Below are 43,107 nucleotides of genomic sequence, written 5' to 3' on the forward strand. Positions count from 1 at the left end.
AGCCTCGATCCACCGACGTCCTGGGTGGGGTGAGCTGATTTCGCTCTGGGCCGCGGCTCCGGCTTGAGGGCGTGGCTGTTGTCCTGACCTGGCTGTCAGGGTGTTCCACGTCGGTTGTTCGGTCGGGCCGGGGCGGCTGGGTGGTCAGGGATTGACCGGTTCTGGTGGGCCGCAGTTCTGGGTGAACAGGCGGGTCCACGCTTCCTGCCAGGGCCAGGCGGTCGGTAGGTGCAGGGTGACCCGTCGGGCCGAGGACGCCACCCGGGCGGGGACGGTGATCAGCTTGCGGCGGATGGTGGCGGTGGTGGCTCTGGCGAGGTCGGCGCTGGCGATGGTGGCTGCGGTGCGGGTGAGGTTGAACGCGATGACGGCCAGCACGAGCCAGGCGGCGTTGGCGGTGAATTTGCCTGAGGGCAGGTGCGCCAGGGCGGAGTTCTTGAGGTCGGCGTGGACCTGCTCGATGATCGCGTGTCCGCGGTGGGTCTTATCCGCGGCGACGGTGTCCAGGTCGGTGGGGTCGGTGGTGGTGAAGAAGGCGTGGAAGCGCCAGGTGTCGAACAGGGTGCCCTGCCCGGTTGCGTTCTTCTTGTCAGCGTTGACGTCGGGGATGCGGCGCACCACCAGGCGCCCGGGAACCTGATCGGCCGCCTTCTTGGAGGAGAACGCGGTGAAGGGCACCTCGGCGACCTCAGCCCGCGACACCCAGGTGCCGCTGGCCTCGTCGTAGATGGCGTCGGTGTACTCGATCGGGGTCCACGCGTGTTCGCTGATGGTGGTGATCGCGGCCTTGACCTTGGGGTCCAGGCGTACGGTGACCGACACCTGCGCCCCGGCGCGGACCGCGGCACCGACGGTGGGCGCCCCGTAGAACGCCGAGTCCGCCCGCAGCAACGGCTTGCCCTGACCGGGGTGCAGCGTGCGCACGGTCTTGAGCGCGTCGGCGACCAACCGTTTGGCTCCGCGCGGGGACCCGCACGAGCCTTTCCGTAGCCGCTGCGCCACGACCACCGGTGCCGACCCAGTGGTGGTGACCGTGGCCAGCAACGCGTTCAGCCCGCGGACCCCGGAGTAGCCGAACCCGGCTCCCTGTTTGGCGTGGCCGTGCACCTGAATGATCGTGTCGTCGATATCGACCAACACCCGGCCACCGGTGCCGTCGCCGACGACCTGCGCGGCTCGCTCGCCTTGAGCTGCCAGGCGTGTGAGGAACCTCGAGGCGAGCGCGTCGAGCTGGCGGACGTGACCGAACGTGAACGAGCGCAGGAACGACCCCAACGTCGACGGCGCGTACGCCCGGGCGAAGACCCGGCCCATCCCACCGTGCCGCAGCAGCGCCATGTCGTCGATGCTGTCGGCGCCAGCGACCATCCCCGCGACCAGCGAGGCGACCTTCAACCCGGCGTTGGCGCCCTTGTCACCCGGCACGCTCAGATGCTCATCCGCAAGGCGTCGCAGCCCCGCCCGATCAGCCAGGGCCAAGACCGGAACCAACCCGGCGGCCGACACAAGATTCGGGTCGTCGAAGACCGCCGAGGTCGCTGGGAGGGTGTGAGAGAGTTTCACCTACGAGATGCCCCTTGCGTGTGTGACGAACTGAAGCGTGAAGAACTCCAATTCTGTTGCCACACAGGGGCATTCTCATGTCCCGACACGCCTCCTCAGCCCACTACCACCCTGCCCATCGGTGGATCGAGGCTAAGGCCCGGTCCGGCACCGAGAAGCAATGTCTCGCCGTGTCCATCCGCGTCAATCGATTCTGGAAGACTGGGTCGCGCGGCAGCGGGGGTCGGCCCGAGGAACGACCGCTCGCGGCATACGATGCCGCGGTGACGAACGAGGGCGGTATGCAGGGGCGCCAGCGCCCCCATTCCCCACCCTCCGAGGAGGCCGGGATCGACACGAGCGGGAGCGCCCTCGACAAGGCCGACCTCGAGACCACCTTGCGGGTCCTCGCCACCCTCCCCGACCTCGACCCCGACGACCCGGCCATCCAGGCGGTCAAGCGAGCCTCGAGCCGGATGTACAAGCACATCCGCAAGGCCCGTCGCCGCGACGCGCGCCGCCCCGACATCGAGCACGACGAGGCGATCATCGCCCTGACGGCGACCGGTTCGCCGCTGCGGATCGACGACGAGACCAAGGGCATCCTGCTCACGGTCCCGCCCGTCGGCACCACCGTCGGGGAGTTGGTCACGCCTCGCGGCTGCTACATCTGCAAGGCGGACTACCGGGTGGTCGATGCCTTCTACCACTGGCTCTGCCCGGACTGCGCCGCAACCAGTCACGCCAAGCGCAACCAGCGCACCGACCTGACCGGCAAACGTGCCCTGCTCACCGGCGGCCGCGCCAAGATCGGGATGTACATCGCGCTCATGCTCCTGCGCGACGGTGCCCACCTGACCATCACGACCCGCTTCCCGCGCGATGCCGTGCGCCGCTTCACCGCCCAGGAGGACAACGCGCAGTGGATCGACCGGCTGAAGATCGTCGGCATCGACCTGCGCGATCCCACCCAGGTCGTCGCGCTGGCCGACGAGGTCGCCGCCGCCGGCCCCCTCGACATCCTCATCAACAATGCCTGCCAGACGGTGCGGCGCAGCCCCGGCGCCTACACCCATCTCGTGGACGGCGAGAGCGCACCGCTGCCCCGCGGCATACCACTGCCTGAGCTGGTGACCTTCGACCACATCAGTGATGCCCACCCCGCCAATCTCGTGGGAACTCTTGCGGCACACCGGGTTGCCCACCACGAGGGGGAGAGCGAGGCTGTTGCGGCCCGCGCCCTGGCCGAGCGGTCCGCGCAGGCACTCACCGACCGCGCGCTCGTGGCCGGGCATGCGTCCGCCCTGGCCCACCGGGAGGGCACCGCCATCGATGCCGGCGGGCTCCTCCCCGACGTCGCAAGAACCAACTCGTGGACCAAGCAGGTCGACGAGGTCGATCCCCTCGAACTCCTCGAGGTCCAGCTCTGCAACTCGACGGCACCCTTCCTGCTCGTGTCACGCCTGCGCGCCTCGATGCGAGCGGCGGTCGCGGCCGGAGCCCGGCGCGCCTATGTCGTCAACGTCAGTGCGATGGAAGGGCAGTTCTCGCGGCGCTACAAGGGCTCCGGCCACCCCCACACGAACATGGCCAAGGCCGCCCTGAACATGCTCACGCGCACCAGCGCGGGGGAGATGTTCGAGACCGACCAGATCCTCATGACCGCCGTCGACACCGGCTGGATCACTGACGAGCGCCCTCACCACGAGAAACTGCGGATCGCCGACGAGGGCTGGCGAGCGCCCCTCGACCTCGTCGACGGCGCGGCGCGTGTCTACGACCCGATCGTCATGGGGGAAGCCGGCGTGGATCAGTTCGGGGTCTTCCTCAAGGACTATCGCCCGCACCCCTGGTGACCAGGAGCGCCTGACTCTGGCGCGACGGACCTCCCACCCGAACACGCCGCGACCGCGACGGTCAGGGCCGCGGCGATCACCAGCCACGGCCCCGCGGCCACCCAGGCGCACGCTCATCCACCCAGCGTCCTCCCGGCCGGAGGGATGGGCACGCCGATTCGGACCCCGCGCGCCGCTCTGGCAGAATGTCCCGACGTACACCTTTCGGCGCGACCCCGCGCCGGATGCCTACCCCGGGCATCGGTACCCCGCGCGTGAGTCTCCGCCGGTCTGGCCGTGCCCACAACACGAGATGGAGCGACCCCCAGTGGCCGTCAAGATTCGCCTCAAGCGGATGGGCAAGATCCGCGCCCCCTTCTACCGCGTCGTCGTCATGGACTCGCGCACCAAGCGCGATGGCCGGGCCATCGAGGAGATCGGGAAGTACCACCCCACCGAGGAGCCCTCGCTCATCGACATCGACCTGGACCGCGCCAACTACTGGCTGTCCAACGGTGCCCAGCCGACCGAGGCCGTCGCCGCCCTGCTGAAGAAGTACGAGGAGGGCACGGTCCGCGTCAAGGAGCCGAAGCCGTCCAAGAAGGACCTCTACGAGGCAGCCGTCGCCGCCGCGGGCAAGTCCGCTGACGACGCCTCCGGCGCGACCACCCCGCGCAAGAAGGCCGCCCCCAAGAAGGAGGAGGCCGTCGCCGAGGCTCCGGCCGAGGCCAGCGCTGAGGCTCCGGCCGACGCCGAGGTCGCCCCGGCCGCCGACACCGACAGCAGTGGCGCCGCGAGCGAGAGCGTGAGCTCCGACGCGGACGACGCCGCCAAGGACGAGGCCTGATCCATGCTCGAGGAGGCCTTGGAGCACCTCGTCACCGGCATCGTCGACCACAAGGACGACGTCGCCGTGCGACGCAAGGAGCTGCGCCGCGGTGAGGTCCTCGAGGTGCGTGTGCACCCCGACGACCTCGGGCGCGTCATCGGTCGCAGCGGGCGCACCGCAAGTGCGCTGCGCACGGTCATGACCGCACTGGCCGGCGGCACGCAGGTCCGGATCGACATCGTCGACACCGATCGGGTCCGCTGAGACCCGAGCACCACGTCAGGCGGGGTATGCCGCGGAGTCACTCCCGCGGCATACCCCGCCTCGTCGTTGAGGAAGGATTGACCCCATGACCCGCGAACCCAGCCTGTGGGACCTCCAGCGTGCCGAGAACCCAGGTCACAGCAAGTGGTACATCGAGCGCTTCCGTGCCCTCGAGGAGGCCGGTCAGGACCTGGTGGGGGAGGCGCGCCTCATCGACGCGATGGCGCCGCGCGAGGGGCGCATCCTGGACGCAGGGTGTGGCTTCGGGCGCCATGCGGCGTGGCTCCATGCCCAGGGGCACGCCGTCGTCGGGGTCGACGGTGACGACGAACTGATCGCCGACGCCCGAGCCCTCCGGCCGGGGGCGACCTGGCTGGTCCAGGACCTCAGTGAACTCGACCTCCCGTCGGTCGGAGTCACCGAGCCCTTCGACGTCATCCTCTGCGCCGGCAACGTCGTCACCTTCGTCGCGCCCAGCACTCGGATCGAGGTGCTGCGCCGGATGGGGCTCCATCTGGCCGCACGAGGGCGGCTGGTCGTCGGCTTCGGCCTGGACCGTGACTACCCGCTGGCCGACTTCCTCGCCGACGCCGCCGTCGCGGGCCTGGCCGTGCACAGCCTGCACTCCACCTGGGAACTCCACCCGTCCACCGACGACGACGACTTCGTCGTCGCGATCCTGGGGAGGGCCGCATGAGCGATCGAGTCCTGGCCCGCATCGGCAAGCCGCACGGCATCCGTGGCGAGGTCACCGTGCAGGCCCACACCGATGACCCGGCCGCCCGCTTCGTGCCGGGCGCGACCTTCGCGACCGAGGCTCCTCCCGGCAGCGGCGTTCCGCGGGTGCTCACGATCTCGGCCGCCCGTCTGCACCGGGACACCTGGTTGCTCGCCTTCGAGGAGGTGCCTGATCGGACCGGGGCCGAGGGGTTGCGCGGTACGCGCCTGGTGCTCGACGACGACGCCGCTGCGGACGAGTTGGACGACGAGGAGGGCTGGTACGAGGACGACCTCGTCGGCCTCGCGGCATACACCGTCGTCGGGGAACGGATCGGTGAGGTGAGCGGCCTGACCATCGGGACTGCCCAGGACCTGCTCCACATCCGACTCACCGACGGCCGCGAGGCGCTGATCCCCTTCGTCGAGGCTCTTGTGCCGACGGTGGATCTCGACGCCGGTCGCGTCGTCGTCGATCCTCCGCACGGCTTGCTCGACCTCGCGGAGTGAGGCCGTGAGCATCCGCCTCGACGTCGTCACGATCTTCCCCGACTACCTCGCGCCGCTCGACCTCTCTCTCATCGGCAAGGCCCGACGCGAGGGGCTGGTCGACCTGCACGTCCACGATCTGCGGGACTTCACCCACGACCGGCACCGCACCGTCGACGACACCCCCTTCGGCGGGGGTGCGGGGATGGTCATGAAACCCCAGCCGTGGGCCGAAGCGCTCGACCACGTCCTGGCCCAACCCCTTGTGTCCGGCAATGTGGTTGATATGGCGTCCACTCGCCGGACGCAAGAGGGTGTGGGGCACGCCGTGCCGCGCCTCATCGTGCCCGGTCCCGGTGGGGTGCCCTTCAGTCAGGCACTGGCCCACGAGTTGGCGGCGGAGGCGTGGTTGGCCTTCGCCTGCGGGCGCTACGAAGGGCTCGACGAGCGCGTCTACGAGCACGCGGCCGAGCGTATGCCGGTGACGGTGGTCTCGCTCGGCGACTACGTCCTCAACGGCGGTGAGGTCGCCGTCCTGGCGATGGTCGAGGCAATCGTCCGACTCGTCCCGGGTGTGGTCGGCAATGCCGAGTCGCTCGTCGAGGAGTCGCACGAGGACGGCCTGCTCGAGTATCCCGTCTACACCAAACCAGCCGTCTGGGACGACCGCGGCACCGAGCGTCCCGTGCCGCCGATCCTGTTGTCCGGCAACCATTGCGCGATCGCGCAGTGGCGACACCAACAGCGGCTGGAGCGCACCGCCGCCCGCCGACCCGACCTGCTCCACCCCTCGGCCACGGGCGGCGCCTTGGCCGCCCTGGACGGCCGCGTGGCCACCGCTGCCGATGCCCCCGAACTGCTCACCCTCCAACGCGCCTGTTGGGTCGACCAGGGTCGCGCCAACGACACCTGGGACATCCCGCCACTCGTCGAAACCCTCGATGACGTGCGCGCCGGGCTCACGGCATACACGACCTGGGTGTGGCACAGCGGCGGGCGATTGGTCGCCAGCGGTCGGGGTCGACGCGCTCCTGACGACCCGACGACCTGGGAGGTCGCGCGGCTCATGGTGGCTCCTGACCTGCAGGGCACAGGCCTGGGGCGAGCGATCATGGAGTTCGTCGAGACCCGGGCCCCTGCCGACGTGACGACCTTTTGGCTCAACACCGGACACCGCAGTGAGCGGCTGATCCGGATGTACAAGAAGGCCGGCTACCGGCTGTCTGCGGCACCCGCCCGACATCAGGGCACGGTGGAACTCACCAAGAAGCGGCGCCGGACGAGCTAGGGCCGCAGCGTTGCCTGCAGGTCCGCCGGCAGCAGCCGCGCCCGCATCACCAGGTGCTCGGCGACGACCGCCGTCACCGTCTGGGCGGCCATGATCCCGAGCAGCACGAGCACCTGGGCGGCCGCCGCCTGGGCCGGTGTCCCGCCCCCAAGGAGCACGCCGATGAAGGCACCGGGAAGGGTCACCACGCCCGCGGTGCGGACCTGGTCGAGCCCCGGGATCAGCGCCTCGGGCACCCGACGGTGGATGATCTCGGCGATTGCCTGCGCACGCGTCATGCCCAGAGACAGTGCTGCTTCGTACTGACCGTGCTCCTCCCGTAGAGCCGCGAAGGTCCGCCGACAGGTGAGGGTGTGTCCGTTCATCGTGTTCCCGGCGAGGATCCCCACGACCGGGATGAGGGCGATCCCCGTCGGTGGCACGGTGCGGGTGAGCAGGATGATCGCGACGACAGGCACGAGCCCCGCGAGCATCGCCAGCGTCGCCCAAGGCCACGCACTGCGGGCCTCGATCCGCCGGACGGTCGTCGCGACGGCGATCGTGAACATCAGGCACAACAACATGATCGACAACCACAGGGAGCGCACCACGCTGGTGATGACGAGGGCGGCCACGCCGAGTTGGAGGACCGCCCGACCGGCGGCCACCGCGGTGCCCGGCGCATTCGGGAGTCTCCCCACGGCATACGTGGTCAGGGTGAGGGCCAACAGCAGGAGGCAGGCGATCGCGACGGGCCAGCCAGGATTGATCGCCACCGGCCCACCGTATGCCGCGGGGTCGATTTCGTGGGGACGGCCCCCCTCTGGCACCATTGATCCTTGCGTCCATCGCCGTTCACACGGCCCCTGCCACAGGGGGAGCGCGGTCACCCGCACGCGGCCCGGCGACACGCACCATCAGACAAGAGCACCACCGATCCGTCGATGACCTGTGGCACCGGCGAAGAAAGCGAAGCACCATGCAGCGTTTCGACGAACTCGACAAGGCGTCGATGAAGGCCGACGTCCCCGCGTTCCGCGCCGGTGACACGGTCAAGGTCCACGTCAAGGTCGTGGAAGGCACGCGCTCCCGTATCCAGGTCTTCCAGGGTGTCGTCATCCGTCGCCACGGCGCCGGTGTGACCGAGACCTTCACGGTCCGCAAGGTCTCCTTCGGTGTCGGCGTCGAGCGGACCTTCCCGCTCCACACCCCGATCATCGACCAGATCGAGGTCGTCACCCGCGGTGACGTCCGTCGCGCCAAGCTCTACTACCTGCGCGACCTGCGCGGCAAGGCCGCCAAGATCAAGGAGAAGCGCGACACGCCGGCGGCCCGCTGAGCGCCCTCCAGCCCTCGAGCCGGTCACGACCTGAGCGCATGACCGAGCCTTCGACTCTCGACCCGGCCGACACGACTGTGTCGGCCGGGTCGCGTGCGTTACGCACCGTCGTCGCTGTCGCGATGGCACTCGCGCTCGGCGTGAGCGTCAAGGGTCTGGTCCTGGAGACCTGGTTCGTGCCCAATGACGCGATGGCGCCGACCCTTGACCCCGGACAGCGAGCCCTGGTGCTCAAGGTCGGCGAGATCGACCGCGGCGATGTCGTCGTCGCGGACGTCAGTGACGCCTTCGAGGGCCCGAGCCGGGCCACGCATCGAGATGACGGGCTCATCGGCCGGATCCTGCACGCGGCGGCCGACGCCCTCGGCGTGCGCAGCGGTGCACGGTCGGTGGCCGGGGTCGTCGTCGGTCTCGGCGGTGACCACGTCGAGTGTTGTTCCGACGGGTCGGTCACCGTCAACGGTGCTCCGGTCGCGCCCGCGCCTGCCGATGCCCCGACGGTCGCCCTGGTGGTGCCGAGCGGGCACGTCTGGGTGCTGTCGACCGGGCCGCTGCGGGGCTGGGACTCGCTGTCGCGGACGAACGAGTCGGGCCGTGGCCTCATCGGGGAGGATGACATCGTGGGGCGGGTCATCGCCACGGTGTGGCCACCCAGGATGATCAGGGCGAGCCATGGGACGGAGGAGGATCGGTGACCGAGGCACCCGCACGCCACGAATCCACCGGGTCGCTCCGGCGCACCTATCTCGCCGTCCGCGAGATCGCCATCGTTGCCGTCCTCGCGATTGCGCTGTCGCTGGTCGTCAAGACCTGGCTCGCCCAGGCGTTCTACATCCCCTCGGGGTCGATGGAGGACACCCTCTCGGTCGGTGACCGCGTCATCGTCAACAAACTCGTCCCCGGCGCCGTGCCCTTGCAACGCGGCGACATCGTCGTCTTCGAGGACCCGGGAAACTGGCTGCCACCCACCACTCCGGCCGATCACGGCCCGCTCCTCAACGCGCTCGAGCGTGGCCTCGAGTTCGTGGGGCTGATGCCGAGCTCGGCGGAGGACCACCTGATCAAGCGTGTCATCGGGCTTCCGGGCGATCACGTGAAGTGCTGCACCACCGACGGGAAACTGCAGGTCAACGGCGTGGCGATCGAGGAGCCCTACGTCAAGCCCGGTGACGTGCCGAGCTCGATGAGTTTCGACATCACGGTGCCGGCCGGCCGGATCTGGGTCATGGGCGATCACCGAAGCAACTCCGAGGACTCCCGCTTCCACGATCCCGACGGCAACGGCCGAGGTGGCTCGGTCCCGGTCGCGGATGTCACGGGGAGGGCCTTTGTCATCGTGTGGCCGTTCGGCCACGCCGAGTGGCTCGGCCGCGCCGTCGACACCTTCAGTGGCGTACCCCAGCCCACCACCGCGCCGTGATCGCCCGCGGATCCCGCCGGCCCAGCCTGCGGGTCGAGCGCGCCCTCCAACGCGATGGCTACCGACTGCTGGCCGGCATGGACGAGGTGGGGCGCGGGGCACTCGCCGGGCCCGTCACCGTCGGGGTCGTCCTGATCGACGAGTCGGTCCGCTCGGCACCCACCGGGGTGCGTGACTCGAAACTGCTGGCGCCCGCGGCACGGCGCGCTCTCGTCCCCCGGATCCAGCGCTGGTCCATCGGGTATGCCGTGGGGCACGCCAGTGCGGCCGAGATCGACCAGGTCGGCATCATGGCCGCGCTGCGTTCGGCCGGTCTGCGTGCTCTTGCCGCGCTGCCGCGGACTCCGGACCTGGTCATCCTCGACGGCAACCACGACTGGCTGACGGCCCCGGAGGAGGTCGGCCTGCTGTCCTTCGCGGCCGAGCACCCGACCACCCCGCCGGTCACGACGATGATCAAGGCCGACCTCAAGTGCTCCTCCGTGGCGTCCGCCAGCGTGCTCGCCAAGGTCGAGCGCGACGAGCTCATGATCACCCTCGCCGACGCCGAGGACACGTATGCGCGCTACGGCTGGGGGGACAACAAGGGATATTCCGCACCGGAGCACCTCGCGGCCCTGGCCGCGCACGGCCCGTGTGCGCTGCACCGGCGCTCGTGGCGCCTGCCGGGGGTCATGACGCAAGATGCTGGCATGAGCGCTGAGGAAGGACGTCGCGCATGAGTGCCGAGGACCTCGAGAAGTACGAGAGCGAGATGGAGCTGTCGCTCTATCGCGAGTATCGCGACGTCGTGGGCCTTTTCAGCCACGTCGTCGAGACCGAGCGACGCTTCTACCTGTGCAACAGCGTCGACGTGAAGGTCCGCAGCGACGGCGGTGAGGTCTATTTCGACGTCACCATGACCGACGCATGGGTTTGGGACATCTACCGCCCGGCGCGGTTCGCGAAGAAGGTCCGCGTGGTGACCTTCAAGGACGTCAACGTCGAGGAGTTGGCCAAGGCCGACCTCGAGTTGCCCAAGGACGCCTTCTGAGCTGAGCCTCGGCGCGCCTGGCCGCCCGGGTCATCCACAGGTGGCCGTGCCGAGGGTGTGTCGTCCACAGGCAGAGGGTGCGCGCCTCGCGGACCATCGTGCGGCCCGTCAGGGTCGGGGCATGACCACCCAACCTCACACCGATGTCCGCACCGATCTCGGGCGGCGCGGCGAGACCCTGGCGGCTCGCCACCTCACGTCCCTGGGCATGCAGGTGCTCGCCCGCAACTGGCGCTGCCCGGGCGGCGAACTCGATCTCGTCCTGCGCCAGGGCTCGACGCTCATCGCCTGCGAGGTCAAGACCCGCTCAGGCACCGGCTTCGGTGATCCCCTCGATGCCATCACCCCCGCCAAGCAGGCACGGCTTCGACGGCTGCTGGCCACCTGGGCCACCGAGCACGGTGGTGGGGCGGATGTCCTACGGGTCGATTCGGTGGGCATCGTGTGGCCGGAGCATGAGCGGCCCCTGCTGCGACACGTCGTCGGTGACCTCTCATGAGGTTCGGGCGCACGCTCGCGGTCGCCCTCAGCGGCGTCAGGGGAACTCTGGTCGATGTTGAGGCCCACATCGGGAACGGCCTGCCCACCTTGATGATCTCCGGCCTGCCGGACAAGGCCTGTGCCCAGGCACCTGATCGGCTGCGATCGGCGGTGGCCAGTGCCGGTCTGTCCATTCCTCCCAGCCGGATCGTCGTCAACCTCTCGCCCGCCTCCATCCCGAAGCACGGGTCGGGCTATGACCTGGCCATCGCGGTCGCCGTGCTCGCGGCCGCCGACGTGATCGAGGCGTCCGTGGCGGCGCGATCGGTGCATTTGGGGGAGCTGGGTCTGGACGGCTCGATCCGGCCGGTTCCTGGGGTCCTTCCCGTGGTGATGGCAGCCGCAGCCGCGGGTGTGCGCCATGTCGTCGTGCCGGCCGCGAGTGTCGCCGAGGCACGCCTTGTCGAAGGGGTGACCGTTCATGCCGCCGCCACCCTGGGCGCACTCGTCGAGGCGTATGCCGTGAGCGCACGGAGGGGAGGCACCCTGCCGGTCGCGTCGGCACTCCCCGGCATCTGCACACCCGATCGCCAGGTGGGGGACCTTGCCGACGTCGTCGGCCAGAAGGAGGCCCGTGAAGTTGTCGAGCTCGCGGCGATCGGCGGGCACCACCTGCTCCTCACGGGCCCGCCCGGCGTCGGCAAGACGATGCTCGCCGAGCGGCTCGTCGGCGTCCTGCCCGAGCTCACCCGAGCCGAAGCGTTGGAATCGCAGGCGATCCGCTCCTTGGCCGGTGTCGGCCAGGCGCGTGGCCTCGACCTGACGCCGCCCTTCGAGGCACCTCATCACACGGCGAGCACGGCGGCGATCGTCGGCGGCGGCAGCGCGGCGGTGATCCCCGGCGCGGTGTCGCGGGCTCATCGCGGTGTGCTGTTCCTGGACGAGGCCCCTGAGTTCAAGTCCTCGGTCCTGCAGTGCCTGCGGCAACCGTTGGAGTCCGGGGTGGTCACCATCGCACGCGCCCGCGAATCGGTCACCTATCCGGCGGGCTTCCTCCTCGTGATGGCGGCCAACCCGTGTCCGTGCGGGCACTCCTTTGCCCGCGGCCAGTCCTGCAGGTGCTCACCGATGGACCTGCGTCGGTATGCCTCCCGTCTCCAGGGGCCGCTGCTCGACCGGATCGACCTGCGCGTGAACGTGCCGCAAGTGGCCGCCGGTGCGGTCGCCGAGATAGGGGCCGAGAGCTCGCAGACCGTGGCGCAACGGGTCGCGCAGGCGCGCTGCGCACAGGCGCAGCGCTGGGCCGACGTCGGAGTCACCCTCAATGGTCACGTGCCCGGTCACCTGTTGCGTCGTCGGCCGTTTCGACTGGCGCGGGCAGCAACCGCCCGCCTCGATCGCGCCCTCGATCATGGGGAGCTGAGCCTGCGTGGGTATGACCGGGTGCTGCGCGTCGCCTGGTCGTTGGCGGACAGGGAGGGCCGATCGACACCCGGCCCGGCCGAGGTCACCCGGGCAATGGATCTGCGGTCCCCGGAGCTCGCAGCATGACCGGCACCTCCCTGGCCGTTGTCGGTGGGGATGAGCGCCGAGCCAGGGTCGTCTGGTCACATCTGGTCGAGCCGGTTGTCGACCCCTCCAGGTCAACACCGGGCCTTACGGTGACGGGCCTGATCGCCCGTGACGGAGCGCTGAGGCCACTGGAAGGGCTGGCATCTGGTTCGCTGACGCTGGCCGGTGCGCAGGCCCGGCTCGCCGGACTGGATCTTGCCGCGCACCTGCGTGCCCTCGACCGTCTCGGCATCCGCGTTCTGATCCCCGGCGACGAGGAGTGGCCCCTCGGGTTGGACGACCTGCCCACGCCACCGCACTGTCTCTATGTCAGGGGCCCATTCCACCAGTCGGCCCTGCACGAAGACGGCCTGGCGGTCGTGGGTGCCCGCGCGTGCACCCCGTATGGCAGTCAGGTCGCGCGCAACATGGCGGCGCACCTCACCGACCGTGGCCGGGTGGTCATTTCCGGCGGCGCCTTCGGGATCGATGCCGCCGCTCACGAGGGGGCGCTCTCGGCGGAGGGGCCCACGGTCGCGGTGCTGGCCTGCGGCCTCGACCGCTTCTACCCCCAGGCCAATGCCGGCCTCTTCCGACGCATTCTCGACGACGGTGCACTCGTCAGCGAACTGCCGCCCGGATGTGCTCCCTATCGCCAACGATTCCTGGCCCGCAATCGGCTCATTGCGGCCCTGGGCGTCGGGACCGTGGTGGTCGAGGCAAGCCTGCGATCGGGCTCGCTCAGCACCGCCGGGCGGGCCTTCGAGCTCGGCCGACATGTCGCAATGGTGCCCGGGCCCGTGACGTCAGCCGCGTCGGCCGGCTGCCATGAGTGGCTGCGGACCAAGCCGGTTTCGCTGGTCACCGACGGGCGCGACGTGCTCGACCTGATGGGCCAGCTGGGTGTGGACGCCATGGATCCTCGTCGGCTGCGCAGCACCGTGCTCGACCTCATCACCGACGACGATGAGGCCCTCTACTCGGCCGTCCCGGTCCGGGACGGAGCGGACGTGACCGCCCTGCAACGCGCCAGTGGGCTGAGCGCCCAAGACACGACCAAAGGTCTCGGGCGGCTGCAGGCCCTCGGTGTGGTGGAGCACTGTGCGGGCAGGTGGCGCAAAGCGGCCCTGACGTGAGGTCCGGTGAGACCGGCGCAGGACTGAGCGGTTTTCCCCGCGGACGGAGGGGGAGGTTGCTCACGGCCCGGGGGTTTGTCACGGTGTCCTCGTGGCCATCACGGAGGCGATGCTCGAAGACTTCACGGCTCACCTGCGGGCCGTGAAGGGTCGAAGCGACCACACTGTGCGGGCCTACCTGGGGGATCTTCGGGCCTTCGACGCGCACCTGGCCGATCATGGGGTGACGGCCCTGGAGGAGGTCACCTTGCGCGATCTGCGGGACTGGCTCGGCGTGCTCGCGGCCGGTGGCGCAGCACGCACCACGATCGCTCGGCGGTCGGCAACCCTTCGCACCTTCTTCCGTTGGGCACTGCGGACCGATCTGGTCCGCCACGATCCCTCCTTGCGGCTGGCCGCCCCGAAGAAACATCGCGTCCTGCCCGCTGTGCTGGCCCGCGGCGACGCCTCGGCCCTGCTCGACGTCGCGGCGGTGGCGTCCGACGACGACGAGCCGGTCGCCGTCCGCGACGCGGCCGTCCTCGAGTTGCTCTACGCCACGGGCATCCGGGTGGGGGAGTTGACCGGGCTCGACGTCGACGACGTGGACCTGGCGAGCAACGTCGTTCGGGTCATCGGCAAGGGTGACAAGGAGCGGACCGTGCCATTCGGTGCGCCCGCGGCCAAGGCCATCGAGCGCTGGCTCACCGGCGCGCGGCCTCGGCTCGTCGGTGCGCTGAGCGGCCCGGCGCTTTTCCTGGGCCGTCGGGGACGGCGACTGGATCCTCGTCAGGTACGCACGATCGTGCATGGCCTGCTCGGTGAGGTTGCCGGCGCTCCCGACATGGGGCCGCACGGACTGCGGCACAGCGCGGCGACCCATCTCGTCGAGGGGGGTGCCGACCTGCGCATGGTCCAAGAGCTCCTGGGCCACAGTTCGCTCGCCACGACCCAGCTCTACACCCACGTGTCGGTCGAGCGGCTCAAGTCCAGTTACGCGCAGGCACACCCGCGGGCGTGACCGACAGGCCCAACTCCGTGGCGCCTCAGTCGGGCACCGGGGTCATCAGCACGATTCGCGGAACCGTCAGCAACAACAGGGGATCGAGGTAGGTGTCGCCGCGCTTGGCGCCGAGATGGAGGCACCCGCTCGGACAGTGACTCCGGGCCGATGCCATCAGGCCGAGAGCCTGACCTCGCGTGACCGACTCTCCGACGCGCACCGTGGCGTCGATGGGCTCGTAGGTGCTGTGGATCCCGGACACATGCCGGATGCTCACGGTGCCACGCCCGGCGATGACCCCGACATGAGTGACCAGGCCGTCGTCGACCGCAAAGACCGTGGCACCTTGAGGAGCAGCCAGGTCGATGCCGCGATGGCCCGGGGCCCACGCTGTGTCCGGACGGTCAAACGGCCGCTCCACGCGCGGCCGCGGCGCCAGCGGCCAGTTCCAGCGCGGCTCACCGACACCCTGGGTCGTCATGCTTGCCCCGGCCGGTGGCAGCGGAACGCACCAGAGGACGGTGACACATGCGGAGGCGATCGCCAGTCGGCGCCCAAACCGCCCCGGAAGACCGGGTGCTCTCCTGGTGGACATGTCGTCAGCGTGGACGGCTCCGGCGTCCGCAGCCACCTCGAGGCCTGCGAATTGTGGACGACACACCCCCCGGGCGTCAGCCTGTGGACGGCGGCTCGTCGGCCGGCCCCTCGGGGATCAACCCCGCAGGGCCGCCAGTCGCTCGACCGCCTCGAGGAGGATGTCGTCCCGCTTGCAGAAGGCGAAACGGACCAGGCTCGCCGTCGCCTTCTTGTCGTCGCAGAAGACAGATACGGGCACGCCGACGACGCCTGCGCGGGCGGGGAGTTCGCGGCAGAAGGTGAGCGCGTCGGTCGCCCCGAGGGCGGCTGCGTCCGCAACGACGAAGTAGGTCCCCGCCGGCACCGACACCGGAAGGTCGGCGGTCCGCAACCCGGCAACGAGGAGGTCGCGCTTGCGCTCCAGCGACGTCGCGAGACCGGCATACACGTCGTCGCCGAGTCCGAGGCCAACGGCGACAGCAGGCTGGAAGGGTCCGGAACCGACGAAGGTGACGAACTGCTTGACCGCGCGCACGGCGGCCACCGCCTCCGCCGGGCCACTGACCCACCCGACCTTCCACCCGGTTGTCGAGAAGGTCTTGCCGGCCGACGAGATGGTCAGAGTGTGGTCCCACATTCCGGGCAGCGACGCGACGCAGATGTGGTCGGCGCCGTCGAAGGTCAGATGCTCGTAGACCTCATCGGTCACCACCCACGCGCCGCGCTCGCGGGCTGAGCGGCAGATGAGGTCAATCTCGCTGCGGGAGAACACCTTTCCCGTCGGGTTGTGGGGGGTGTTGAGCAACACCATGCGCGTGCGGTCACTGAAGGCCGTGCGCAGGGATCCTTCGTCGAAGGACCAGTCCGGGAAGCGCAGCGGCACCGTGCGCCGGACGCCTCCCGCGAGCGCGATCGACGCGGCATACGAGTCGTAGTAGGGCTCGAAGGTGACCACCTCGTCACCGGGCTGCACCAGCGCGAGGATCGTCGCGAGGATCGCCTCGGTCGCTCCCACGGTGACGAGGACCTCGGACCGAGCGTCCACGTCCAGCCCGTAGAAGCGTTTCTGGTGCAGCGCAATCGCGTCGAGCAGTTCGGGGACGCCAGGGCCGGGTGGGTACTGATTGCGGCCGGCGTCGATGGCCTCCTTGGCCGCGTCGAGAACAGCCTGCGGGCCGTCGGTGTCCGGGAAACCCTGGCCGAGGTTGATGGCGCCGTGCTCCACCGCGAGTGCCGACATCTCGGCGAAGATCGTGGTGCCGAAGGGAGCCAGCGCGGGATGCCCGGGAGGTCGCGTCATGCTCCGAGCGTAAGGGGGACAAGGCCGAGTCTCGCTGACACACTGTGCCGGTGACCTCGTACGCGTCCTTCCCGCCACTGGTGCCGGGTGACCGGGTGGCGGTCGTTGCACCGGCCAGCGCCCCCGAGGCGCAGCGGGTCAGTTGCGGTCTCGACATTCTGCGCCGATGGGACCTTGTGCCGGTCGTCCTGCCTAGCGTGACCGCCCGCCCCGCCCTGGGCCATCTGGCCGGGAGCGACACGGCCCGCGCCCGCGACCTCGTGACCGCCTGGCGGGACGACAGGGTGCGCGCGATCTGGTGTGCGCGCGGAGGGTATGGCGCCCAGCGGCTTCTCGACCTGCTGCCTGCGCGACTGTTCGCCCAAGGTGGACCGAAGCCGATCATCGGTTTCTCCGACGTGACGCCCCTGCTGCACCGGGCCCTGCAGGGGTCGGGCACGCAGATGGTGCACGGCCCCGCGATCGTGAACCTCGGCGAGGCCGGGGACGAGACGCTGGACCATCTGCACACCTTGCTCACCGAGCCCTTCCGACCCCGGACCCTCCTCTACGGCCTGCGACCTTGGCGCGAAGGCCGCCCTGAAGGCACCCTGCTCGGTGGCAACGTCGCGCTGCTGGCAGCGTCTATCGGGACCGGCGACCTTCCCAGCGCCGAGGGGGCCATCGTCCTGCTCGAGGACGTCGGTCAGTCGGCGTGGGTGCTCGATCGCGGCCTGACCCAGCTCGTCCGGGCAGGGTGGCTGCGTCGGGCCGCCGGGATCGTGCTCGGTGACTTCTCGATGGACGACGATCCGGCCGCCGTCGAGGCGGTGCTGCGCGATCGCTTGCTCCCGCTGGGTGTGCCCGTGTGGGCTGGAGCTCGGATCGGGCACGCGCGGGTCAATCTTGCCGTTCCCCTCGGCAGCCATGCCCGAATCATCGAGGGATATCTGCGCCTGGCCTGACCGATTCTCACCAATCGTGAGCCTTCGGTATGCCGGTGGGCTGGGACCGTCCCCGCCTCACGCCTCGGTGTGCGCGATGTGGTCGAGCTGGCGCCAGACCAGGGCCAACGTCACCCCGGCCCCGACGAAGGCGAACCAGAAGGGTGCCGCGACACCCCACTTCGTGGCGATGAGGCCGCCGAGGAACTGGCCGACCAGTAACCCGGTCGTCATGCCGAAGAAGTAGACCGACCCGACGCGTCCCTGGAAGGCGTCCGGGGTGGCGCGCATCCGCACGGCATTGGAGACCGAGCCCCACACGAAGGCGTAGCAGCCGAAGACGAACATGAGGCTGAGTGCGACCACCAGGTGCGTGGTGAAGGCGAGCGCCAGGTGGAGCAACACCTCGAGGGTGAGGCAGGCCTTCATCAGGGTCGCCAACGACACGCGCCGCTCGAGGCGGTCGTAGCCGAGGACGGCGAGGACCCCGCCGATGCCAACCGCGGTCGAGAGCAGTCCGAAGCCGACGGCATCGACGCCGAGGCGGTCCTGCGCCCAGAGGACGAGGATTCCCCAGGGTGCCCCCCACGTGAGGTTGAAGACGAAGATGACCAGGGAGAGCGTCCGGATGGCTCGGTTGTGCCGGATCCACCGCAACCCCTCGACGATGTCGTGTCCGATGTGCTGCTGAGTCGGCGCCTCAAGGCGCGCCGGCAACTCGATCCGGGTGAAGAGCCAGGCGCCCAGGAGCACTGCGGCCGCCTGAGCGCCGAAGGGGAGCACCATCCCCACCGCGAAGAGGAAAGCCCCGATCGGGGGGCCCAGGAGTTCGTTGGCGACGAGGTAGCCGGCCATCGACCGAGCACTCGCGATCCCGAGATCCGCCTTGGGCACGATCATCGGGATGACCGCCCGAGTGCCCGAGTCGGCGAACTGCTCAGCCACGCCGACGAGCAGGAGCGCCGTCAACACCGCCCAGATCGATACCCGACCAGTGACGATGGTGGCCGCGAGCCCGGCGATGACCAGCGCCCGCAGCACGTTCGCGATGACCACGAGGCGACGACGGTCGACCCGATCGGCCAGCGCGCCGGCATACAAGCCGATGACGAGGTTCGGGAGGCGTTGCACGATGGCCGCCGCCGCGATGAGGGTCGGGTTGCGGGTTTGCGAGGCGACCAGCAGTGGGCCGGCGGCCAGCGCGATCCCATCGCCGATGTTGCCGACCCAGGTCGATGCGAGGTTCCACCGGAAGGGCACCCCCATCCGCGGGGGAGCGATGAGATCGATGATCCGGCGAACAGGAGACACGCGCAGACACTAACTGCGCAGTGCGTCCCGTCACCCCGCACTCCTCAGGTGGTGCTGGGCTCCCGAACGAAGCCGCTCACATCCCACGTCCCGCCACGGAAGGTGTGGACGGTGGCATCGACGACGGCTCGGTCCCCGAACGTATCGAAGGAGACAGGACCGGTCAGGCCAGCAAAGGAAACCGCCTGCAGCGCGTCCCGCACCGCCGCCCTGGACGCATCAGGGCCCGCGGAACGTATCGCAAGAATCAGGGCAGCGGTGGCGTCGTAGGCCTGGACCGCAGTAGCGCCCTCCAAGCGGGGTGGCCTCCCGCCAGCCAGCAGGCGGCCGGACACGGCAGGCGTGATGGTGACGTCACCGTCCCGAGCGGCTTCGACAAAGGGTCCGGAGAAGATCTCATCCCCGCCGACCATGGGGCCGGTGAAACCGGCAGCGGTCAGCGCCGACCGCAGTTGCTTGCCCTGCGGTGACAGCCCCCCGAACACCACGGCTTGTGCCCGGCTGTCCTTGATCCTCGCGACGGCATCGGAGTAGTCGGTCGTGACCTTCGGGAGGGTCAACGTGGTGGTCACCTGCCCCCCCAGGGCCACGAAGCGCTCCGCAAACGTGCTCACGACGGTGGTGCCGTACCAATCGGTTTCGGACAGGGTCGCGACACGGGAAATGCCCAGCCCGGCGCAGACGAACTGGGCCAGGATCGAGCCTTGGACCTGGTCGGGGGTGGTGACCCGGAAGAAGCCCGGCCACGGACGCTTGGGTGCCGCTGCGTCGTTGCCATGTGTCATCCCCGGCGCGGTCGAGCCGGGGGAGATCACGGCCAGATCCCCGACGAGAGGCAACACCTGCTCCGCGACGTCGGAGTTCATGGGCCCGATGATTCCGACTGCCTTCGTGGCGGACACCTCGGACGCGGCCTGTCCGCCCATACTCGGGTTGCCCTGGTCATCGTGGGCATCGAGAGTGAACCTCACGCCTGGGACGATGTCGTTGGTGTTGGCATCAGCGATCGCTGCCTGAGCCCCCTGGATGACCTGTTGTCCCAGTCCTGAGCGATCGCCGGTGAGGGGTCCGATGAGCCCGACGGTCACTGTCCGTCCGGCTGCATCGCTCGAACCCGATGTGCCCGCGGGCGGTCCGAGGGGTTGGCCAGTCCCGGCGACCACCTGACTCGGCGGGTGGACCTGGCAGGGCGAAGCCGTCGCTGCCGGGGATGCCACGGGAGACGCAGGACGCGCCGCTGACGGGATGGCGTCCTTCGGACGCGGATCTGCGGGGCCGCGCCCGAGGACAAACCACGCGGCCAGGCCGATGACCGCGATGAGTGCCGTCGCCAGGGCCGACGCCAACCACACCTTGGACCTCGAAGGTGGTCCTTCAGTCGTCGTGGGTGCTGCGATCTGGGAGCCAACTCCCACCTCGAGGACCGATTCGGCGACGGGGAGGTCGGAGCGCTGCTGGGTTGGTGTCTGCGGCTCGCTCTCGGGGATGGGCTCGACGAAGACGGGCAGGTGGGTCCGAGGCAGGGTCGCTGCCGGTGGCTCGCTCTCGGGCATGGGGAGGATGCCACTGTGCAGCAAGAGACCGCACTGGACGCAGAGTTCGGCGTCGTCGTCGTTCGACTGGCCACACCAACCGCAGAACACGACCCGCGCCTCCCAAACCAGCGCCGGAGGCGCACACGAGTGCCAGCCAAGGGCGAATCCACGGGAGGATCAAGTCGCCAGAAACGGGGACACGCTCAGGATGGGCGCGCCCCGTGCCCGTGGCCGAGAACGTCGTCGGACCGCGGTCCGACCGTGCCATAGCCTCGCAGGGTGCACATGGCCGAGTCCGAGCAGTCCGCCGTCGACATCGCGACCGCCGTGCGTTCCGGCGCGACCACCGCCCGAACGCAGGTGGAGGCGGCGCTGGCTCGGCTCGAGGAGCGCAACCTCGAGGTCAACGCCTTCACGACGATCCGCCGCGACGAGGCGATGGCCGAGGCCGACGCCCTCGACGCCTGGGGAGTGGGGCATGACGGCCCCCTGGCCGGAGTGCCGGTCGCGGTCAAGGAGGAGTACGACGTCACCGGCACCGTCACCACCCTGGGTGGGTGTGGCAACTCGACACCCAAGATCCGGGACAGTGAGGCCATTCGCCGCCTGCGAGCGGCCGGCGCCATCATCATCGGCAAGACGACGATGCCCGAGTTCGGTCAGTTCCCGTTCACCGAGTCGATGGTCACGGGCATCACCCGCAACCCCTTCAACCCCGGTCGAACCGTCGGCGGCTCCAGTGGGGGCTCGGCCGCGGCCGTCGCGGCGGGGATCGTGCCGATCGCGCTGGGAGCCGACGGCGGAGGGTCGATCCGGATCCCGGCCGCCTGCACGGGACTGATCGGACTGAAACCCTCCCGCGGCCGGATCTCGTTGGCCCCCAACGCCATGCACTGGTACGCGCTCGTCGTCCTCGGCGGCCTGACCCGCACCGTCCACGACTCGGCAGTTCTCCTCGACGTCCTGGCCGGCGCCACCGAGGTCGACCGCTTCCGGCTCGACCCACCCACGATGTCGTATGCCGCGGGGCTCGGTGAGCCCCTCCCTCGCCTTCGCGTGGCGTGGACGACCAAGCCGGTGATGCCGGGGATCAGCACGCAGGCGCCGGTCGCTGCGGCGGTCGAGGACATGGCGCGACGGATCGGCGCGCTCGGACACCGGGTCGAGCACGTGTGGCCACGATGGCCGTCACCGACCGATGCCTTCGTGCCGCAGTTCTATGCGGGGATGCGGGAGGAAGCGGAGTCGGTGGAGCACCCGGACCGGCTCGAGCCACGCACCCGCCAGACGGTGGCCCTCTCACGGTGGGCGACGCCGCGCGTGGTGGACCGGGCGATGCGTCGCGGCGAGGCGATCGCTGATGCCCTCGACGCCCGAGTGCTCGGGGCCGCCGACGTGCTGGTCCTGCCGGTCATGCCCGGTATCGCCCCGCGCGTGGGCCTGCTCGACGACCTCGACACGATCCGCGCCCAACTCGCCACCGTCCCGCATGTCGCGAACCTGGCGATCTTCAACGTGAGCGGTCACCCGGCGATCTCGGTGCCCGCCGGGTTCGACGAGCACGGTGTGCCGATCGGCGCCCAGATCGTTGCGCGCCGCGGTCGTGAGGATCTCCTCTTGCGCCTGGCTGCCGAGCTCGAGGGCGCCGGAGCGCTCGCGCGGTCCTGAGCACCCGCCGGGCTCCCGTAGACTGGTCGGTGCACCCGGCTGTGTCGGGTGACTTCGCGTGTCCCTGACCGGTGACGAGGAACTCCTCCGAATCGGGACCAGAGCCGACAGTGCGTAGGCCGTGTGTCGGGCGCCCGCCTGGCCCCGCGGCATACGTCCGGACTCTCGTCGGGACACCAGGCAGGCGACCACAACCCCGTGGCTGCCGTCGCAACTGTGAGCAAGGAGAACACGGCATGGCCGTCGTCACCATGCGCCAGCTCCTCGAGAGCGGCGTCCACTTCGGGCACCAGACCCGTCGCTGGAACCCCAAGATGAAGCGCTTCATCATGACCGAGCGCAATGGCATCTACATCATCGACCTGCAGCAGTCGGTCAGCTACATCAACAGCGCCTACGAGTTCGTCAAGGAGACCGTCGCCCACGGCGGCACCATCCTGTTCGTCGGCACCAAGAAGCAGGCCCAGGAGCCGATCGCCGAGCAGGCGACCCGCGTGGGGATGCCCTATGTCAACCACCGTTGGCTCGGTGGCATGCTCACCAACTTCCAGACGATCTCCAAGCGCCTCACGCGCCTCAAGGAGCTCGAGGAGCTGAACTACGACGACGTGGCCGCCAGCGGCTACACCAAGAAGGAACTCCTCATCTTCAAGCGCGAGCGCGACAAGCTCGAGAAGACTCTGGGCGGCATCCGCACGATGGCCAAGGTCCCCTCGGCCGTCTGGATCGTCGACACCAAGAAGGAGCACCTGGCGGTCGACGAGGCCAAGAAGCTCGGCCTGCCGGTCATCGCGATCCTCGACACCAACTGCGACCCCGACGAGGTCGACTACAAGATCCCCGGCAACGACGACGCCATCCGCTCGGTCACCCTGCTGACCCGCGTGATCGCCGACGCCGTCGCCGACGGCCTGGTCTCGCGCAGCGGCGCCAAGACCGAGGGTGACGCGCAGACCGCCGAGGAGCCGCTGGCCGAGTGGGAGCGCGAGCTTCTCGGTGCCGACGACGCCGCGCCGGCCGTTGCCGCCCCGGCCGAGGCCGAGGCCGCTCCGCTCGAGGAGCCGGTCGCCGAGGTCGCCGAGGCCGAGGTCCCGGCCGAGAGCTGACCTTCGCAGAACACCCCTTCTCACGCACGAAAGAGCGAAACCACACTCATGGCGAACTACACCACCGCTGACATCAAGGCGCTCCGCGAGAAGACTGCGGCCGGCATGATGGACGTCAAGAAGGCCCTCGACGAGGCCGACGGCGACCTGGCCAAGGCCGAGGACATCCTGCGCGTCAAGGGCCTCAAGGGCGTCACCAAGCGCGAGGGCCGCACGGCCTCCAACGGCCTGGTCATCGCCGAGGCCGGTGACGGCGTCGGCACCCTCGTGGAGGTCCTCTGCGAGACCGACTTCGTCGCCAAGGGCGAGCGTTTCGGCGAGCTCGCACAGCAGGTCCTCGACCAGGCCGTGGCCACCAAGGCCGCGGACGCGCAGGACCTGCTGTCGAGCACGCTCCCGGACGGCCAGACCGTCCAGGAGCTCGTCGACGCAGCCAACGCGACGATCGGCGAGAAGATCGAGATCAAGCGCGTTGCGCGCATCGAGGCCCCGCACGTCGTGGCCTACCTGCACAAGACGAGCCCCGACCTGCCCGCGCAGATCGGTGTCCTCTTCGGTTCCGAGGGTGGCGACGACGCGATCGGTCGCGATGTCGCGATGCACATCGCGGCTTTCGCCCCGTCGGTGCTGACCCGCGACGAGATCGACCCCGCGACGGTCGAGCACGAGCGCAAGGTTGCCGAGGAGACCGCCAAGGAGGAGGGCAAGCCAGAGGCCGCCCTCCCCAAGATCATCGAGGGTCGCGTCAACGGCTTCTTCAAGGAGGCCGTGCTGCTCGAGCAGGCCTTCGCCAAGGACGCCAAGAAGTCCGTCCAGAAGGTCCTCGACGAGGCCGGGGCCACCGCGAGGGGCTTCGCCCGCTTCCGCGTCGGCGCCTGACGGCTCCCGCCCCACGGCACCTGGTATGCCGCCCGCTCACCTCGAGCGGGCGGCATACCCATGTGTCGTCAGAGGCGACCGAGGGCGAGGGCGGCGTACATCAGGGCGGCAACGGTCTCGCCATCGCAGATCTCACCGGTCCGGACCATCTCCATCACCCCGGGCCAGGGCACGGTGCGCACCGCGCTGATTCCTTCCTCCTGGGCGCCATGTGCCTCGGCCCTGCTCAGGCCGGTGGCGAGGAAGACCACTTCCGGCGCGCGACAGATGCCGTTGAGGGCGTTCATCCGCCCGATCTCGCGCCACTGCCGTGCCCGATACCCGCTCTCCTCCTCGAGTTCGCGCTGGGCCGCGACCAGAGGCTGTTCGCCATCGGTGCCACCAGCTGGCACCTCCAGCCCGGGGCCGGTCGTGTGTCGATCCAGCTGGACGAGCACCACCTCGTCGGCGTCGGTGATCGCCACGACGAAGACCGAGGCATGACGGACCGTGACGACTCCGTAGACCCCTTCCGATCCGTCGGGCATCTGGACCACATCCTCACTCACTTCGATCCATCGATTCGCATAAGCGGTGCGGGAGGCGGAGGTCGGCCACATGGCCGTGATGCTAGGCCCGGTGGCGTGTGGAAGGATCGCTGACGCCCCCGATCAAGGAGAACGTCCGTGACCACGGTTACCCCGGAGTCCACCGCCCTCGGCGCCAGTCGTCCCCGTCGGGTTCTGCTCAAACTGTCCGGTGAAGCGTTCGGAGGGGGAGCCGTCGGAGTCGACCCGGACGTGGTGCGGGGAATTGCCCGGCAGATCGCGGCCGGCGTCCGCGAGGGAGTTGAGGTCGCAGTCGTCGTCGGCGGCGGCAACTTCTTCCGCGGGGCCGAGTTGCAGCAGAAGGGGATGGAGCGCTCGCGCGCCGACTACATGGGCATGCTGGGCACCGTCATGAACTGCTTGGCCCTCCAGGACTTCCTCGAGAAGGAGGGCATCGACACCCGGGTCCAGACGGCCATCACGATGGGTCAGGTCGCCGAACCCTACATTCCGCGGCGCGCCATTCGCCACCTCGAGAAGGGCCGGGTCGTCATCTTCGGGGCCGGCGCCGGTATGCCGTACTTCTCGACCGACACGGTGAGTGCCCAGCGGGCCCTGGAGTGTCAGTGCGACGAGGTCCTCATGAGCAAGCACGGTGTCGATGGCGTCTACGACTCCGATCCTCGGACCAATCCCGACGCCAAGCGTTACGACCGGCTCAGTTTCACCGAGGCGCTCCGCTCCGGCCTCAAGGTCGTCGATGCTGCCGCCTTCAGCCTGTGCATGGAGAACAAGCTGCCGATGGTGGTCTTCGGCATGGATGGCGAGGGCGACATCACCCGCGCCCTGCGTGGGGACCGGATCGGCACGCTGGTCTCGCCGAGCTGACCCGCGAGCACCCGCCGGTTTGAGAGACTGGCACCTGACAAGAGACAAAGCAGAGGTGACCGGTGACCGCACCGGCGCGACGAAGGAGACCTGAGCGCGATGATCGACGAGAGCCTGTTCGAGGCCGAGGAGAAGATGGAGAAGGCCGTCGAGGTCGCCAAGGAGCGCTTTGCCGGCATCCGCACGGGTCGCGCTCATCCGGGAATGTTCCAGAAGCTCCTCGTCGATTACTACGGCGCGCCGACCCCGCTGCAGCAGCTCGCGTCCTTCCAGACGCCCGAGGCCCGCACCATCATCATCAGCCCCTTCGACAAGTCCTCGATGCACGCCATCGAGAAGGCGATCCAGCAGGCCGACCTCGGCGTGAACCCCTCCAATGACGGCAACATCATCCGGTGTGTCATGCCTGCGCTCACCGAGGAGCGGCGCAAGGAGTACATCAAGATGGCCAAGCACGAGGCCGAGGAGGCTCGTGTCTCGGTCCGCAACATCCGCCGCCACGCCAAGGAAGCGATCGAGAAGTTCGTCAAGGACGGCGAGGTCGGCGAGGACGATGGCACTCGGGGTGAGAAGGACCTCGAGCAGTTGACCAAGAAGTTCGTCGACCAGGTCGACGACCTGGTCAAGCACAAGGAAGCCGAGCTCCTCGAGGTCTGAGCGTTGAGCCAGGGCCCGGAGACGACGACGTCGGACCAGCCGTCCGACGTCGTCGTCGACCCCACGGGTCCGGCTGACGACGCCCCCTCGACTCCCGAGGTCGCCGCCCCCAGGAAGTCCCGGGCCGGACGGGACCTACCGGCGGCGATCGGGGTGGGCGTCGGCCTGGGCGCGCTCGTGCTCGCCTCACTGCTCATTCGCAAGGAGTTCTTCCTCCCGCTGCTCGTCGTGGCGATCTGCCTGGGTGCCTGGGAGATGCGTCGAGCGCTGCAGTCTGCCCGGATCAACGCACCGATCGTGCCGATCCTCCTCGGGGCGGTCAGCATGCTCATGGCTGCCTACGTGCGCGGGGCCGAGGCGTTGGCCATCACCTTCGGCCTGACCGCCACCGGCATCATCGTCTGGCGCGCGGCCGAGGGGGCTCGCGGCGCCTTGCGCGACATCGGCGGCGGACTCTTCGTCGCCTTCTACCCGTGCCTGATCGCGGGCTTCGCCTCGCTCCTGCTGGCCGAGCCCGACGGGCACCTGCGGATTGTCTTCTTCGTCCTCGTCACGGTCTTCTCCGACATCGGGGGGTATGCCGTGGGGGTGCTCTTCGGGAAACACCCCATGGCGCCCTCGGTGAGTCCGAAGAAGTCGTGGGAGGGCTTTGCCGGGGCGGTCGTCGTCTGCACGATCGTCGGGGCCACGTCGATGCATTACATGCTCGGGGGTCGGTGGTGGGTCGGGGCTGTGATCGGCGCCGTCGCGGCCGCCGTCGCAACGATCGGTGACCTCATCGAGTCGAGCCTGAAGCGCGATCTCGGGGTCAAGGACATGGGCAACCTGCTGCCCGGCCATGGCGGCATCATGGACCGCCTCGACTCCCTCGTCCTCACCCTGCCGGTCATCTGGGGCCTGCTCTGGTGGCTGGCCCCGGCGGCTGGATGAGCCCTGACATGGACATCCCAGCAGGCAACCGCCCCGTTCCCGGTCAGTTGACGATGGTCGCGCCGCGCCGCGGCAAGCCACCGCGTCATCTGGCCGACCTCACCGTGGCCGAGCGACGGGCTGCCGTCGAGGAGTTGGGCCACAAGGCCTTCCGTGCCAACCAACTGTCGACGCACTACTTCGAGCGGATGACCATCGACCCGGGCGACATGACCGACCTCCCGGCGGCCGTGCGCTCCGACCTTGTCGACGCACTCCTGCCGACCCTGCTCACCCCCGTTCGCACCCTCTCCGCGGACGACGGTGCCACCCTCAAATCCGTCTGGCGCCTCCACGACGGTGCCCTCGTCGAGTCGGTGCTCATGCGCTATCCGCGCCGAGTCACCCTCTGCATCTCCTCGCAGGCTGGTTGTGGCATGAACTGCCCGTTTTGTGCCACCGGCCAGGCCGGCCTGACCCGCAACATGTCCACCGCGGAGATCGTCGAGCAGGTCGTCGACGCCAACCGGCGCCTTCGGGAGGGCTTGATGGATCGGGCGACGGTCGCCGACGACGGCCACGCCGAACTCGGTGACGAGTCCGAGATCAAGGACGCCCCGCAGACCGGCCCGCTGCGGGTCTCCAATGTCGTCTTCATGGGGATGGGCGAGGCCCTGGCCAACTACAAGGCCGCCATCGGGGCGATCCGGCGCCTGGTCGACCCGTCGCCGGCCGGGTTGGGAATGAGCGCTCGGGGCCTGACGATGAGCACCGTGGGTCTCGTGCCCGGGATCGACCGACTGGCCACGGAGGGCATCCCGGTCACGCTCGCCCTGTCCCTCCACGCACCCGATGACGAACTGCGTGACACCCTCGTGCCGATCAACACCCGATTCAAGGTGGACCAAGCCCTCGATGCCGCCCGCCGCTATTTCGAGGTGACCAAGCGGCGGGTGAGCATCGAGTACGCCCTCATCCGGGACATCAACGACCAGGCCTGGCGGGCCGACCTCCTCGGGAAGAAGCTGGCCGCCCGGGGGCGTGGCTGGGTTCACGTCAACCCGATCCCGCTGAATCCGACACCTGGTTCGAAGTGGACTGCCAGTCGCCCCGGCGTCGAGCAGCAGTTCGTCGAGCGGCTGCGCGCCCACGGCATACCGACCACCGTGCGCGACACCAGAGGCTCCGACATCGACGGGGCCTGTGGTCAGCTGGCTGCCGCCTCCGGGTGAGGTGACCTACCCTTCCTCCATGCGCTCCGTGAGGCTGGGTCCGATGGTGGCGGCGGTCACTGTCGGCCTGCTGCTCACGGCCTGCGGTTCCGGGCCGCTGCCGAGCAACCTCGCGGCCAAGGAGGGGCACCAGGTCGAGCACGCGAGTTCCGCAAGTCCCTCGGCGTCGGAGAGCCTGCCCCAGACACCGCTGCGCGCCGGGGAGCACTTCGTGGAGTTGAAGACACCGGCGGACTACCGTCCCACCCCCAAGGCCGGGAGCACCGACGACTACCGATGCTTCCTACTCGACCCGGGACTCACCGAGCCAGAGCTGGTCAGCGGAGTCAACATCATCCCCGGCAACCCGAACATCGTGCATCACGTGATCGTCTCCCAGGTGCCGGCATCCCAGGTGGCCAGAGCCCAGGCACTCGATGCCGCGGATGCCGGCGACGGGTGGACCTGCTTTGGGGGCACCGGGATCGGAGGCGTCGGAGGTCGCAATCTCGACAAGTCGGATTGGGTCGGCGCCTGGGCCCCGGGCGGTGGCGAGCGCGTGATGTCCGAGGACGTCGGGATCCCGCTTGAGGCCGGCACCCAGGTCGTCGTCCAGATGCACTTCAACACCCTCACGGGTGGGGGCGCCGACACCTCACTGGTGCGGCTGCGACTGTCCCCGGCGGCCGGGTCGGCCAAGAAGGCCCTCAACACCATGCTGCTGCCCGCGCCGGTGGAGTTGCCCTGTCGGCTGGGGCACACCGAGAGCCCGCTGTGCGACCGAGCGGCGGCCATCGACGACGTCAAGACCAGATTCGGGGAGACGGTCGCGACGGCCGACCTCCTCCACGTCCTGTGCGGAGGCGACCCGATCGGCGACACCCAACAGTGCACCCGCTCCGTGCGTGAGCCGATGGTCATCCGTGCGGCCGCCGGCCACATGCACCTGCTCGGCCGGTCGATCACCATCGATGTCGACAAGGGCACCCCGCAGGCCAAGCGGATCCTCGACGTCCCGGTCTACGACTTCGACGACCAGGGCTCGCGCGCGTTGAGTGAGCCCGTGACCCTGCAGAAGGGGCAGACCCTGACGGTCACCTGCACCCACGACCAGTCGTTGCGGGACCAACTCCCCGCCTTTCAGGGAACTCCCGAACGTTATGTCGTCTGGGGTGAAGGAACCACCGACGAGATGTGCTTGGGCATCGTCCTCTGGCACGCCCCCTGATCTCCTTGTGCGCCCACCGTCAGGAGTCGAGCAGGCCCACAACCTCCTCGAGGTCATCGGTGAGGTGCAGCCGTGAGGAGAAGGCCCGGCCCTGCGCCAAGGTGGTGAGCAGCGGCCACACCGGCACCGTGCGGGTCCAGTGCTCGACGCCGACGAGCACCAGGGCGGCGACGGGCGACATGCCGGTGTCGTAGTAGCGCGGAGTCACCGCCTGAAAGACCTCCTGCACTGTCCCGGCGGCTCCCGGGAGGACGACCACACCACCGGTGGACAGCGCGAGCAGGCCGTCCTCTCGCAGGGCGTTGGAGAAGTACTTGGCGATGCCGTCACAGAAGACATTGGGCGGCTCATGGCCGTAGAACCACGTGGGGATGCCGATGCTGCGGGGGGCGGCCGGCGGTGTCGTGCCGGAGCCGAGGGCCGCGCGCACCTGGAAAGCCACGTCGGCCCACGCGGTGATGTCCGTGAAGGTCGGCACCGCGCCCAGCGCGTCGAGAGCCGCGGTGAGGTCTCGCCCCGTCCCGGCATACGCCCCGAGATTGGCCGCCTCCATGGCACCCGGGCCACCCCCGGTGAGGACGACACGCCCCGCCGCGGCGAGAGCCTGGCCCAGCCGCGCGGCCGTCGTGAAGTCCTTCGTGCCACGGCGGACCCCGTGCCCACCCATGACCCCGACTGCTGCGCGTCCGTCGAGGGCCTCCCCGAGCGCATCGCTCATCGCGTCGTCGTGCAGTGCCCGCACCGCGGTGACGAGGGCGTCGCTGGCCAGATCGGCGTTCTGGGCCCAGTCGTAGGCGCGGGCGTCGGGCGTCGTGGCATACCCCTCGTCGAGCCCCTTGTAGAGGTCGGCCGGTTGGTAGAGCTCCGCGCGATAGGGGTGGACCGGCGCGTCCGGGACGTCCGGGAAGACAATCGCCCCATGCGCGGTCAGGTGACGCGCGACCTTGGCCTGAAGTGCGCCCCCCAGCACGGCCAGGCCGCGCAGGTCCGTGCGGGCGAGAAACTCGTGCCGGAAGCCGCGCAGATCCATGCCCTGCAGGCGCACGCCGCGGAGCGAAAGCCCTGCGGTCAGGTGTGCCCGCAAGGTGGCCGCGTCGTGGATCTCCAGACTCCGATGGTGAGGCCGCCGCATGGTCCGCATCGTAGATCTCTCGGGCTGGATCATTTCGCGGACAACGGTGGGGCCTGCGTGATGGACTTCCAGCATGCCGGACAGTGGCTCTGGTGGCGCGCCGCGTCGGGAGGGGTCCGGCACACGGTGGCCACCCTGCTCACCCGCACCGACGCCATGTTGCGGGAGGGTCGGGCCCCGGGAGCAACGGTGTGGCCCACCAGTTTCGGCCGCCTCGACGGCGTTCTCGGGGGCGGCGTGCGCTCGGGGGAACTCGCGCTCATCGCCGGGTCACAGGGGCAGGGCAAGACGACGTTCGGGCTCCAGATGCTGCGCCAGGTCGCCACGATTGGTCGACCGGCCGGGCCGACATCGTGGCCCGAGAGCATCTGGTCTATGACCTGACCCGGATGGATCGCTATCGGGAGTGGGTCGTCGTGTCCGTGGAGTAGAACCGACACGGCAACGACAACGTGGTGCTGGAGTTCGGGAAGGACTTCGCCCATGGGCGATTCCACCCCGAAGGTCGCCCCGTCGAGGAACGCCTCATCGAGGAGCGCGTCTTCCGCGAGTAGGGGCTCGTGCGCGCCGATCGATGGCCCGGTCGCGCACAATGGCCTGCGTGAACGCCCGCACCGGTCAACGCTCGGCGTGGACCGTGTGGGTTCCGCTCCTCGTCGTGGCGGCACTGGTCGTCGGCCTGTGGTGGTGGACCGGTCATCGATCGACAGAATCCCTGCCCCGGCCGACGAGCATCGTGGCAACGCCCGACAGTGGGGCGGCAACGCCCGACAGTGGGCTGGCCACCATCGAGGAGTCCCGGTTGCCATCCCAGGCCAAGGACACCCTGGCCCTGATCCGCGCCGGCGGACCCTATCCCTATCGACAGGATGACGGCGTCTTCGGCAATCGCGAGGGTCTGCTCCCGCGGCAGCCGAGCGGCTACTACCGCGAATACACCGTCGTCACACCGGGTTCCGATGATCGAGGACCTCGCCGAATCATCTCCGGCGCCGACGGAGATCGCTACTGGACTGCCGATCACTACGCGTCGTTCCGACAGATCAAGGAGGGCCGATGATCCGCACGATCGGGCCGAAGGTCGACCTTGCCGGCCTCATCGCCGATGCGATCGAGGAGGGACGAGAAGTGCATGTCGTCGAGGCGACCGAGACCAAGCAGGGCACGCTCGAGGCTTTTGCCGAGGCACTCGACTTCCCCGGCTGGTTCGGGCACAACCTCGATGCCCTTGCCGACTGCCTCGACCATCTTGCCGAGCACGCGACCCAGCCCTGGGAACTCATCGTCGACCACGTGGCGGCACTTCGGGCAGCCGACGACCCGGCATACACGGGTTTGCACCTGGTGCTCGCCGACCTCACCCTCAGGCACCCCTCGATCCACGTGACCCTGCTCGCGCGGTGAGGTCGGTGGGGGAGAATGCCCCGGTGATCTCCCGCACCGTCAGCATCCTCGGCTCGACCGGGTCGATCGGCACCCAGGCCCTCGACGTCATCGGGCGCAACCGTGACCGCTTCACGGTTCGAGCACTCGCCGCCGGCGGCAATATCGACCTCTTGGCTCGCCAGGCCGTCGAGTTCGAGGTGCCCTTCGTCGCCGCGGCGGCCGGCAGCGTCCAGGACCTGCGCTCCGCGCTCGCCTGGTATGCCGCGGGCGCCGGCCGCGCGGCATACGCACCCGAGGTGGTGGTCGGGGCGGACGCCGCCACGACCGTGGCTGCCATCGGTGCCCACGTCGTCCTCAACGGGATCACCGGAGCGATCGGCCTGCGCCCGACCCTCGCCGCCCTGGCGTCCGGCGCGACCCTTGCCCTGGCGAACAAGGAGTCCCTCATCATCGGTGGCGACCTCGTGCGGGCCGCGGCGCGACCCGATCAGATCGTGCCCGTCGACTCGGAGCACTCGGCGATCGCGCAGTCGCTGCGCGGCGGCCGTCGCGAGGAAGTCCGGCGACTGGTCGTCACCGCCAGTGGGGGACCCTTCCGCGGCTGGTCTCGCGAGCAATTGCGCGAGGTGACGCCCGAGCAGGCGCTCGCGCACCCGAACTATGCGATGGGCAAGGTCATCACCACGAACTCGGCAACCCTGGTCAACAAGGGCCTGGAGGTCATCGAGGCGCACCTGCTCTTCGACGTGCCCTTCTCTGCCATCGACGTCGTCGTGCACCCGCAGCAGTGGATTCACTCGATGGTCGAGTTCCGCGACGGCTCGACCATCGCCCAGATGGGACCGCCACGGATGCTCGTGCCGATCGCGCTCGGCCTGTCCTGGCCGGATCGCCTCGACGACATCGACGAGCCGTGCGACTGGTCGCGCGCACAGGCCTGGGAGTTCCATCCGCTCGACGACGACGCCTTCCCCGCCGTCCGGCTGGCGCGGCAGGTGGGGGAGGCCGGCGGCACGGCCCCGGCGGTCTACAACGCCGCCAACGAGGTGTGTGTCGAGGCCTTCCATGGCGGCCGGATCAGCTTCCTCGACATCGTCGACACGGTGGCTCGCGTGGTCGAGGCGCATGATGGGAGTGATCACGACTCCTCGAGCGTTGAGGGGGTGCTGCGCGCTGACACCTGGGCGCGGGAGCGTGCCACGGCGATCGTGGAGAAGGGGAACCGATGAGCTGGTTGGCCTACGCGGCGGGGGTGCTCATCGCCGCGCTGGGTGTGGCGTTGTCGATCGCGCTGCATGAAGTGGGGCACCTGGTGCCGGCCAAGCGCTTCGGAGTGCGGGTGACTCAGTACATGGTCGGCTTCGGGCCGACGGTCTGGTCGCGACGGCGCGGGGAAACCGAGTACGGACTCAAGGCCATCCCGCTCGGTGGCTACATTCGGATGATCGGGATGTTCCCGCCCAAGCCCGGGGACGCTCCGGGAACCATCCGGGCGACGAGCACGGGTCGGTTCAGCCAGTTGGCCGACGAGGCCCGCGCCGCGGCCCACGAGGAACTGCTCCCCGGTGACGAGAACCGCGTCTTCTACCGGCTGAGCACGCCCAAGAAGGTCGCGGTCATGCTCGGCGGACCACTCATGAACTTGCTGATCGCGGTCATCCTGCTCACCGGCATGGTGACCATCCATGGCACCGCCGAGACCGGGCAGGGCTCCCTGGTGGCCTCCGTCGCCCAGTGCGTCGTCCCGGTGACCGAGGCCGCGACGGCGACGACCTGCGAAGGGCGTCCGGGCACGCCCGCTGCTGCGGCCGGGCTGAAGCCGATGGACAAGGTCATCTCCATCGACGGCAGCCCGGTGACCTCGAGCGCCGATGTCAGCAAGCTGATCCGTCCCCGTCTGGACCAGCCGACGGCCATCGTCGTCGAACGCCAGGGCGAGCAGGTGAGCCTCACGGTCACCCCGATCGCCAACCAGGTGGCGACGTATGACGCCCAGGGAAACCCGGTTCTGGACGGCAACGGGCAGCCGGTGACGCAGACCGCCGGCTTCATCGGCATCTCCTCGGCGACGCCGATCGTCTATGTCCCGCAGTCGATCACCACCGTCCCCGGAATCGTCGGGGAGGGCCTGTGGCAGACCGCAGGTGCCGTCATCCGGATCCCGCAGAAGATGGTCGGCGTCTGGCAAGCCGCCTTCAGCGGTGAGGAGCGGGCCATCGACTCACCGATGTCGGTGGTCGGCGTCGGCCGGGTCGCCGGCGAGGTGAGCGCGGGAAAGCTCGACGTGATGATCGGTGAGCACACGGCGGACAAGTTCTGGTTCCTCGTCGGGCTGCTGGCCTCGCTCAACCTCATGCTCTTCGTCTTCAACCTCATCCCGCTCCTGCCCTTCGACGGCGGCCACATCGCTGGCGCGCTGTGGGAGGGCCTGAAGCGCACCGTCGCGCGCGTGCGCGGCGCCGCCGAGCCCGCCCACGTCGATGTCGCCAAGGGACTCCCGATCGCCTACGCCGTCTCGCTCGTCCTGATCGCGATGTCAGTCCTGCTCATCTACGCCGACGTCGTCAACCCGATCAAGCTCGGCGGCTGACCTCCACGCCGACAGATGGGGGGCGCGACATGCGGGATACTGGGGACATGAGTGTTGGACTTGGTATGCCGTCCCTGCCGCCCCCCGTGTTGGCCCCCCGCCGCAAGACGCGCCAAATCCAGGTCGGCACCGTTGGGGTGGGCAGCGACAGCCCCGTCAGCGTCCAGTCGATGACCACGACGCTCACCAGCGATGTCAACTCCACGCTTCAGCAGATCGCCGAGCTCACCGCTGCCGGCTGCGACATCGTGCGCGTCGCCTGCCCGAGCCAGGACGACGCCGACGCCCTCGCCGAGATCGCCCAGCACTCCAACATCCCGGTCATCGCCGACATCCACTTCCAGCCCAAATATGTGTATGCCGCGATCGACGCCGGCTGCGCGGCCGTCCGGGTCAACCCGGGCAACATCCGCCAGTTCGACGATCAGGTCGCCGAGATCGCCAAGCGCGCCAAGGCCGCCGGGACGAGCATCCGGATCGGCGTCAACGCCGGCAGCCTCGACAAGCGGCTGCTCGAGAAGTACGGCAAGGCGACGCCCGAGGCGCTCGTCGAGTCGGCCGTCTGGGAGGCCAGCCTCTTCGAGGAGCACGACTTCCACGACTTCAAGATCTCGGTCAAGCACAATGACCCGGTCGTCATGGTCAAGGCCTACGAGTTGCTCGCCGAGCGCGGCGACTGGCCGCTGCACCTGGGCGTCACCGAGGCGGGCCCCGCCTTCCAGGGCACCATCAAGTCGGCCACCGCCTTCGGCGCCCTGCTCTCCCGGGGGATCGGCGACACCATCCGTGTTTCCCTCTCGGCACCTCCCGTCGAAGAGGTGAAGGTCGGCATCCAGATCCTGCAGAGCCTGAACCTGCGCCCGCGCAAGCTCGAGATCGTCTCCTGCCCGAGCTGCGGCCGTGCCCAGGTCGATGTCTACAAGCTCGCCAACGAGGTCACCGCCGGCCTCGAGGGCATGACCGTCCCGCTGCGGGTCGCCGTCATGGGATGCGTCGTCAACGGTCCCGGCGAAGCCCGCGAGGCCGACCTCGGCGTCGCCTCCGGCAACGGCAAGGGCCAGATCTTCGTCAAGGGTGAGGTCATCAAGACCGTCCCCGAATCACAGATCGTGGAGACGCTCATCGAGGAGGCCATGCGCATCGCCGAGGAGATGGGTGAGCCACTGGACGAGGAGTCCGCAGGCGCACCCACCGTCTCGGTCTCCTGAACCTTCCGGCGGTATGCCGCGGGGCCGGGCTCCGCTCAACGCTCGCGGACCGTGGGTGTCCAGCACGCGGCATACCGTGTGGAGAGGGGCAACCCAACTGCGCGATCAGCGCGTTCGCTGCGAATCGTCGCCCTAGAGTGGGGGCGTGCTCCGCACACGCCCCGCCGTCAGGCCTCTGACGCCCGCCGACCGCGATGCCGCGCTGGCCCTCTGCGGCCGTGATCCGGCACGTCACCTCTTCGTCGCCGCCCGGATCGAGGAGTCGGCGCGCACTGGCTCGCTCTCGTCCGTGCTGGGCCATCGGGTGGACGGTGAACTCGATGCGATCTGTTGGGCCAATGCCAACATCGTTCCGGTCGAGACCGATGACTCGGCGCGAGCGGCGCTCGCCGAGAGGATGCGGAGTTGGCGTCCGAGTACCGCGTCGGTGCTGGGCCCACGGGAGGAGGTGCTCGACCTCTGGGACCGACTGGCGCGGCACTGGGGGCCACCGCGCGCCATTCGGGCCGACCAACCGTTGATGACCACAAGGACCAGGCCCTCGGCACGGGGTCTGGAGATCGACCATCGGGTTCGGCCGGCCTGGGATTCCGAAGTCGATGCCGTGCTTCCGGCCGCGACGCACATGTTCACCCATGAGATCGGCTATCCGCCCTATGTCGGGTCGTCGCGGGCCTACCGTGCGGCCGTGGCTGGACTGATCGCCCGCCGGCACACCTTCGTGCTCGTCGAGCAGGGGGAGGTGGTGTTCAAGACCGACATCGGGTCGCTCGCCCTCGGGTGTGCCCAGTTGCAGGGGGTGTGGCTCACCCCGAGGTTGCGGGGCCTGGGGCTCTCCGGGCCGCTGCTCGCGGCGGTTGTCGACCAGGTGCTCGACGGGCGGGTGGGTCCGGTGACCGAAGTCAGCCTCTACGTCAACGATTTCAACGTGGCGGCACTCGCCCTCTACGAGCGGATCGGTTTCACCACGGTGGGGACTTTCGCCACAGTCCTCCTCTAGAAGTTACCGGCTGGTAATATCGGAGCATGGTCAACCTTGTGTGGAGTGAACTCTCGCCGGACGACCTTGACGGGATCCGGGAGTTGGCCCGCGTCTGCCTGGCCGCGGACGGCGGGCTTCCGACCATGGCCGCGGACCCGAGCGTCCGGCGGTTCTATGACCACACGAACGGACTGGTCGGTCGCGACGCGACCGGGGACATCGTGGCCGTCGGTGCACTGGTTCGCGATCACGGCACGCACCTGACGGTGACCGGATTGGTCGATCCGTCCATTCGCGGCGCCGGGGTGGGAGAAGAGTTGCTCGCCTGGGGGCGAGCCCGCAATCCGCTGGTGCCCTTGCATTTGACGGTCGAGAACGACAGCGAGGCCTCGCGCGAGTTCGCCCACCGGACCGGACTCGTGCGGGTGTTCGCGGAGGACATCATGCGCCATGACCTGGGCGACATCCCGGTCGTGCCGCGCGACCCGGCCCTGATCGCCGTCCCTTGGGGCACGGACACACGGGCGGCCTTCCATCATGTCTGGCGGCAGTCCTTCGGCGAGCGGCCTGGTTTCACGGACCGCGACCTGGATGCGTGGGTCGCTTTCGTCGAGTCCGACCCGGAGTTTCTCCCTGCTGACTCCCGCCTCCTGCTCGACGGGGGTGACGCCGTGGCTTTCGTGACGGTTTCCCGAGACTGGATCGAGCAGTTGGGTGTCGTGCCGAGTCGCCGGGGCCATGGCCTGGGCGGCCATCTGATGGCCCGGTCCTTGACGGCCCTGCGCAAACTGGGGCGGCAGGAGGTGTGGTTGGCCGTCGCCGAGGAGAATGCCGACGCTCACCGGCTCTACGGCTCGCTGGGATTCGTGGATGTCGGCGTCCGGGCGCGCTATGTCGACGCGACGGTGGCGGCCGACTGATCGAGCGGCCCGGGTGGGGACAACCGCGGCAACTGGAAACAACGCCGGCAAGGGAAAGCGATTGGCCCCGGAGCCGAAGACTCCGGGGCCAATCTGTCGTGCAGGTGACGTGTCAGCTCACTTGGTGAGCGGCGACAGCGTCGGGTCGTTGGCGTAGGCCTCGGCCGCGTTCGCCTTGGTCACGATGACCGGGGCGAGCAGGTTGGCCGGAACGACCTTGACACCGTTGTTGTACGACTTCTCGTCGTTGACGTTCGGCTTCTCGCCCTTCTGGAGCGCCTCGACCATCTTGATGGTGTCGGCAACCAGGGTGCGGGTGTCCTTGTTGATCGTGGAGTACTGTTCACCGGCCATGATCGACTTGACCGACTCGACCTCGGAGTCCTGACCGGTGACGACGGGGATCGGCTTGCCGGCGGCCTTCACCGAGGTGATGATCGCGCGGGCCAACGTGTCGTTGGGGGAGAGAACGCCGTCGAGGGCGGTGTCGCCGGGGTAGGACGCGGCGAGCAGGGTGTCCATGCGCTTCTGCGCGTTCTCGGCCTTCCAGCCCTGGGTGACCGCTTGGTTGAAGTCGGTCTGGCCGGAGACGACCTTGAGCGTGCCATCGGCGATCTTCGGCTTGAGGACGTCCATGGCGCCGTCGAAGAAGACCTTGGCGTTGTTGTCGTCCGGGGAACCGGCGAAGAGCTCGATGTTGTAGGGGCCGTTCGGCTTCTTGGCCATCATGCCGTCGAGGAGGGCCTGGCCCTGGAGCTGACCGACCTTGAAGTTGTCGTAGGCGATGTAGTAGTCGACGTCCGCCGTGTTGGTGAGGAGGCGGTCGTAGGCGATGATCGTCGCGCCGGACTCCTTGGCGGCCTTGAGCTGGGTGCCCAGCTGCGAGCCGTCGATGGCGCCGACAACGATGACCTTGGCGCCCTTGGTGACCATGGCCTGGATCTGGTTCTGCTGCTCCGAGACGCCGCCGTTGGCGAACTGCACGTCGCCCTTGAAGCCGGCCGAGGTCAGGCCGTCGTTGAAGAGTTTCTCCGCGAGGACCCAGTTCTCCGAGGTCTTCTGGGGGAGCGAGATACCGATGACGGCGTCCTTGGCGAAGCCGCTGGCGGCGGCCGAGCCCGAGCCAGAGCCCGAGGTGCTGTCCCCGGTTGAACCGCTGTCGCTACGACCGCAGCCCGTGAGCGCCAGACCCGCGACCGCCGTGACGGCGAGGACCTTGGTCAGTGCACGCATGCTTTCCTTCTCTCTTTCCTGTGCCGTGCCGGGGTCCCGGTACGGGCGTTGGTGGGGGAGGGACTCAGCCCTCGGTGCGGGTGGTCTCGGACAGCGACGACGTCGCATCCGCGGCCGGGTTGTTGGTGGCAGCCGGCGCGGCGGAGTCCGAGCCCTTGCGATTGCGCATCAGCAGGCCGGTGATCGACGGCTTGCCCTGGCTCTTGTTGTAGACGTCGAAGAGGACGGCGGCGAGCAGGACCAAGCCCTTGATGACCGACGTCGCGTCGGCGCCCACGCCGAGGATCTGCAGGCCGTTGTTGAGGACGGCCATGACCAGACCACCCACGATCGACCCGATGACCGTGCCCACGCCACCGGTGACGGCCGCGCCACCGATGAAGACGGCGGCGATCGCGTCGAGCTCCCAGCCGACACCGTCGAAGGGGCCGGAGGCGGTGGACCGCGCAACGAACATCATGCCGGCAAGGGCCGAGAGAACCGCCATGTTGCACATGACGAAGAAGTTGATCTTCTTGCTCTTCACACCCGAAAGCTCCGCGGCGTGGCGGTTGCCGCCGACGGCGTAGATGTGGCGGCCGAGGACGGTCTTGCTCGAGATGAAGCCGTAGATGAGGACGAGCGCGACGAGGATCAGGCCCGAGACGGGGAAGCCCTTTCGACCCGAGGCGATGAGCAGCATCGTGCCCATGATGACCAGGCAGATGAGGGCCAGCCGGGTCCACATGACCCAGGCCTCCTCGACCTCGGCGTTGATCTTGACCAGTCGCGCCCGGCTGCGGATCGCGCCGAACACGATGGCGGCACACCCCAGGATGCCGAGCAGGATGGTCAGGTTGTTGTAGCCGGTGTTGGGGCCGACCTCGGGGAGGGAGCCGGCGCCGATGACCTGGAAGGCCTCGGGCACGGGCACGGTGAGGGACTTGCCGACCCACTGGTTGGCTCCCCGGAAGATGAGCATTCCGGCGAGGGTGACGATGAAGGCCGGGATGCCGAGGTAGGAGACCCAGAAACCCTGCCAGGCGCCGACGAGGCCGCCGATGACCAGGCCGAGCAGGATGCCGAGCCACCAGGGGATGCCCCAGTCGCGGATCCCCATGGCGACGACGATGCCGACGAAGGCGGCGATCGACCCGACGGAGAGGTCGATGTGGCCGGCGATGATGACGAGCACCATGCCGATGGCCAGCACCAGGATGTAGGCGTTGCCCTGGATGATGTTGTTGACGTTGTTCGGGTCCAGGGTCAGACCGGTCTTGATCTGGAAGAACACGATGAGCGCGATGAGCGCGAAGATCATGCCGAGCTGGCGGGTGTCGCCGCCGAAGATCTTCTTGATGGCAGTCATGTCAGGTCCTTCGTCGTGGTCAGGCCGACAGGCCGGGGTCGTGGGCGGGTTCCTCGTCGAGGGCGACGCCCCCGGCTCCGGAGGTCTTGGTCATCAGCCGCATGAGCGACTCCTGGTCGGCTTCCTCCTTGGTCAGGCAGCCGGTGATGGCTCCCTCACAGATCGTGTAGATGCGGTCCGAGAGACCCAGCAGCTCCGGGAGCTCGGACGAGACGACAATGACACCCTTCCCCTGGTCGGCCAGGCGCTGGATGATCCCGTAGATCTCGTACTTGGCCCCCACGTCGATGCCGCGGGTGGGCTCGTCGAGGATGAGCAGCTCGGGCTCGGTGAAGAGCCACTTGGCCAGGACGACCTTCTGCTGGTTGCCACCGGAGAGCTTGGCCACGCCTTCCTCGACGCTCGGCGTCTTGGTGCGCATCTCCTTGCGGTACTCCTCGGCGAAGCGGAACTCCTCGGTCTCGCTGACGACCAGGTTGTGGGTGATCCGCTTGAGCTTGGCGGCCACCGTCGTGGTCTTGATGTCGTCGAGGAGGTTCAGCCCCAGGGTCTTGCGGTCCTCGGTGACATAGGCGATGCCGGCGTCGATCGCGTCGGAGACCGACTTGAGCTGGCGTTCCTTGCCGTTGAGCGTGAGGGTGCCGCCGAGGAAGGTGCCATAGGAGCGGCCGAAGATCGAGCGCATGAGCTCGGTGCGGCCCGCGCCCATGAGGCCGGCGAAGCCGACGATCTCGCCCCGCCGCACGGTGAAGGCGCTGTTCTTGGCCACCAGCCTGTCGGTGCGGGTGGCGTGCTGGACGTTCCAGTTCTTGATCTCGAAGAGCACGTCCCCGATCTGCGGGGTGTGGTCGGGGAAGCGCGACTCCAGGTCGCGGCCGACCATGCCCCGGATGATGCGGTTCTCGTCGACCCCGTCTTCACGCACGTCGAGGGTCTCGACCGACTTGCCGTCGCGGATGATGGTGATGGAGTCCGAGATCTGCTCGATCTCGTTGAGCTTGTGGCTGATCATGATGCAGGTGACGCCCTTGCTGCGCAGGCCGTCCATGATCGAGAGCAGGTGCTGGGAGTCGCTCTCGTTGAGCGCCGAGGTGGGCTCGTCGAGGATGAGGAGCTTGACGTCCTTGGACAGCGCCTTGGCGATCTCGACGAGCTGCTGCTTGCCGACCCCGATGTCCTTGATCTTGGTGTTGGGGTCTTCGCTCAGGCCCACCCGGGCGAGAAGCTCGGTGGCGCGCTGCTGGGTGAGGACCCAGTCGATGACGCCGCGCTTGCGCTGCTCGTTGCCCAGGAAGATGTTCTCGGCAATGGAGAGCTCGGGGATGAGCGCCAGCTCCTGGTGAATGATGACGATCCCGGCCTTCTCGGAGTCGTTGATGTTCTGGAAGGTCACCGGGTGGCCCTCGAACAGGATCTCGCCGTCATAGCTGCCGACCGGCCAGACCCCCGACAGGACCTTCATCAAGGTCGACTTCCCCGCGCCGTTCTCGCCGCAGATTGCGTGGATCTCACCGCGGCGGACGAGCATGTTGACGTTGCTGAGCGCCTTGACGCCGGGGAACTCCTTGGTGATGTTCCGCATCTCCAGGATGACCTGCCCTGCGGGCACGGTTCTCCCCATTTGCTCCGAAGCCGCCACCGGCGTACCTCCCCGTCGAGGAATTGTTGCGGGGGTGAACTTATTCCGAAGTCCGCGTGTGCGCAAGACGAACACGCTCCGTCTCGCGCTACGGAATGGTCACGATCTCTCCGTCCAGCTGCTGGGCGCCGCGGCGACCGCCTCAAGCACGCTCAGGGCCGCGCCCCGCAGGCTCGCCAGCTCCGTCACCAGGGCGCGCTCGACCCGGACCGGGGCCCAGCGGGCCGCCATCACGCGCCGGTCGACCTCGCGCTGCACGGTGGGCGCCACCCAGGCGAAGAGGTCGGCATACATGCTGCCCAGGACCACGACCTCGACGTCGACGATGTTGACCATCGTCGCCGCGCCCAGGCCGATGGCGCGGGCCGCGACGTCGACTGCGGTCACAGCCTTGGTATGGCGCTCCCGCGCGGGCTCGTCGGCGCCCTCCGGCACCTCGCCCAATGCCTCCAGCAGCGACTCGATGCGAGCCGTGGGGGCCAGGCCGGCCTGGGTCATCACGATGTGGCGCCCGGCGTACTGCTCGAGGCAGCCGTTGGCGCCGCACGCGCAGTCCGGGCCGAGCGGGTCCATGGGGGAGTGGCCGATCTCGCCGACCCAACCGTGGACGCCGCCGGCCAGGAACCCATGACGGATGACCGCGCCCCCGAGCCCGACATTGCCCGCGACATAGACGAAGTCCTCGTCGGCGACCGCGTGCTCCGCGGCGCGGGCGCGGGCCTGGCACTCGGCACGGGCGGCGAGGTCGGCGTCATTGCCGACCGACCAGGAGAGGTCGACCAGGCCGCTCCCGGTCCGCACCAGGTCGAGCGCGGGCACCTCCTGCCAGCCCAGGTTGGGGGCGAAGCGGGTCATCCCGGAGGCGTCGACGATGCCGGGCAGGGCCAGGCAGGCGCCTGCCGGCGTCATACCGCTGCCGGTCACCTCGCCCACCACCTCACGCACCATGGCGGAGAGCCGGGCGAGGGTGCGCTGCGGGTCGCTGCCGCGCAGGTCGCGCTCCACGACGCGCTGGTTGACCGCCCGTCCGCTGAGGTCGATGGCGGTCACCCCGAGCCGGTCGACCG

The 43,107-nt window shown here is 69.1% G+C and carries 44 protein-coding genes; 32 read left to right on the forward strand and 12 right to left on the reverse strand.

From position 1 onward, the window contains the following. Positions 1-144 precede the first annotated feature (144 nt). Positions 145-1,563 carry an IS1380 family transposase gene (locus BN10_RS14530; protein WP_010849201.1) on the reverse strand — a complete coding sequence of 473 codons (1,419 nt, stop codon included), beginning with the start codon at positions 1,561-1,563 and terminating at the stop codon, positions 145-147. 281 nt (positions 1,564-1,844) lie between these two features. Here BN10_RS14530 and BN10_RS14535 point away from each other — a divergent pair, with 281 nt between their 5' ends. The 6 genes from BN10_RS14535 to trmD all read left to right on the forward strand — a co-directional run bounded on the left by BN10_RS14535 (position 1,845) and on the right by trmD (position 6,964). Further along, entirely contained in the window at positions 1,845-3,398 is a 1,554-nt protein-coding gene (locus BN10_RS14535) for an SDR family NAD(P)-dependent oxidoreductase (RefSeq protein WP_156917422.1), read from the forward strand. A gap of 307 nt (positions 3,399-3,705) precedes the next feature. Beyond that, complete coding sequence (gene rpsP / locus BN10_RS14540) at positions 3,706-4,224, forward strand: 30S ribosomal protein S16 (RefSeq protein WP_010852004.1); 519 nt, start codon at positions 3,706-3,708, stop codon at positions 4,222-4,224. A 3-nt stretch (positions 4,225-4,227) separates the two neighbouring features. Continuing rightward, a complete protein-coding gene (locus tag BN10_RS14545) occupies positions 4,228-4,470 on the forward strand; it encodes an RNA-binding protein (protein ID WP_010852005.1) in 243 nt (80 codons plus the stop codon). Between the two features lie 85 nt (positions 4,471-4,555). Next, a complete protein-coding gene (locus BN10_RS14550; protein ID WP_010852006.1) occupies positions 4,556-5,167 on the forward strand; it encodes a class I SAM-dependent methyltransferase in 612 nt (203 codons plus the stop codon). Further along, the gene (rimM, locus tag BN10_RS14555; protein WP_010852007.1) at positions 5,164-5,697 is read left to right on the forward strand and encodes a ribosome maturation factor RimM; all 534 of its coding nucleotides are present in this window, start codon (positions 5,164-5,166) and stop codon (positions 5,695-5,697) included. The genes BN10_RS14550 and rimM overlap by 4 nt, the downstream gene beginning before the upstream one ends. Positions 5,698-5,707: 10 nt before the next feature. Then, positions 5,708-6,964, forward strand: coding sequence for a tRNA (guanosine(37)-N1)-methyltransferase TrmD (trmD, locus tag BN10_RS14560; RefSeq protein WP_040753854.1), 1,257 nt, complete (start codon positions 5,708-5,710; stop codon positions 6,962-6,964). On the opposite strand, the gene BN10_RS14565 is transcribed toward trmD, so the two are convergent. After that, entirely contained in the window at positions 6,961-7,719 is a 759-nt protein-coding gene (locus tag BN10_RS14565) for an ABC transporter permease (RefSeq protein WP_051369878.1), read from the reverse strand. The two genes, trmD and BN10_RS14565, sit on opposite strands and share 4 nt — an antisense overlap. Positions 7,720-7,922: 203 nt before the next feature. Here BN10_RS14565 and rplS point away from each other — a divergent pair, with 203 nt between their 5' ends. From rplS to BN10_RS14610, 9 genes are all read left to right on the forward strand, one after another. Continuing rightward, the gene (gene rplS, locus BN10_RS14570; protein WP_010852010.1) at positions 7,923-8,282 is read left to right on the forward strand and encodes a 50S ribosomal protein L19; all 360 of its coding nucleotides are present in this window, start codon (positions 7,923-7,925) and stop codon (positions 8,280-8,282) included. 38 nt (positions 8,283-8,320) lie between these two features. Beyond that, positions 8,321-8,977, forward strand: coding sequence for a signal peptidase I (gene lepB, locus BN10_RS14575; RefSeq protein ID WP_010852011.1), 657 nt, complete (start codon positions 8,321-8,323; stop codon positions 8,975-8,977). Then, positions 8,974-9,702, forward strand: coding sequence for a signal peptidase I (gene lepB, locus BN10_RS14580; protein ID WP_010852012.1), 729 nt, complete (start codon positions 8,974-8,976; stop codon positions 9,700-9,702). Before lepB (BN10_RS14575) ends, lepB (BN10_RS14580) begins: the two co-directional genes overlap by 4 nt. Beyond that, positions 9,699-10,424: a ribonuclease HII gene (locus tag BN10_RS14585; protein ID WP_010852013.1), complete on the forward strand. Its 726-nt coding sequence runs from the start codon at positions 9,699-9,701 to the stop codon at positions 10,422-10,424. Before lepB (BN10_RS14580) ends, BN10_RS14585 begins: the two co-directional genes overlap by 4 nt. Next, positions 10,421-10,735: a DUF2469 domain-containing protein gene (locus BN10_RS14590; RefSeq protein WP_010852014.1), complete on the forward strand. Its 315-nt coding sequence runs from the start codon at positions 10,421-10,423 to the stop codon at positions 10,733-10,735. Before BN10_RS14585 ends, BN10_RS14590 begins: the two co-directional genes overlap by 4 nt. A gap of 121 nt (positions 10,736-10,856) precedes the next feature. After that, positions 10,857-11,234, forward strand: coding sequence for a YraN family protein (locus BN10_RS14595; protein ID WP_010852015.1), 378 nt, complete (start codon positions 10,857-10,859; stop codon positions 11,232-11,234). Beyond that, a complete protein-coding gene (locus BN10_RS14600) occupies positions 11,231-12,766 on the forward strand; it encodes a YifB family Mg chelatase-like AAA ATPase (protein ID WP_010852016.1) in 1,536 nt (511 codons plus the stop codon). Before BN10_RS14595 ends, BN10_RS14600 begins: the two co-directional genes overlap by 4 nt. After that, a complete protein-coding gene (dprA, locus tag BN10_RS14605; protein WP_010852017.1) occupies positions 12,763-13,902 on the forward strand; it encodes a DNA-processing protein DprA in 1,140 nt (379 codons plus the stop codon). Before BN10_RS14600 ends, dprA begins: the two co-directional genes overlap by 4 nt. 91 nt (positions 13,903-13,993) lie before the next feature. Continuing rightward, complete coding sequence (locus BN10_RS14610; RefSeq protein ID WP_010852018.1) at positions 13,994-14,902, forward strand: tyrosine recombinase XerC; 909 nt, start codon at positions 13,994-13,996, stop codon at positions 14,900-14,902. A gap of 25 nt (positions 14,903-14,927) precedes the next feature. Here the strand turns inward: BN10_RS14610 and BN10_RS14615 are convergent, their stop codons facing one another. Both BN10_RS14615 and BN10_RS14620 read right to left on the reverse strand, forming a co-directional pair. Next, complete coding sequence (locus BN10_RS14615; protein ID WP_156917255.1) at positions 14,928-15,479, reverse strand: M23 family metallopeptidase; 552 nt, start codon at positions 15,477-15,479, stop codon at positions 14,928-14,930. Positions 15,480-15,596: 117 nt separating this feature from the next. Further along, positions 15,597-16,760: a pyridoxal phosphate-dependent aminotransferase gene (locus BN10_RS14620; RefSeq protein ID WP_010852020.1), complete on the reverse strand. Its 1,164-nt coding sequence runs from the start codon at positions 16,758-16,760 to the stop codon at positions 15,597-15,599. Positions 16,761-16,810: 50 nt separating this feature from the next. On the opposite strand from BN10_RS14620, the gene BN10_RS14625 reads away from it, so the two are divergent. Further along, a complete protein-coding gene (locus BN10_RS14625) occupies positions 16,811-17,704 on the forward strand; it encodes a S66 peptidase family protein (RefSeq protein WP_010852021.1) in 894 nt (297 codons plus the stop codon). A 57-nt stretch (positions 17,705-17,761) separates the two neighbouring features. Here the strand turns inward: BN10_RS14625 and BN10_RS14630 are convergent, their stop codons facing one another. Both BN10_RS14630 and BN10_RS14635 read right to left on the reverse strand, forming a co-directional pair. After that, on the reverse strand, positions 17,762-18,994 hold the full coding sequence (locus tag BN10_RS14630; RefSeq protein WP_010852022.1) for an MFS transporter: 1,233 nt from the start codon (positions 18,992-18,994) through the stop codon (positions 17,762-17,764). A gap of 44 nt (positions 18,995-19,038) precedes the next feature. Then, on the reverse strand, positions 19,039-20,547 hold the full coding sequence (locus tag BN10_RS14635; RefSeq protein ID WP_156917256.1) for an ABC transporter substrate-binding protein: 1,509 nt from the start codon (positions 20,545-20,547) through the stop codon (positions 19,039-19,041). 267 nt (positions 20,548-20,814) lie between these two features. Between BN10_RS14635 and BN10_RS14640 the strand changes: the two genes are divergently transcribed. The 3 genes from BN10_RS14640 (at position 20,815) to tsf (ending at position 24,182) form a co-directional block, all read left to right on the forward strand. After that, positions 20,815-22,197 (forward strand): amidase family protein, encoded by a 1,383-nt coding sequence (locus BN10_RS14640; protein WP_040752008.1) that lies wholly within the window; start codon positions 20,815-20,817, stop codon positions 22,195-22,197. 236 nt (positions 22,198-22,433) lie between these two features. Continuing rightward, positions 22,434-23,303, forward strand: a complete 870-nt coding sequence (gene rpsB / locus BN10_RS14645) for a 30S ribosomal protein S2 (protein WP_010852025.1) — start codon at positions 22,434-22,436, stop codon at positions 23,301-23,303. A gap of 48 nt (positions 23,304-23,351) precedes the next feature. Further along, the gene (gene tsf / locus BN10_RS14650) at positions 23,352-24,182 is read left to right on the forward strand and encodes a translation elongation factor Ts (protein WP_010852026.1); all 831 of its coding nucleotides are present in this window, start codon (positions 23,352-23,354) and stop codon (positions 24,180-24,182) included. A gap of 68 nt (positions 24,183-24,250) precedes the next feature. Here the strand turns inward: tsf and BN10_RS14655 are convergent, their stop codons facing one another. Further along, positions 24,251-24,781, reverse strand: a complete 531-nt coding sequence (locus BN10_RS14655; protein ID WP_010852027.1) for an NUDIX domain-containing protein — start codon at positions 24,779-24,781, stop codon at positions 24,251-24,253. Between the two features lie 66 nt (positions 24,782-24,847). Here BN10_RS14655 and pyrH point away from each other — a divergent pair, with 66 nt between their 5' ends. The 5 genes from pyrH (at position 24,848) to BN10_RS14680 (ending at position 29,602) form a co-directional block, all read left to right on the forward strand. After that, positions 24,848-25,597, forward strand: coding sequence for a UMP kinase (pyrH, locus tag BN10_RS14660; RefSeq protein WP_010852028.1), 750 nt, complete (start codon positions 24,848-24,850; stop codon positions 25,595-25,597). A 99-nt stretch (positions 25,598-25,696) separates the two neighbouring features. Further along, a complete protein-coding gene (frr, locus tag BN10_RS14665; RefSeq protein WP_010852029.1) occupies positions 25,697-26,254 on the forward strand; it encodes a ribosome recycling factor in 558 nt (185 codons plus the stop codon). 3 nt (positions 26,255-26,257) lie between these two features. Beyond that, positions 26,258-27,184: a phosphatidate cytidylyltransferase gene (locus tag BN10_RS14670; RefSeq protein ID WP_010852030.1), complete on the forward strand. Its 927-nt coding sequence runs from the start codon at positions 26,258-26,260 to the stop codon at positions 27,182-27,184. A gap of 8 nt (positions 27,185-27,192) precedes the next feature. Beyond that, positions 27,193-28,395 carry a 23S rRNA (adenine(2503)-C(2))-methyltransferase RlmN gene (gene rlmN, locus BN10_RS14675; protein WP_233354339.1) on the forward strand — a complete coding sequence of 401 codons (1,203 nt, stop codon included), beginning with the start codon at positions 27,193-27,195 and terminating at the stop codon, positions 28,393-28,395. 19 nt (positions 28,396-28,414) lie between these two features. After that, the gene (locus BN10_RS14680; protein WP_233354341.1) at positions 28,415-29,602 is read left to right on the forward strand and encodes a monooxygenase; all 1,188 of its coding nucleotides are present in this window, start codon (positions 28,415-28,417) and stop codon (positions 29,600-29,602) included. 19 nt (positions 29,603-29,621) lie between these two features. Here the strand turns inward: BN10_RS14680 and BN10_RS14685 are convergent, their stop codons facing one another. Beyond that, positions 29,622-30,734 (reverse strand): LOG family protein, encoded by a 1,113-nt coding sequence (locus BN10_RS14685; RefSeq protein ID WP_156917257.1) that lies wholly within the window; start codon positions 30,732-30,734, stop codon positions 29,622-29,624. Positions 30,735-30,794: 60 nt separating this feature from the next. Between BN10_RS14685 and BN10_RS14690 the strand changes: the two genes are divergently transcribed. The 8 genes from BN10_RS14690 (at position 30,795) to BN10_RS14725 (ending at position 37,820) form a co-directional block, all read left to right on the forward strand. Continuing rightward, positions 30,795-31,118, forward strand: coding sequence for an ATPase domain-containing protein (locus tag BN10_RS14690; protein ID WP_040752010.1), 324 nt, complete (start codon positions 30,795-30,797; stop codon positions 31,116-31,118). Between the two features lie 208 nt (positions 31,119-31,326). Continuing rightward, a complete protein-coding gene (locus BN10_RS14695) occupies positions 31,327-31,794 on the forward strand; it encodes a ribonuclease domain-containing protein (RefSeq protein WP_010852036.1) in 468 nt (155 codons plus the stop codon). Beyond that, positions 31,791-32,138 carry a barstar family protein gene (locus BN10_RS14700; RefSeq protein WP_010852037.1) on the forward strand — a complete coding sequence of 116 codons (348 nt, stop codon included), beginning with the start codon at positions 31,791-31,793 and terminating at the stop codon, positions 32,136-32,138. Before BN10_RS14695 ends, BN10_RS14700 begins: the two co-directional genes overlap by 4 nt. A gap of 23 nt (positions 32,139-32,161) precedes the next feature. Further along, positions 32,162-33,349, forward strand: a complete 1,188-nt coding sequence (dxr, locus tag BN10_RS14705) for a 1-deoxy-D-xylulose-5-phosphate reductoisomerase (protein ID WP_040752012.1) — start codon at positions 32,162-32,164, stop codon at positions 33,347-33,349. Next, complete coding sequence (locus BN10_RS14710) at positions 33,346-34,710, forward strand: M50 family metallopeptidase (RefSeq protein WP_010852039.1); 1,365 nt, start codon at positions 33,346-33,348, stop codon at positions 34,708-34,710. The genes dxr and BN10_RS14710 overlap by 4 nt, the downstream gene beginning before the upstream one ends. A 47-nt stretch (positions 34,711-34,757) precedes the next feature. Next, positions 34,758-35,918 (forward strand): flavodoxin-dependent (E)-4-hydroxy-3-methylbut-2-enyl-diphosphate synthase, encoded by a 1,161-nt coding sequence (gene ispG / locus BN10_RS14715; protein ID WP_040752014.1) that lies wholly within the window; start codon positions 34,758-34,760, stop codon positions 35,916-35,918. Between the two features lie 145 nt (positions 35,919-36,063). Then, positions 36,064-36,918, forward strand: coding sequence for a GNAT family N-acetyltransferase (locus BN10_RS14720; RefSeq protein ID WP_010852041.1), 855 nt, complete (start codon positions 36,064-36,066; stop codon positions 36,916-36,918). Positions 36,919-36,944: 26 nt separating this feature from the next. Beyond that, positions 36,945-37,820 carry a GNAT family N-acetyltransferase gene (locus tag BN10_RS14725; protein ID WP_010852042.1) on the forward strand — a complete coding sequence of 292 codons (876 nt, stop codon included), beginning with the start codon at positions 36,945-36,947 and terminating at the stop codon, positions 37,818-37,820. A 117-nt stretch (positions 37,821-37,937) separates the two neighbouring features. Here BN10_RS14725 and BN10_RS14730 read toward each other — a convergent pair whose 3' ends face one another. The 4 genes from BN10_RS14730 to BN10_RS14745 form a co-directional block, all read right to left on the reverse strand. Further along, positions 37,938-39,053: a substrate-binding domain-containing protein gene (locus BN10_RS14730; RefSeq protein ID WP_010852043.1), complete on the reverse strand. Its 1,116-nt coding sequence runs from the start codon at positions 39,051-39,053 to the stop codon at positions 37,938-37,940. A gap of 64 nt (positions 39,054-39,117) precedes the next feature. Beyond that, the gene (gene mmsB, locus BN10_RS14735; RefSeq protein ID WP_010852044.1) at positions 39,118-40,401 is read right to left on the reverse strand and encodes a multiple monosaccharide ABC transporter permease; all 1,284 of its coding nucleotides are present in this window, start codon (positions 40,399-40,401) and stop codon (positions 39,118-39,120) included. A 19-nt stretch (positions 40,402-40,420) separates the two neighbouring features. Next, positions 40,421-42,022, reverse strand: coding sequence for a multiple monosaccharide ABC transporter ATP-binding protein (gene mmsA, locus BN10_RS14740; protein WP_040752016.1), 1,602 nt, complete (start codon positions 42,020-42,022; stop codon positions 40,421-40,423). Between the two features lie 117 nt (positions 42,023-42,139). Next, positions 42,140-43,107: ROK family protein (locus tag BN10_RS14745; RefSeq protein ID WP_051369739.1), on the reverse strand; the 968-nt coding region annotated here is incomplete at its 5' end.

Source organism: Phycicoccus elongatus Lp2, from assembly GCF_000367525.1.
GTDB lineage: Bacteria > Actinomycetota > Actinomycetes > Actinomycetales > Dermatophilaceae > Phycicoccus_A > Phycicoccus_A elongatus.

What these genes read in the sequence shown, in the direction of transcription:
- BN10_RS14535 (WP_156917422.1), top strand. Translation starts at nt 1,845, where the DNA reads ATGCAGGGGCGCCAGCGCCCCCATTCCCCACCCTCCGAGGAGGCCGGG.
- BN10_RS14545 (WP_010852005.1), top strand. Translation starts at nt 4,228, where the DNA reads ATGCTCGAGGAGGCCTTGGAGCACCTCGTCACCGGCATCGTCGACCAC.
- BN10_RS14550 (WP_010852006.1), top strand. Translation starts at nt 4,556, where the DNA reads ATGACCCGCGAACCCAGCCTGTGGGACCTCCAGCGTGCCGAGAACCCA.
- rimM (WP_010852007.1), top strand. Translation starts at nt 5,164, where the DNA reads ATGAGCGATCGAGTCCTGGCCCGCATCGGCAAGCCGCACGGCATCCGT.
- rplS (WP_010852010.1), top strand. Translation starts at nt 7,923, where the DNA reads ATGCAGCGTTTCGACGAACTCGACAAGGCGTCGATGAAGGCCGACGTC.
- lepB (WP_010852011.1), top strand. Translation starts at nt 8,321, where the DNA reads ATGACCGAGCCTTCGACTCTCGACCCGGCCGACACGACTGTGTCGGCC.
- BN10_RS14590 (WP_010852014.1), top strand. Translation starts at nt 10,421, where the DNA reads ATGAGTGCCGAGGACCTCGAGAAGTACGAGAGCGAGATGGAGCTGTCG.
- BN10_RS14595 (WP_010852015.1), top strand. Translation starts at nt 10,857, where the DNA reads ATGACCACCCAACCTCACACCGATGTCCGCACCGATCTCGGGCGGCGC.
- BN10_RS14600 (WP_010852016.1), top strand. Translation starts at nt 11,231, where the DNA reads ATGAGGTTCGGGCGCACGCTCGCGGTCGCCCTCAGCGGCGTCAGGGGA.
- dprA (WP_010852017.1), top strand. Translation starts at nt 12,763, where the DNA reads ATGACCGGCACCTCCCTGGCCGTTGTCGGTGGGGATGAGCGCCGAGCC.
- BN10_RS14615 (WP_156917255.1), bottom strand. Translation starts at nt 15,479, where the DNA reads ATGTCCACCAGGAGAGCACCCGGTCTTCCGGGGCGGTTTGGGCGCCGA.
- BN10_RS14620 (WP_010852020.1), bottom strand. Translation starts at nt 16,760, where the DNA reads ATGACGCGACCTCCCGGGCATCCCGCGCTGGCTCCCTTCGGCACCACG.
- BN10_RS14635 (WP_156917256.1), bottom strand. Translation starts at nt 20,547, where the DNA reads ATGCCCGAGAGCGAGCCACCGGCAGCGACCCTGCCTCGGACCCACCTG.
- BN10_RS14640 (WP_040752008.1), top strand. Translation starts at nt 20,815, where the DNA reads ATGGCCGAGTCCGAGCAGTCCGCCGTCGACATCGCGACCGCCGTGCGT.
- rpsB (WP_010852025.1), top strand. Translation starts at nt 22,434, where the DNA reads ATGGCCGTCGTCACCATGCGCCAGCTCCTCGAGAGCGGCGTCCACTTC.
- tsf (WP_010852026.1), top strand. Translation starts at nt 23,352, where the DNA reads ATGGCGAACTACACCACCGCTGACATCAAGGCGCTCCGCGAGAAGACT.
- BN10_RS14655 (WP_010852027.1), bottom strand. Translation starts at nt 24,781, where the DNA reads ATGTGGCCGACCTCCGCCTCCCGCACCGCTTATGCGAATCGATGGATC.
- frr (WP_010852029.1), top strand. Translation starts at nt 25,697, where the DNA reads ATGATCGACGAGAGCCTGTTCGAGGCCGAGGAGAAGATGGAGAAGGCC.
- rlmN (WP_233354339.1), top strand. Translation starts at nt 27,193, where the DNA reads ATGGACATCCCAGCAGGCAACCGCCCCGTTCCCGGTCAGTTGACGATG.
- BN10_RS14680 (WP_233354341.1), top strand. Translation starts at nt 28,415, where the DNA reads ATGCGCTCCGTGAGGCTGGGTCCGATGGTGGCGGCGGTCACTGTCGGC.
- BN10_RS14685 (WP_156917257.1), bottom strand. Translation starts at nt 30,734, where the DNA reads ATGCGGCGGCCTCACCATCGGAGTCTGGAGATCCACGACGCGGCCACC.
- BN10_RS14690 (WP_040752010.1), top strand. Translation starts at nt 30,795, where the DNA reads ATGGACTTCCAGCATGCCGGACAGTGGCTCTGGTGGCGCGCCGCGTCG.
- BN10_RS14695 (WP_010852036.1), top strand. Translation starts at nt 31,327, where the DNA reads ATGGCCTGCGTGAACGCCCGCACCGGTCAACGCTCGGCGTGGACCGTG.
- BN10_RS14700 (WP_010852037.1), top strand. Translation starts at nt 31,791, where the DNA reads ATGATCCGCACGATCGGGCCGAAGGTCGACCTTGCCGGCCTCATCGCC.
- BN10_RS14710 (WP_010852039.1), top strand. Translation starts at nt 33,346, where the DNA reads ATGAGCTGGTTGGCCTACGCGGCGGGGGTGCTCATCGCCGCGCTGGGT.
- ispG (WP_040752014.1), top strand. Translation starts at nt 34,758, where the DNA reads ATGAGTGTTGGACTTGGTATGCCGTCCCTGCCGCCCCCCGTGTTGGCC.
- BN10_RS14725 (WP_010852042.1), top strand. Translation starts at nt 36,945, where the DNA reads ATGGTCAACCTTGTGTGGAGTGAACTCTCGCCGGACGACCTTGACGGG.
- BN10_RS14730 (WP_010852043.1), bottom strand. Translation starts at nt 39,053, where the DNA reads ATGCGTGCACTGACCAAGGTCCTCGCCGTCACGGCGGTCGCGGGTCTG.
- mmsB (WP_010852044.1), bottom strand. Translation starts at nt 40,401, where the DNA reads ATGACTGCCATCAAGAAGATCTTCGGCGGCGACACCCGCCAGCTCGGC.
- mmsA (WP_040752016.1), bottom strand. Translation starts at nt 42,022, where the DNA reads ATGGGGAGAACCGTGCCCGCAGGGCAGGTCATCCTGGAGATGCGGAAC.